Genomic DNA, 57,671 nt, shown 5'->3' with positions numbered 1-57,671 from the left:
CCTGGGCGTTTTCAGAAACGATCCATTCGCGCTCTTACACCCACATCATCCGTAATATCGTGAACGATCCGGCGATTGTGTTTGACGATATCGTCACCAACGAGCAGATCCAGAAACGTGCCGAGGGCATTTCGGCCTATTACGATGAACTGATTGAGCTAACCAGCTACTGGCATCTGCTTGGCGAAGGTACCCATACCGTTAACGGTAAAAGCGTGACCGTGAACCTGCGCGAGCTGAAAAAGAAACTGTATCTGTGTCTGATGAGCGTTAACGCACTGGAAGCTATTCGCTTCTACGTCAGCTTTGCCTGCTCTTTCGCCTTTGCGGAGCGCGAACTGATGGAAGGCAACGCCAAAATCATCCGTCTGATTGCACGCGATGAAGCGCTGCATCTGACCGGGACTCAGCACATGCTGAACCTGCTGCGTTCAGGTAGCGATGACCCGGAAATGGCTGAGATTGCCGAAGAGTGCAAACAGGAGTGCTATGACCTGTTCGTCCAGGCGGCTCAGCAGGAGAAAGAGTGGGCAGAGTATCTGTTCCGCGACGGCTCCATGATCGGTCTGAATAAAGACATCCTGTGGCAGTATATTGAGTACATCACCAATATCCGCATGCAGGCGGTCGGCCTGGACTTGCCGTTCCAGACCCGCTCTAACCCGATTCCGTGGATCAATACCTGGCTGGTCTCTGACAACGTTCAGGTGGCTCCGCAGGAAGTGGAAGTCAGTTCTTATCTGGTTGGCCAGATCGACGCCGAAGTCGATACCGACGACCTGAGTAACTTCCAGCTCTGATGACGCGCGTAACCTTACGGCTGACGGGCACACAGGTGTTGTGCCAGGAAGAACATCCGTCTTTGTTGGTGGCGCTGGAATCACACCGCGTGCCGGTGGAATACCAGTGCCGCGAAGGTTACTGCGGCTCCTGTCGCTGTCGCCTGGTCACAGGCCAGGTCGACTGGCTGACCGAGCCGCTGGCCTTTATCCAGCCTGACGAAATATTACCCTGCTGCTGCAAAGCAAAAGGGGATATTGAGATTGAAATGTAAAAGGGCCGCGCGCGGCCCTTTTTATTGCCTTACCGGCGCTTAGCCGCCACTTGTGCATGATGTTTGCGTTCACCAATCATCACCACAATCAGCAAAAGCACAGCCAGAATGCTGCCGCCAATCATCACCATAAAACCACCGTCCCAACCGAAGAAATCGACGGTGTAACCCACAATCGCACTGGCCGCCACCGACCCGCCAAGGTAGCCGAATAAACCGGTGAAGCCCGCTGCCGTACCGGCGGCTTTTTTCGGAGCCAGTTCAAGAGCATGCAGACCAATGAGCATCACCGGGCCGTAGATCAGGAAGCCAATGACAATCATACAGACCATATCTATCGTCGGATTACCCGCCGGGTTTAACCAGTAGATGATCGTGGCGATGGTGACCAGCGTCATAAAGAAGACGCCTGTTGCACCACGATTACCTTTGAAAACTTTGTCCGACATCCAACCGCAAATCAGCGTTCCTGGGATCCCGGCATATTCATAAAAGAAGTAGGCCCAGGAAGATTTATCCAGCGCGAAATGTTTCACTTCTTTCAGGTAGGTGGGTGACCAGTCCAGAATGCCGTAGCGCAGCAGATAAACGAAGACGTTGGCGATGGCGATGTACCAGAGCAGACGGTTCGGGAAGACGTACTGCATAAAGATTTGCTTCGCCGTCAGTTCCTCTTCTGCCTTTTCGCTGTAATCGTCCGGGTAGTCGTTTTTATACTCTTCAATCGGCGGCAAGCCGCAGGACTGAGGAGTATCGCGCATCATAGCGAACGCGAAGATCGCCACAATGATTGCCCCAAACGCAGGCATATACAGCGCCGCGTGCCAGTCGTTAAACCAGGCCATACCCAACAGGAACAGCAACGGGGGAATACCGCCGCCGACGTTGTGCGCACAGTTCCATACAGACACTATCCTGCCACGCTCTTTTTGCGACCACCAGTGCACCATGGTACGTCCGCACGGCGGCCACCCCATTCCCTGGAACCAACCACACAGGAACAGCAGCACAAACATAATGGCAATGCTCGATGTCGCCCACGGGACAAATCCCATGAACAACATGACTGCCGCGGCCAGAATCAACCCGGCGGGCAGAAAAACGCGCGGATTCGAACGATCCGAGACCGACCCCATAATGAACTTTGAGAAACCATAGGCAATGGAGATCCCCGACAGCGCAAACCCTAAATCACCGCGGGAAAAGCCCTGCTCCACAAGGTAAGGCATGGCCAACGCAAAATTTTTGCGCACCAGATAATAGGCCGCATAGCCGAAGAAAATACCCAGGAAGATCTGCCAGCGCAGACGACGATAAACCGGGTCGATACGATCTTCAGGAAGTCTTTCTCGGTGGGATTCTGGCCGGAAAATACTCAACATATATGCCTCCGTGGCAGGGTTTTATCATTATATGTGACTACTATGAGTGAAAACGAAACCATGATTTCGTTTGTAACGGTTTTACCCGGCAAATTCTAACGACAAAAGGCGATTTGTCGCACCTTATGTTACACATTTATGACAAAGCTCCACTTTCAGACATAAAACCACGCTGGTTATTTTCGTTTTTTGCTCGAATATGCGCGATATCAAACAATCCATAGCAACAGTGTGGCTAAATGTTTCTATGGAATCCCGCTCGGAAGACGAAAATATGGGTAACTCAAACGATAACGATGTCATCATCATCGGCGGTGGCGCGACCGGAGCAGGCATCGCCCGCGACTGTGCATTGCGCGGACTGCGCGTGGTACTGCTTGAACGCCATGACATTGCCACAGGTGCCACCGGCCGCAATCACGGTTTATTGCACAGCGGTGCGCGTTACGCAGTGACCGATAACGAATCCGCCCGGGAATGCATTGCAGAAAACCAAATCCTCAAGCGTATCGCTCGCCACTGTATTGAGCCTACAGACGGTTTATTTATCACCCTGCCAGAAGACGATCTGGCTTATCAGCCTGTCTTTATTGATGCCTGCCAGCGCGCGGGGATTAACGCGCAGGCCATTACGCCAGAAGAAGCGCGGCGCACAGAACCCAGCGTAAACCCGGCACTGATTGGTGCCGTCCGCGTGCCCGATGGCACTGTGGATCCCTTTCGCCTGACCGCCAGCAATATGCTGGATGCGCGTGAACATGGCGCCACTATCCTGACAGGCCATGAAGTCTGCGGATTAATACGCCAGGGCGACAGGGTCACCGGTGTACAACTGATGAACCCGCAAACCCATGAAATTTATCCTCTGCATGCTCCTGTCGTGGTCAATGCCGCCGGGATTTGGGGCCAGCGCATCGCGGAGTATGCGGATTTACGGATTCGCATGTTCCCGGCCAAAGGAGCCCTGCTGATACTCGACCACCGTATCAATCAGCATGTGATAAACCGTTGTCGTAAACCGGCAGATGCCGACATCCTCGTACCCGGCGATACCATTTCCCTGATTGGCACCACCTCGACGCATATTGACTATAAGGATATTGACAACATCCGGGTGACGCCCGAAGAGGTCGATATTCTGCTGCGTGAAGGGGAAAAGCTGGCGCCAGTGATGGCGCAAACCCGTATCCTGCGCGCCTATGCAGGCGTACGTCCTTTGGTTGCCAGCGATGATGACCCGACAGGACGTAACGTAAGCCGCGGTATTGTGCTGCTCGATCACGCTCAACGTGACGGGATGGAAGGCTTTATCACCATTACTGGCGGCAAGCTGATGACCTACCGTCTGATGGCGGAGTGGGCCACAGATGCCGTCTGCCGCAAGCTCGGTCTTAACACCCCTTGTACCACAGCGACAACGCCGTTGCCCGGTTCACAGCAGCCTACCGAACAGGCGCTGAAAAAAATTATCTCACTGCCGGTGCCGCTACGCGGTTCGGCTATTTATCGCCATGGCGATCGCACACCAGCCTCGCTGGGCAGCGATCGCCACAGTCGTAGCCTGGTGTGCGAATGCGAAGCCGTCACCGCCGGGGAAGTCCAGTATGCCGTTGAAAACTTGAATGTTAACTCTCTGCTGGATCTGCGCCGCCGTACCCGCGTGGGCATGGGCACATGTCAGGGTGAACTGTGCGCCTGTCGCGCAGCCGGCTTACTGCACAGCATGCGGGTGACCAGTGAAACAGAATCTATTAACCAGCTTTGCGCATTTTTGAATGAGCGCTGGAAGGGCATCAAACCTGTCGCCTGGGGGGATGCGCTACGCGAAAGTGAATTTACACGTTGGGTCTATCAAGGACTGTGCGGGCTGGAAAAGGAGCCAACTGATGAAATTTGATACGGTTATTATCGGCGGCGGCCTCGCCGGGTTACTCTGCGGCATTCGGCTGAGCGAAAACGGTCAACGCTGTGCCATTGTCAGCCGCGGTCAGAGCGCACTCAATTTCTCTTCCGGCTCGCTGGACCTACTCTCCCGTCTGCCGGACGGGCAACCGGTCACCGACCTCATCGCCGGGGTAGACGCGTTACAGCGTATGCAAAGCGAACATCCTTATGCCTTACTGGGCGCTGAAAGGGTACGCCACTATGCAAAAATGACCCAGACCATGCTGGCAGACTGCGGCATGGCGCTAAAAGGTGAGGCCGATACGCCGCATATGCGCGTCACCCCACTGGGCACCTTCCGTCAGGCCTGGTTAAGCCCCAATGAAATTCCTCTCCAGCCGACAAAAGATATTGCCATTGGGGTCGTCGGTATTTGTGGGTTTCTCGATTTTCAGCCGCAACTCGCTGCCGCGTCACTGAAAAAACGTGGCATAAATGCCACCGCAGAAGAGATAACGCTGCCGGTGCTGGACCGCGTGCGGGATAACCCGAGTGAATTTCGCGCCGTCAATATCGCCCGTGTACTGGATGTTGCACAGAATTTTGACGAGCTGTACCGCGCCTTGCTGCCGTTAAGCCGTCAGTACGACGAGCTTTACTTCCCGGCCTGTTTCGGCCTGCAGGATAGCGCCGTCTTTACACGACTTAACCAACAACTCTCCTGTCCGCTACGGTTGCTGCCTACCCTGCCGCCATCGGTTCCCGGCACCCGCATGCAATCACGCCTGCAACAGCGTTTTATCCAAAGCGGTGGGACATGGATGCCCGGTGATGAGGTGATCCGTGCCGATGTGGAAAGTGAGCGCGTGACACAACTGTGGACGCGCAAGCATGAGGATATTGCGCTACGTCCACGCCATGTGGTGCTCGCCAGCGGCAGTTTTTTCAGTAACGGTTTGATTGCCGAACGCGATCGCGTACGGGAAACCATTTTTGACCTCGACGTGTTACAAAGCCCCGGACGGGAAAGCTGGTATCGCGACAACGTCTTTGATACCCAGCCCTGGCAGCAGTTTGGCGTGATCACTGACGAAACGCTACGCGCTAAGCGCCAGGGCACGACGCAGGATAACCTGTATGTGGTGGGCTCCGTTTTGGGTGGCTTTGATGCGGTTGCTCAGGGGTGTGGGGGTGGCGTTTGCGCGGTTACCGCGCTGTATGCCGCAGAACAAATTTGCGCCGGGGGGAGGTAAAATGACCACAACTCAGTTTGAAAGCTGTATCAAATGCACCGTGTGCACCACGGTTTGCCCGGTCAGCGCGGTGAATCCTGCTTACCCTGGCCCGAAACAGGCGGGGCCGGATGGGGAGCGTTTACGTCTAAAAGACCCGGCGTTGTTTGACGAGGCGCTGAAATACTGCACCAACTGTAAACGCTGTGAAACCGCCTGTCCGTCTGGCGTAAAGATTGGCGATATTATTCAGCGCGCGCGTTCGCAATATGCCGTCAATCCACCTTCACTGCGTAATGCCATTCTGAGTCATACGGATTTGATGGGGTCGTTATCCACCCCATTCGCGCCGCTGGTTAATACCGCCACGTCGCTCAAACCCGTTCGCCAGTTGCTTGATAAGGCGCTGAAAATCGATCATCACCGGACGCTGCCAAAATATTCCCATGGCACTTTCCGCCGCTGGTACCGCTCCGTGGCTGACAAGCAAAAGGCGTTTGATCAGCAGGTGGCGTTTTTCCATGGCTGCTATGTGAATTACAACCATCCGCAACTGGGCAAAGATCTCTTGCAAGTGCTGAACGCGATGGGAATCGGTGTGCAGCTCCTGCGTCAGGAAAAATGTTGCGGGGTACCGCTGATTGCCAATGGCTATTTTGCGAAAGCGAAAAAGCAGGCGGAATTTAATATTCGGGCGTTGCAGCAGAGCATCACAGGAGACGGTATTCCGGTGATTGCCACCTCATCAACCTGTACCTTCACTTTGCGAGATGAATATCCGCATCTGCTGGATGTCGATAACCACCATTTACGTCCGCATATCGACCTGGCTACGCGTTGGATCTGGCGCAAGCTGGAGGAAGGCAATACGCTTAAGCTCAAAGAATTACCGTTGAAAGTGGTTTACCACACACCGTGCCATATGGAGAAAATGGGCTGGACGCACTACACCCTGGATCTGCTGCGACGTATTCCCGGGCTGGAACTTACCGTACTGGATTCACGTTGTTGCGGGATAGCGGGGACCTACGGCTTTAAGCGTGAAAATTACGCCACTTCGCAGGCGATTGGCGAACCGTTGTTCCGCCAGATTGAGGAGAGCGGTGCGGATTTGGTGATCACAGATTGTGAAACCTGTAAGTGGCAGGTGGAAATGTCCACAAGCCTACGCTGCGAACATCCTATAACCCTACTGGCGCAGGCGTTGCGCTAAAAGGTTCGCCCGCCGTAACCCTCCCGGCGGGCGAATAATTAATAACTGCCCTTCGTTGCCGATGCTGAAGGTCTGGCCCCTTTAAATATCGCCAGCCGTTCATCTAACGCATTCGTATACAACATGGTGTCCACACCGACCGCCACGAAGTTAGCTCCCCACTCCAGCACTTTTTTTGCCATGAGCGGATCGACCGCCAGAAAACCCGCCGCTTTCCCGGCATCACGTATCTGCTTAATGGCCTGTTCAATGGCGCGTTGCACGTCCGGATGACCACTGTTGTCAGGATAGCCCAACGATGCGGAGAGGTCGGCAGGACCGATAAAGACCCCATCAATACCATCAACATGCAAAATGGCATCAAGGTTATCCAGCGCCGCTTTGCTTTCAACCTGAATCAACAAGCACAACTCTTCATTCGCGCGAGCCATATAATTTTCGACCCGCCCCCAGCGGGCGGCGCGCGCGACACTCGCCCCCACGCCGCGAACACCCTGTGGCGGGTAACGCGTGGCCGCCACCACATCCTGCGCCTGCTCTGCGCTCTCCACCATGGGAATTAACAATGTGCGGGCACCAATATCGAGCACCTGTTTGATAAGAACACGGCTCCCCTCAACGGGCCGAATGACGGCCTGGCTGGTGTAAGGCGCAATGGCCTGCAACTGGTGATAGAGATCCTGAATAGTATTCGGCGCATGTTCGCCATCAATCAATAACCAGTCATAGCCGGAGGTCGCTGCAATCTCAGCCATATACGATGTAGTAGAACTTAACCACAGGCCAATCTGCGTTTCGCCTTTTAGCAGACCCGCTTTAAACGGGTTGGATAAAATCGGATCCATTGTCATTTCACTTCCTTTTTGTCATGAATGAACGCTGTTCGAGTGAGAGACAGCCTGTTTTACATTCAGTGTTAAAATGATCAGCGCACCGGCAATCGCCACGCCTGCAAGGGTGAGAAGCCCGGCAGCGCCGCTGGCAAACAGGGTTTCAGCTTTGACACGAATGATCGGGGCCAGAAATCCGCCGACCGCACCAAACAAATTCACAAAGCCAATACCTGCCGCCAGCGCCGTTCCGGACAGAAGCTGTGTTGGCATGGTCCAGAAAACCGGTTGTACGGCAATAAATCCCACCGCCGCGACGCATAAAGCAACAATGGCCAGCACGGGAGAGACCAGGCCAGATACGCCAATACCAATGCCCGCCGCTAACAGCGTCAGCGCAGCAATGTTGCGTCTTTCACCGGTCTTATCGGAATAACGAGGAATAAGCCAGGTACCAAAAAGGGCGGCAATCCAGGGGATAGCGGTGACGACAGAGGCGGTGAACCCCACTTTTGTCCCCAGCAATGCGGCCACTTGCGTCGGCAGGAAAAAAATCAATCCATATACTGCGACCTGGATAGTCAGATAAATGATAGCCAGTTGCCATACCCGCCCATTACGCAGCGCATCGGCCAGACGTGACGTCACTTTACTTTCCTCTTCGCTGGCAAGCTGGGCCTCAAGAACGCCCTTCTCTTGCGGCGTGAGGAACCGTGCCTGGGCTGGCGTATCGTCCAGCCAGAAGAAGGTAAAGATACCTGCAGAGACAGCCAGCAGGCCTTCAATCAAGAACATCCAGAACCACCCCGGATGCCCCATAAAACCATGCATCTCAAGTAAAGCGCCGGACAGCGGTGAGCCCAGCGTCAAAGCTAATGGCGCACCCATGTAAAAAAGCCCCATAATGCTGGCGCGATTGCGCTGAGGGAACCATTGAGAGGTCAGGTAAATCATGCCAGGGAAGAAGCCAGCTTCCGCCGCCCCAAGAAGCGTGCGGACAAGCAGAAATTTGGCTTCGGTATCAGCCCAGGCCATTGCCGCGGAGAGAAATCCCCATAACAGGGTCGTCCCTCCAATCCAGTAGCGTGCGCCAAACTTACGCATCAACAGATTAGCCGGCACGCCGAGGAAGGCGTACACCACAAAAAAGATCCCCGCCCCCAACGCATAGGCTTCGTTGCTAAGGCCGGTGTCTATCTGATACGTCTCTTTTGCAAAGCCAATATTCGAACGATCAAGAAATGCCAGGACGTATAACATCAACATAAAGGGGATTAAACGGGCGCGGTTTTTCTTTACCACGCTATCCAATAAGCTGGTATTCATCGTAATGACCTCATGTAGGGCTGCGCCGCGTCATGGCGGCGCGACGCGGAGGAATTAATGGTTATACGGGCGCTTTAAATTACAGTTGCGATTAAGCTCAACACCGAAGCCCGGTTTATCGAGCACACTCTTATGAATGCGACCATTCACTGGCACCGGTTCATCCACCAGGATGGGATCAAATTGCGGACGCAGCGTAGAGCAGTCGGGGCTGGTCATTAAAAACTCACTAAATGGCGTGTTAGTGAAGGTAATAACCGCGTGATGGGAATAAACCGAAGAACCATGTGGCACGACAAGCTGCCCGCGTGCTTTTGCGATCGCGGCGATTTCCACCAGCGTCGTTAAGCCGCCGCACCAGCCGACATCGGGCTGCATGATATCAATCCCGGTTTCCGATAACGTACGGAATGATTGCAGCGTACCGTGATGCTCACCGCTGGTGACCATCATGCCAGCAGGAGCATTACGTTTAAGTTCGCGATAGCCCTCATATTGCTGCGGTGGCAGACACTCCTCGATCCATTTCAGATTATACGGGGCACAGGCATGGGCCAATTTGGTGGCATAATTAACATCCTGGCTCATCCAGCAATCCAGCATCAGCCAGAAATTTTCACCGCATTTCTCGCGATATTCAGCAACCATTGCCGCATCTTTGCGAATACCCGCATCACCATCATGTGGGCCCCAGTGTGTCGGCATTTTGCCGCCAATAAACCCCATCTCTTTAGCCAGGTCGGGGCGCGCGCCGGTCGCATAAAACCGGATTTCGTCACGCACCGCCCCACCGAGCAATTTATAAACGGGTAACCCGACAACCTTGCCAAACAGATCCCACAAGGCCAGATCGACACAGGAAATCGTATTCATAACCAGCCCGCCAGACCCTGCGTAATACAAGGTGGAATTAAGCATTTGATCATGAATAAGCTTGATATCACTGACGCATTTACCCTCGATAAAGCGGTTTAAATGCTTTTCAACAATAAAGCAGCCCATCTCGCCTGCCGTGGAAACAGCAAAGCCCGTCTGGCCATTTTCAGCTTCCACTTCAACAATTAAGGTTCCCAGCACGTTAATACCGAAAGACTGCCGGGATTGTTCATAGGCCTTGTATTTGCTCATTGGGGTGGCGATATGGTCATCTATCCAGTGATGAGCGCCCTGATCGTGATAATCACCGCCGCCTGCCCCTTTCTCTGCGGTAGCGCCGCCAATGAACCAGGCTCTGACATGTTTAATTTTCGGTAAGGTCATGATGTTCTCCTTTTTATGATGCTTGCTTGTCGAAAGGGCTTTTCCACCCTAAAAGCCGGGAAATATCTTTTGCGCAAGTAATCGCCTTACCTGCGAGGTAATCCCGGTTTTCCTCATTAATTTGCAGTCGGGTTCCCACGACCGAAATGGCTGCCGTTAGCGCATTGCGGGCATCAAAGACGGGGGCTGCGACACATCGGACATCGGGGTAATCTTCACCATTGTCATAGCTCCACCCCCTGGAACGAATCAGCACCAGCTCATCGTGTAATTGCTGGGCATTGGCGATGGTCGACGACGTCGCTTTTTCCCAGTGCAAATGCCGGATGATTTCATCGCGCGTCGCCGGCGGCTGCCAGGCCAGCAGACACTTCCCTATGCCGGAGCGATAAAGGGAAAGACTTTTGCCCTCGTGCGAGCGCACGCTGATGGTGGAGGAGGATTCTATTTTGAGAATGTAATAGGCATTTGCGTCATCAATAATGCCGAGATGGCAGAGCAGACCGGTCTCATCCATAAGTTCAGTCAGCCGGGGACGGGTAATCTCGCGCAGATCCATTCTTCCCAAAGCATGCCCGGCAAGTTCAACGAGCTTTGTCCATAAGCAGTAGTTGTCATTGCTATCAATACGCAATAACCGCGCTTTCTTTAATTCCGCTAAAATTAAATAGGCGGTGCTTTTGGGAATGCCTGTCTCTTCAATGATTACCGCAGCGCTGCAAGGCCCAATACGTGCGATGAGATTAAGGATTTCAATTGCCCGGCTGAGTGCCGGCACTTTGCTTGATTCCAACATATTGGACTCCAGTCCTGAATATTGGAATCAGTGTTGCGACTTAGAGGAACCGATTTTGTGAGAGCGATCATAAAGCCATGGTGATCCAGCATGCTGGACATTACATGGATAGAAAATGTGAAGTATTACGCAGATTTTTTCAGGTGGAGTACAACAGGCTGGACTGGAAAAGCGCCGAAAGGACAATTTCTTCCGGCGTAAAAGAATTACTCAACAAATAAGGATTCGACGACATTAATCCAGCCATGGTCGCTGGCAACGTCCTGACCATTGAGCCAACGACGCAGAATATTTAGCGCCATCATGGCACAGACCTCCTGACGTACCATCAGGCTGTGTCGGTTCGCATTAAACTTAACGCGTAAGGCATGCGTACCTTCCGGCGTCGCCAGCGCGAAGTTCAGATGCTCATCTTCGAGTCCCGTGACGGTCAGAGCCAGCCCGGCCAGATGGCGATCGCGCAGCCCCGCAGCCCAACGTGCAGTCTGCACTAACGCTTCATCCTGCGAAGGAATCACTTCGCTGACCAGCAACGGCGCACCCGCACGCGAAAGTTGCAACGCCACCAGGCCGCCGGTGAACTGTTCACTCAGCGTCAGGCTAAGTTGACGTTCACGCAACCGCCCGGTAAGCAGCGCCGGTAAACCGACGGTGCCTTCGAAAATGAGGCTCTCACCGGCCACCTGCTTCACTTCCGGCCATAACGCTTCCATCGCCTCGCGATGCTCAGCAGGACCGGTAAGTTTCAGTTCAATAATGGGCATTGAGGAGCGATAGCCCATCACTACACCCTCAGGTAACGTCAAATGCGACAGGTTTTGCGCCAGATCGCTTTCAGAACGGCCAAAGGTTGTCAGGCGCAGGCAAACAGGCGGCTCAGGAAGCGTAAAGCGTGCGCGAATGCGCGGCAGAATTTCACGTTCCACCATCACTTTAAACTCCGAAGGCACTCCAGGCGTAAAGAACATCAGGCAGCGATTAAGCTGTACGGCAAAACCACAGGCGGTACCAACCGGGTTATCCACCAGCTCCGCACTGGCAGGAATTTCCGCCTGCTTGCGGTTGCTGGGCGCCATGACGCGTCCGCGCTCGGAAAAGAAGCGCTCCATCTGCGTCAACCACTCTTCATGCAATACCAGCGCTTCGCCCTTCGCCGTTGCCGCCGCCAGCGCACTGAGGTCATCGCTGGTTGGGCCCAGGCCACCATTAACAATAAGAATATCCGCCTGTTGGCTGCGCTCACGCAGAATGGCCACCAGGTCGTCGAGGTTATCGCCAACGGTATTACGTCGGGTAAGCGGTAGCCCCTGATTAAAGAAAAAATCTGCCAGCCAGGCGGCATTCGTGTCCACGATTTGCCCGTGCAAGACTTCATCGCCGGTTGACAGCATCTCTACGTTTAACATTATTTTCTCCAGCAATAGAGGTTGAAACACTATACCGCATGAAGGGAAGAAAAGAGGTAAGAAACTGGCGCGGACGGACGCCGCGCCGAAGGATCAGAAGCTGGCGTTGACGCCGACATACGGGCCATCCGCCACCGCATTATCGCGGTTGCCTTCTTTACCGGTCAGCTCGACATAACGGTAACCGGCTTCAATACTGAGCGGACGAATAATGGTCAGACGCGCACCGGCATTCGCTTCACGGTAGTCGTTAACCCCGCTGGAGAGGGAGTCCGGGGAGTAATAATATTCGCCAAAGAGACGGAAGCTGTCGCTCACCTGCCATGCCAGACCACCACCAACGGCCAGCGCATACCCTTCGCTCCCGGCATTCGGGTTAAGGTAAACGCCTTTACCGCCAACCGTCCCCATAAACGGCCCCAGCGGAATGTTGTAACCCAGACCCAGACTGGCGATATCGCCATCATCATCGTTATGCGCCCAGTTGCCGCTCAACGCCAGGCCACTGGTTTCCGTTCCCATACCCACACCGAGGTTGGTGTAGTGCTCACCCACCTGGCCGCTCAAGCTCACAGCATTTGCCCCGGCAGACGCCAGCAGAAGGCTGGCAAAACCCAAATATATACTCTTTTTCATTTCTCTTATCCGCGCAACAATAGTCCAATGTTCCAAAGCGGCTGATTGTACGATCATTTTTTTTAAGAATACTGAACTAAAAATGATTTTTTACATCAATCCACGATTTTTACACGCCCGTTTTCATTAAATGCGCCTGAACAGGACAATTTGCTCTTTTTTAGCAGCTTACTGCATCCCCGCAAGGTTGGTGGTATAAACCCTATACCCGTCATAAGGATAAGGACTAAATCATGCGTCAAAGGACAATTGTATGCCCGCTGATTCAAAATGAAGGTGATTATTTGCTATGCAAAATGGCGGACGATCGCGGTGTTTTTCCCGGCCAATGGGCACTCAGTGGCGGGGGAGTCGAACCAGGTGAGCGTATTGAAGACGCGTTGCGCCGCGAAATTCGCGAAGAGCTTGGTGAGAAACTTGAGTTGCAGCAGATAACGCCATGGACCTTTAGCGACGATGTGCGCATAAAAACCTACGCCGATGGCAGCAAAGAAGAGATCTACATGATCTACCTGATTTTTGACTGCATCAGCGCGAACCGTGAAGTGGAGATCAATGAGGAATTTCAGGATTACGCATGGGTTAGCCCGGCGGATCTGACAAAATACGATCTGAATGTCGCCACCCGCCGCACGCTGAGCCTGAAAGGGCTGCTTTGAGAAAAGAGCGGCGCAGTCTTAATGTTTGAGCTGCGCCAGTTCAGCTTCACTCAGACCAGTGAAACGTTGCACGACAGCTTTGTCCATCCCACTGCGTAACATTTCACAGGCGATGCGAAGCGCCTCGGCTTTTTGTCCTTCGTGACGTCCTTCATGGCGCCCCTGACGAAAGCCCTTACGCCTGCCGAGTTCTTCCAGTTGTTCAGCAATAGTCATCAACGTCTCCTTATGTTGTGGCGAACGGTGCGCCAGTCGGCGAAGAAAAGCGCCTGGCGCTGGCGTGTTGCCTCTGCTCAGTAGATAGTGCATTGCAGCGCGCAACTGCTGTCGGGTAGTGTATCCCAGCGACAAAGTCGTGACCAGTTTGTCCAGCAAGAGGGTCATGTCCCGCAGACGAATGTGCTTTTGTAATAATTCGAGTAAGGCAACACGTCGGTGCGTCATGATCTGCTCATCAGGCACAACGGTAATATCCACCAACGGAAATGGCGTTGTGTACAGTTCATGGGCATATTGCGGCTGGCTGAACATATCCAGCCAGCATAACGAAAAGGGATAAGGGCTAACGCGCCCATGATAAAAAAGCATTGGAATCACCAGGGGCAAGACCGTGTTTCCCGCATCGAGATGCCGCTGCATTGCCGCTAAGGCATAACGCATCAAGCGAAAAGCCATAAACCTGTCGGGTGAACTTTGGTGCTCAATGAGTACATAAATATAGCCCTCACCCTGCCGGGTTTTGACCGAGTAGAGCACATCGGAATGGGTTGCGCGCAGTGCCTCGTCAACAAAGCTGCCGGACTCCAGTTTCAGCGTCGCGAGATCGCAAAGCTGGCGTAGCGACGCGGGCAAATGGAGGGTCAGAAAATCGCGCGCCGTCTCTTTATGGGTAAGAAACTGTTTGAAAAGCGCATCATGCGCGGTAGGTGCAGCGGTGTTCTTCATGGCATTCCTTGCCTGAGTAAAGATGTCAGGACACTAACATCCTCCCACCGCCGGTGGGCATTTCCGGCTTGCAAACTGGAAAACGCTACGCAAAAAATCTACCGTTCGGCGACCCATGACTGTAGCGCACGGCGTGATATTTTAATGCCGCCGGACGAAAGATGCGCCGGCAAGCGCAACCACGCAACGGGCTGCTGGAAGCGCGCAAGCTTGTCCTGTACCCAGGTGGTGAGCTGCGAGAGCTCAACGGCGTCATCACACTCCACCACCGCCACAGGTCGGTGGCCAAATTCGCGGTCTTCGCGGGGAACAATAAAAACCTGTTGAACCTGAGGATGTGCCACGATAACACGCTCTACCTCCTCCGGCTGGATACCCTCGCCGCCGCTGAAAAACAGATTATCCAGTCGTCCCAGAATCGTCAGACGGCCATCGTGCAGAACGCCTTTATCACGGGTGGGAAACCAGCCCTCATCATTGAGCAACGGCAATAGTTCCCCGTCGCGCCAGTAACCTGAGGCCAGACTTTCCGCCCGCAGCCACACTTCATCGTCAACGATACGCAACGCTCTTCCCGGCAGTAGGCAACCGACATCAGACTGCCCATCAGCCTCTTTCCCGCATACCGTTGAAGCGAACTCCGTCAGGCCATAGCCACACCAGGTACGAATCCCGCGCTCACGCGCATGTTCAGTCAGATCGACAGGGATCGCCGCGCCGCCCAGCAAAACGGCTTTGAGAGAGATCTCCACCGCATCATTCAGCAAGCGCCACAGTTGCGTTGGCACCAGCGACGCATGGCTACATCCCTGCAAAGCCTCTGCCAGACCGTTCTCCGAGACGGTTAAGCGCGCGCCTGCCAGTAACCAGCGCCACAGAATTCCCTGCCCTGAGACATGATAGTGCGGCAGTGACAACAGCCAGTCATCTTCTGGTGCGAAAGGAATCATCGCCAGAACCCCTTGTGCGCTGGCAAGGTGTGCCGCGCAGGTGTGGACCGCCGCCTTAGGTAAACCTGTCGAACCAGAAGTCAGGGTCATCGACGCCAGCCGTTGAAGCTGCCAGTCAATGGCATAAGATTGGGCAACGGGTCGCAGTTCAAGAGGCGTCAGACCGACAAAGGTATTGCTATCAGCCAGATTAACGGCGAAACGCAGCGTCAGATTTGGCAGCAATGCCTCCAGCAACAGCGCGGGTAATTGAGGATTGATCGGCAATACGCGCGCACCACATTGGAGTAACGCCAGCCACGCTAACAATACCTGAGGCTGGTTTCGCCCACGTAGCATCACACCATCGCCCTCGCTCACCCCCTGGCGGGCAAAACCGGTGGCCAGCGCATCAACGCGTGCGCACAGGTCACGCCAGCTTAAAGTCTCATCCTGTAAGCGAATGGCGGGTTCATCGCCACGCGCTTCTCGCCAGTGATGCCAGGGCCAGGTATTGAACGTCATAGCAGCGGTTCCAGCATCTCAACGTTATGGCAGGGTAATGGGCTATCCGGCCAGCGGCGCACAAGCTGAGCCTGCATCAGGTTTAACGTATCGAGACCCGGGATGGTGTCAGGGGTGAGCCATGCGGCAATACGCGCCAGTTGGGTCAGACCAAGGCTGGACTCGATTGACGAACTGATAACCGCTGTCATACCCAGTTGTGTGGCTGCTTTCACATGCCCCTGAACCTTCTCAAGGCTTCCGGTTAAGGTGGGCTTAATCACTACCGCACGCACGCCCTCTTCACGCTCAAAGGTAAAATCGGCATCGCGCAAACTTTCATCCCAGGCTATCGCTATGCCCGTTTCACGGGCAAAGGCGCGCGAATCATCACGGGTTTTACAGGGCTCTTCCAGAAAAGCAATGCGATCGCGGTAGTGCGGATTCACATATTTTGCGAATTGCTGCGCTTTGAGCGGCGTCCAGGCGCGGTTAGCGTCCAGACGCAGGCACAAGTCAGGCATCGCCTCCAGCAGCAAGTTAGCCACCATGCCATCGCGCACCGCTTCATACAGGCCCACTTTCATTTTCGCCACTTTTTCGCCCGGCATGGCAGCCAGTGCGGCAAACAGTTCATCCGGGTCACCTGTGCACAGCGTTGCGGCACGGTAGTCCGCCGCCGCTGGCAACGTGCCGCGCAGTTCCGCCAGCGCACAGCTGATACCAAAGTCAACCGACGGCAACCCCGGCAACACACCGCAATCTCCCGCTCGCCACCCTTGCGCCCAGACACAGACGGCGGCTGTCGCTTCCTCAAGAGACTCCACGCTAAATCCCGGCAAAGGCGAAATCTCGCCCCAGCCTTCCTGCGCGTCATCCCGCAGATGAATAAACAGCCCGTCACGGGTTTTCAGCCGCCGATCACGCAGCACGACGCCCGCATTCATCGGTATCTGCCAGCGGTAAACCTGCGCGCTGCGCATTACGGATTCCGTTTAAATTTGCTGAAGTCCGGCTGGCGTTTTTCGTTAAACGCGTTGCGACCTTCTTGACCCTCTTCGGTCATGTAGAACAGCATTGTGGCGTTACCCGCCAGCTCCTGCAGACCTGCCTGACCATCACAGTCGGCGTTGAGTGCCGCTTTCAGGCAACGCAGCGCCATCGGGCTGTTCTGCAACATTTCACGGCACCAGCGTATGGTCTCTCTCTCAAGCTCAGCAACTGGCACCACCGTGTTTACCAGCCCCATATCCAGCGCTTCTTTTGCATTGTACTGACGGCACAGGAACCAGATTTCGCGCGCTTTTTTCTGACCAACGATACGCGCCATATAGGATGCACCCCAGCCGCCATCAAAGGAGCCCACTTTCGGGCCGGTCTGGCCAAAGATAGCGTTTTCTGCCGCGATCGTGAGATCGCACATCATGTGCAGCACGTGACCGCCGCCAATGGAGTAACCCGCAACGGCCGCAACCACCGGTTTCGGGCAGGTACGGATCTGGCGCTGGAAGTCCAGTACGTTCAGATGGTGCACGCCGGAGTCATCCTGGTATCCACCGTAATCGCCACGGACTTTTTGATCGCCACCCGAACAGAACGCCTTTTCGCCTTCACCGGTCAGAATGATCACGCCGATGTTGTCGTCATAGCGCGCATCAGCCAGCGCCTGAATCATCTCTTTGACGGTCAAAGGACGAAATGCGTTGCGCACCTGAGGGCGGTTGATGGTGATTTTGGCAATACCATCCACCGATTTGTGATACCGAATATCGGTATAGCCTTCAGAGCAGTCTTGCCATTCAATCGGTGCGTACAGCATGGTTTCATCGGGATAGATCATAATATGCCCTTTATATCGAGATGCAGGATTTGCGCCAGGCAGTTCGCCACACTATCGGGGCGTTCCCGATGCGCGTTATGCCCGGCGTCAACAATGACATGACAGTTCGTGCTGACATCAGCCGCCAGCGTGCGAAATTTACTGTCAAACTCACCACATAAATAATGAAATGGAAAAGGCGCGTTACGCAGCGCAGCGCGTAAATCCGGTTGTACAGCGAGCGAAGTCGCCTCCAGCATAGCGGCCAGCGCCGGGCCGTTGTTCTGGCTGCGTAACGCCACCAGACGTTGCCGTTGCTCGTCACTCAACGACGCAAACACCTGCTGTTGATACCAGTCGTTAAAAACGCCGACAAGCGGTTGCGCACGAAATCGCTGCGCCCATTGTCTATCTGATATCAGGCGCTCCTGCCGTGCAGTCGCATCCGTCAGGCCAGGGTGCCCACCTTCAACGATCACACCCAATAGTCCCTTCGGCTGGGAGCAGGCAAAGTGCATCGCCACCCGTCCGCCCAGCGAGTACCCTATCAGCCAGTAACTTAGTATGTTGTAACTACAAAGCGTGTCGCACAGCGCATCGTTAAGCTGTTCGAAGGATGTAACCATGCTATCCGCCGAACCTCCGTGGCCCGGCAGGTCAATATAGAGGCGTGAACAGGCCGTAAAGCGCTCGCCGACGGGCAACCATTCGCGGCTGTCACCCGAAAAACCGTGCAGAAAAATTAGCCACGGCTTTTGCGACTCTCCCGGCATAGCCCGCGCATTCAGGATCACAACTGACTTACCTGCGCGAGCAACTGTTGCAGCGTATGCGCGCCGTCAGTATCTTTCACCACCAGCTCAATCAGCGTTGCCCCCGCTTTACTCCATGCCCCCGCCAGCGCTTGTTCAAGCTCATCCCAGTTTTGGGGATGATGGTATTTCAGGCCAAACATCGCCGCCGCATGCTCAAAATGGACGTGCTGCGGCATTAAATAAAACTGTTCGCGCTCGCTTTGCGGCGTCGGCAACAGCGAGAAGATCTGCCCGCCGTTGTTATTGACCACAATCAGCACCAGCGGCGCAGAAGCCTGGCGCAGTAATGCCAGCGCATTCAGATCGTACAAGGCAGACAGGTCACCGACGATTGCAAGCGTAGGCCGCGCCGTGCCGCGCTGTACACCTGCGGCAGTAGAAATCAGGCCATCGATACCGCTCGCACCACGGTTGCTGTAAACCGGGTAACCGGCCGGTAATTGCCCCAGCGCATCCACCAGGCGGACCACCAGGCTATTACCGAGGAACAGTTGCCCCTGATCCGGCAGATACTTCGCCAGCCGATGCGCTAACTGTGCTTCACCAAAGGTGTCGCGTTGGCTTGCAACCGCCTGCCACGCCTGAGCGGATAATTGTGGAATGTCAGTACACCAGGGCGCGCGTGATTCCGCCGGGTGCAGTTCCAGCCACTCGGCAACACCGGAAACCAGACGGCGGCCACGGTGATGTGCCGGATCAAGCCGCCCGGTAACGGAATCTACCAGCCAGTACTCCTGCGGCTCGCAGGTCGCCTGCCACTGGAGCAACCGCTTACCGGTCAGACTGCTGCCCAGTTGAACAACAATTTGTGCCGTTTGCAGTTCACTCACCGCGCGAGCATTGCCCAGCCACAGGTCGGCGCACGGCAGTGGCTGCCCGGTTTGTGAAAGGACATCGCCGATAAGCGGCCAACCGAGCATTTTCGCCCATGCAGCAACCAGCTTGCCTTCCGATGCGCTCATTCGCCCCGCCACAACCACGCCGCGTTTCTGCCGCCAGAAAAACCAGTCGCGTTGTTTCGCGCTGCCGCTATGCAAATCTTCACGCAGCCAGGGTTTGTCGTCCTGCCACCAGTCGCCGGGCGCCTGCTGCCAGGCAAGCCCCGTATCATCCATTTCACCGTATAGCGGTTCGGCAAACGGGCAGTTGATGTGCACTGCCCCCGTCTGCGCGGACGCCATTAGATGATCGATAGCAGAGAGCAACCAGCGGGCGGGGATATCCTGTGATGGACGCGGCAGCGCCAGTGATTGCGCCGGGTGCGATGCAAAGATCCCCGGCTGGCGTATTGCCTGGTTGGCCCCGCAATCAATAAGTTCAGGCGGCCTGTCAGCGGTCAGAAAAATCAATTTTTCCCCGGTGAGGCTGGCTTCGATCAGCGCCGGGTATAAATTCGCCACAGCGGTACCGGAGGTGACAATCACCGCGACCGGAGTGCCGCTTGCTTTTGCCAGACCGAGCGCAAGATGCCCCAAACCGCGTTCATCAAAGTGCGTGTGATGGATAAAGGACGAATTTTCTGCCGCCGCCAGCGTCAGCGGCGTGGAACGGGACCCCGGTGCGATACAAATATGTCGCACGCCGTGGCGCGTTAAAGCTTCAAGGATCACCGCCGCCCAGCGTCGGTTAAAAGCACTCACTGACATAAGTTTGTCCAGTATCAATATTGTGGCTTAGTATAAAGAATCGAAAAAAATAGATTTTTGATATGGGTCGGTTATACGTGTTTCATTATCAAGAGCGAACGCAATCCCGCTGCTTTATTTTCGATTTCCTGCCATTCCATTGTCGGGTCGGAACCCGCCACGATCCCGGCTCCCGCGTATAAACGTATGGTTGTACCACTGATTTTTGCACAACGTAATGCAACGCAGAACTCGCTTTGTTTAAGTGACAAATAGCCTGCCGAACCGGCATACCACTCACGCTCAAAGGGTTCATGCTGGGTAATAAACGCACGCGCCGCCAGGCGGGGGAGCCCGGCCACCGCCGCCGTTGGCTGGAGCAGCGTTAAGCACTGTGCATCATCGTTATGATGCATCTCGGTCCAGATACAACGTCGCAAATGCTGCACTTTACGCAGTCGAACAATTTGCGGTGGCAATACATCCAGCGTAGAGGTTGCATGCCGTAATCTCTGACAAATATCTTCAACGACCAGCATATTCTCGCGCTGGTTTTTATCGTCATTCATTAACCAGTCGCCAAGCTCAGTAGCCCGGGTATCGTCTGTATCATTGGCGACGGTACCGGCCAGCGCTTCGGTACGCAATGAGGTTCCCCTTCTGCGCCACAGGCGCTCGGGAGATGACCCCAGAAACGCATTGTGGGGATCGAATGCGATAAAAAAATGAAAGCAATGGTGGTTAAGACGACGGCTCGCCGCCATAACTGCAGCAGCATTAACCGGTTGGGAGAAATGGTAATCCGTGGCACGCGCGAGTACGACTTTATCCATCTCGCCGCGGGTAATCGCCTGCGTGGCCTGCGTGACCAGCGCTTCCCAGCCCGATTGTTGCGGAAAGTGATGCTGCGAGACCAATTCCATCTGCACATCTGGCAGCGATTTCGCCCGTACCAGGGCATCAATAAATGACCGGGCCTGCGCGACATCGTTTTGTTGCGCGTTGCCATTTAAGACAATAAGGCGTAAGGATGCCCGCCCCCCTTCCCGACGCCATTCGAGACGCGGTAGGAACAGCTCTCCTTGTTGAGGGTCAAAAGCATTCAGCCCCCAGATACGCAGGTCATGTTCGGGATTATCGTTCAGGAAATGCCGGGCTTCTGCCAGTGAGGGAAAACGCAGCACCTGGCCCAGCGCAGCGGCTTCATCTTCGCCGCTACGTTGTTGCCAGTAGAATTGGGGGAAACAGGGCTGGCTGGCTAAAAAAGTCAGTGGGTCAAAAGCGTCATTGAGGGCAAAGGCAACGTCAAAAACGTAGAATCCAGGTGAGTCGGCGTCAATGCCGGATAACTTCTCGCGTAACTGCTCAAGCGCAACTGAAATCGAAAGCACGCAATCCCCTCCCGCTCAAAAACGCTTAGTATACGGGGTGGCTGCGAAAATTAGCAGTACCCCCGTTGAGGGAGGGGATTTTTATTAACGACGGGCCAGCAGCAAGCCCAGGACAAGACCGACAGAGGCACCTACGCCAATACCATGCCAGGGGTTTTCGTGCACATAATCATCCGCGCGGTAAACCGCTTTTTTCGCCCGATAGTAATAGGTATCAGAGGCGCTACTGACGCGGTTTTTCACATCATGCAGAGCCTGTTCTGCGCGTGCTTTAAGCTCAATATACTTCTGGTCAGCAGGGTCGCCTGAGGAACGTAACACTTCTTCCAGCGTCTCGCTCAGCAGGGCCAGGTCATCATCGATACGTGAATCATAAAATTGATTAGACATCGGTTTTCTCCATGTTATGTACCTGTCCGCTAACTATAGACAATCACAGACGGTTACGCCTGGCGCGCTTCCCGCGCCATACCGATGTGTAAAATGCCATCTTCGTCATAAACATCAGTTACCGGTACAAAACCAAAGCGGGCATAAAAATGCTGCAGATGGGCCTGCGCGCCCAGATACAGCGCGTGCTGCGGCCAGTGTTGCAGGCAGGAAGCTATCGCACGTTCCATCAGTTGGTAACCCAGTTTTTCACCGCGAACCTGCTCACTGACAATCACCCGACCTATCACTACAGGGTCCAGATCGTCTTCACTTTTCAGAATCCTCGCATACGCCACCAGCTGATTTTCTTTCCAGCCGAGCAGATGGCGGTTTTGACCAACCAGGTCATCACCATCGACATCAAGGTACGGGCAGGTTTGTTCAACAATAAAGACTTCACAGCGCAGCTTAAGCAGGGCGTAAAGATCAGCGACGGTCAATTCAGAGTGGTGGAGGTCCTGCCAGCGAATCATGATGTGCTCCTTATTTGGTGTGACCTCGTTATACTAAATGCTTTGCCATTAACGCAAAGGGCGTAATGCATTGTGGAACTGATTTTTCTTGGCACCTCTGCGGGCGTGCCAACCCGCTCGCGTAATGTGACCGCGATATTGCTCAATTTGCAGCACCCGACGCAGGCTGGCCTGTGGTTATTTGACTGCGGCGAAGGGACACAGCATCAACTGCTGCGCACATCCTTTAATCCCGGCAAGCTGGATCGTATTTTTATCACTCACCTGCATGGTGACCACCTTTTTGGCCTGCCAGGGCTGCTCTGCAGCCGTTCAATGGCGGGCAATGCGCAGCCGCTGACGATTTATGGACCGAAAGGGATTCGCGAATTCGTGGAGACCAGCCTGCGTCTGAGCGGGTCGTGGACCGACTATCCGCTGACGATTGAAGAGGTTAGCGAGGGTCTGGTTGTGGATGATGGTTTACGCCGTGTCACCGCTTTCGCGCTGAACCATCCGGTGGAGTGTTATGGCTATCGTATTGAAGAGCATGACAAACCAGGCGCCCTGGATGCCCGGGCATTGATAGCACAGGGCGTACCGCCCGGCCCGCTTTTCCAGCGTCTCAAAAACGGCGAAACGGTGACGCTGGCAGATGGCCGCATTATTCGCGGTGAGGATTTCCTCGCCCCGGCAACACCGGGGAAAAAACTGGCCATTTTCGGTGATACCGCCCCGTGCCCTGCCGCGCTGCAATTGGCTCGCGGTGTCGACATGATGGTACATGAGGCCACGCTGGAGCATGCCATGGAGGAAAAAGCGAACAGCCGTGGACACAGCTCAACGCATCAGGCGGCGCAACTGGCGCGGGACGCAGGCGTGGGCAGGCTCATTATTACTCACTTAAGTTCCCGCTATGACGCCGAGGGAAGCCAGTTGTTACTTCAAGAATGCCGGACAATATTTGCACAAACCAGCCTCGCAAAAGATTTTTATACCATTGCGCTGTGATGTGATATTGCGCACTCTACTTTTTCCGCAATGTGCCGATAACAGTCTTACCGCAGGTATTTCACATTGAGGGCACCATGGATAATTTCCAGAAAGATATTGATGACAGGGCGAATCTCACCCTGTCTAACCGTTTTGAGCTGTTGCTGTTTCGTCTTGGTGCCTCGATGAAAAACGAGAAATCAGAACTTTTCGGCATTAACGTTTTTAAATTGCGCGAAATCGTTCCGATGCCAACGTTTACCCGTCCTGCCGGGATGAAACCGCCGTTAATGGGGATGGTGAACATTCGCGATCAGGTGATCCCGGTGATTGATCTCTCCGCCGTCGCAGGCTGTAAGCCTGAGACTGGCCTCAATATTTTGTTAATTACTGAATATGCCCGCAGCGTACAGGCGTTTGCGGTGGAGTCGGTAGAGAACATTATTCGTCTGGACTGGAAACAGGTTCATACGGCAGAGAAGGCCATCAACGGCCAGTACATCACCAGTATTGCCTGCCTGGACGAAGACAAAGACAGTAACAATCTGGCGATGGTGCTGGATGTTGAGCAGATTCTCTATGATATTTCGCCCGCAGATCACGACCTGCACGGCAACCATCTTCCGGATAAGAAATTCAACATCAAACCCGGTGCCGTCGCGATTGTGGCAGAAGATTCTAAAGTGGCGCGCGCAATGCTGGATAAAGGTCTGCAGGCGATGCAGATCCCCAACACGATGCACATTACAGGTAAAGATGCCTGGGAGCGTATTCAGGTGCTCAGCCAGCAGGCAGATGCCGAAGGCGTCCCTATCAGCGATAAGATTTCAATGGTTCTGACGGACCTGGAAATGCCAGAAATGGACGGTTTCACCCTGACCCGTCTTATCAAGAGCGACCCGCGTCTTAAGCACATTCCGGTAGTGATTCACTCCTCACTATCCGGTAGCGCTAACGAAGACCACGTGCGCAAAGTGCAGGCCGATGGTTATGTGGCGAAGTTTGAAATTAACGAGCTGTCGTCGGTCATTCAGGAAGTGCTCGAACGTTCAGCCAGCCATATCACCGGGCCGCTGGTCAGTGAACAAAAAATCATGTCCAGGCCACTGCTGGCAAAATAAGTTCACAACGTTTTTTCAGATATAAAAAAACCGCCGATATCGGCGGTTTTTTATTATCTGAGAGGCATTACATCAGCGGTTTCGCCAGTTGTACCAGCGAAATCAGCGGCTGCGGATAGATACCGAGCAGCAGCACCAGCAGTGCAGAGATCAGTACCACAACACCACCGGCACTGTACTGCCAGTTACTCGGTGCATCACGGTTAAGCTGTTGCGGCGCACTCAGATAGAGACTTACCGCGACGCGCAGGTAGTAGTAGAGACCGATGGCAGAGCCCAGAACCACGGCCGCCGTCAGCCACCACAGGTGTGCCTGAACGCCCACTGCCAGCACGTAGAACTTACCGATAAAGCCCAGCGTCATTGGAATACCCGCCAGCGACAGCATCATCACCGTCATCACCGCCGACAGAATTGGACGGTGCCAGAACAGGCCGCGATAAGAGAACAGGGATTCCGCGTCCGGGCCACGATACGGGCTTGACATCAGACTCACCACACCGAACGCACCAAGGCTGCTGAACAGATAACCGGCCAGGTAGACACCCACCGTTTCCATCGACATTTCACCGCTTTGCAGCGCAATGAGCGCTACCAGCAGATAACCCAGATGGGAAATGGAAGAGTAACCAAGCAGACGTTTAATGTTGGTCTGGCTCAGCGCCATCAGGTTACCGAAGATGATGGAGACAAAGGCGATAATCCCCAGTACGACGCGGATGGCTTCACTTTGACCTACCGGTGCGTACAGGAACAGACGCATCACGACGCCAAAGATAGCAATCTTGCTCGCCGTTGCCAGGAAGGTTGAAACCGGCGCTGGCGCACCCTGATAAACGTCCGGCGTCCACAGATGGAACGGAACCAGAGAGAGTTTAAAGCCAAGGCCAACAATCATCAGACCCAGACCGGTCAACAGCAGCGGTTCATGCAGTACGTCCCCGGCGATGCTCTTGCCCAGCGCAACAAACGACAGATTGCCGGACTGTGCGTAAACCAGCGCCATACCGAACAACAGGAAAGAAGAGGCTGCGGCAGACAGAATGGTGTACTTGATACTGGCTTCCAGCGAACGTTTTTGACGGAAAGCGTAACCAATCAGCCCGAACAGCGGTAAAGAGATAAGCTCGATACCGAGGAACAGTGCCGCCATATGGTTGGCGTTCGCCAGCAGAATTCCGCCCATCGCGGCGATCAACACCAGCAGGTAGAACTCTTCTTTATTGTCGTTGTAGCCTTCCAGCCACGGATAGGCAAACGTACAGGTTGCGAGGCTCGCCAGTAGCACCAGGCCGGTATACAGCATGGCGTAACCGTCTACGCGCATCAATGGTGTCACGTCCATTGCGCCCACCTGGCCAACAAACCAGAGCGACAGCAGAGCGACGTTCAGACCAATAACCGATAGCGTGGCATTGAAGAAATGGTTGCGTCGCCACGCAATGGAGAGCATCACAACCACCACCGTCAAGCCGACGATCAGCAGCGGCAGCAGCGCAATCAGGTGTTGTGTGGTTAAAGTCATAAGCGCTTTACGGCCTTGTAGTAGAAACAGAATTAACAAACCACTGCTGGATATTACTCATCGCGGAATGCGAGGTATCCAGAATCGGCTGCGGATAGAAGCCAAGCAGTACCAAAAGTACAACCAGCGACAGAATCATCAGCAGCTCGCGCAGTGACATCCCTGGTAACGTTTTACTGGCCAGCTCGCTTTTTGCTTTACCGAAGTAAGCGCGATGCAGCATCGCCAGTGAATAAACAGACGCAAACACCAGGCCAAAGGTCGAAATAACGGTAATTACCGGAACGACCTGGTAGCTGCCGAACAAAATCATAAATTCGCCAACGAAGTTACCGGTGCCTGGCATACCCAGTGTGGCAACCGCAAAGAACATCGACAGCGCAGGCAGCCATTTAATTTTGCCCCACAAACCGCCCATCATGCGCATATCACGGGTATGCAGGCGTTCGTACAACTGACCACAGAGGATGAAAAGACCGGCGGCGGAAAGGCCGTGGGCAATCATTTGGATAACCGCACCCTGATAGGCCAGTTGGCTACCGGTGTAGATGGCAATCAGCACGAAGCCCATGTGAGAAACGGAGGTATAGGCGATCAGACGCTTGATATCGTACTGCGTGAAGGCCATCCACGCACCGTAGAAGATACCGATCACACCGAGCCACATAGCAATCGGCGCAAACTCAGCAGAGGCGTTCGGGAACAGCGGCAGTGCGAAACGCAGCAGACCGTAGGCCGCCGTCTTCAGCAAGATGCCCGCCAGGTCAACGGAACCCGCCGTCGGTGCCTGAGAGTGCGCATCCGGCAGCCAGCCATGCAACGGAACCACCGGCATTTTCACCGCAAATGCGATAAAGAAGCCCAGCATCAGCAGGTATTCAACACCGTGCGACATCGGGGTTTTCAGGAGATCCTGATAATCGAAGGTCCAGACGCCCGTCGCGTTATGATGCACCAGCACCAGCGCCAGAATCGCAATCAACATCACCAGACCACTTGCCTGGGTATAGATGAAGAATTTGGTCGCAGCGGTGATACGTGTCTTCCCGTCGGAGGCTTTGTGGCCCCAGAGCGCGATCAGGAAGTACATCGGCACCAGCATCATTTCCCAGAAGAAGAAGAACAGGAACATGTCGATGGCCAGGAACACGCCGATAACGCCGCCCAGGATCCACATCAGGTTCAGGTGGAAAAAGCCCTGATATTTTTCGATTTCACGCCAGGAGCAGAGTACCGCCAGTACGCCGAGGAAACCGGTCAGCACCACCATCAGCAGAGACAAACCGTCCAGCGCTAAATGGATATTGATGCCAAAACGCGGGATCCACGGGAGTAAGAACTCCGATTGCCACTGCGGAATGCCAGCGGATTGCGTCAGTGAATAGCCGCCCTGCAACCAGAGTTGCAGGCCAAGCGCCAGCGTCAGTCCCATGGTGACCAGTGCGATCCAGCGCGGAACACGGACGCCAAAGCGTTCGGTCTGCCAGCACAGGAAGCCACCGATGAAGGGAATTAATATTAGCCAGGGTAATAACATGGCGATTTTTATTCCTTGTTAAAGTCCCTAAGGGACCGATTTTCAACGAATTCGACAACATTCACGATTGGGTGCTGTTTCTTGTGTCGGGTGGCGCTAACGCTTATCCGACCTACGGTCTCGTAGGCCCGGTAAGCGCAGCGTCACCGGGTAAAACCGCACCTCAAATCAAACTCAACGCAATACCATCAGCAACGCCAGAATCACCACTGCACCAATGCTCATCGATGCCACATACCAGCGCAGGTATCCATTCTCGCTGAACAACAGGCCGCGGCCAGCGAAGCGGGAAAGAATTGCCGGAATGTTCATCAGTGCATTGAGCGGATCGCTCTTAAGCAGCCAGGCCACGCCGAGGAACGGTTTAACGAACACACGATCGTATAACCAGTCGAAGCCCCAGGCGTTAAACCACCACGTCCCGAAGAAACGACCCGCCGCACTGTTCGCAACAGCGTTCACCAGACTGCGTTTGCCCAACCACAACCAGGCGGCCAGCAGGATACCGACGATAGCAACCGCGCCCGAAGCCACTTCCAGCATGACCACGCTACCGTGTTCAAGCTCTGTGGTTTCCGGCAGTACGCCATGCAGCGGCGGAACAATCATCGCGCCGACAAACGTGGACAGTACCAGCAGTACAATCAGCGGCAGATGATGGGTAATCCCCTTCCCTGCATGCGCATGAATTTGTTCTTTGCCATGGAAGACGATGAAAATCATACGGAACGTATACAACGAGGTCATAAACGCGCCGACCAGGCCCGCAACCATCAGATTGATATGACCGTTAGCTACGGCACCCGCAAGAATTTCGTCCTTACTAAAGAAGCCTGCAGTTACTATCGGCAATGCTGACAGCGCCGCACCACCCACAAGGAAGCAGGCATAAACCAGCGGAATAGACTTACGCAGACCGCCCATTTTGAAAATGTTCTGCTCGTGATGGCAGGCCAGAATCACCGAACCGGACGAGAGGAACAGCAGCGCTTTAAAGAACGCGTGCGTCATCAGATGGAAAATCGCCGCATCCCACGCCTGCACGCCCAGCGCCAGGAACATATAGCCAATCTGGCTCATGGTGGAGTAGGCGAGAACGCGTTTGATGTCGGTCTGTACCAGCGCGGCAAACCCCGCCAGCAACAGGGTTACCGCCCCGACAATCCCCACCAGATGCAGAATCTCCGGCGTTAACAGGAACAAGCCATGCGTACGCGCAATCAGGTAGACACCCGCGGTCACCATCGTTGCGGCGTGGATCAGCGCGGAGACAGGCGTCGGGCCTGCCATCGCATCAGCCAGCCACGTTTGCAACGGAAGCTGTGCAGATTTACCGACCGCACCACCCAGCAGCATCAGTGTCGCCCACTGCAGCATGGTGCTGCCGTTGGCGAAATGCTGCGGTGCCAGTTCAACCATTTCGCGGAAGTTCAGGGTACCCAGTTCGTTATAAAGAATGAACAGCGCAAAGGCGAGGAAGACGTCACCCACACGGGTTACGACAAACGCTTTCATTGCGGCTGCGCCATTCTTCGGATCGGTGTAGTAGAAACCGATCAGCAGATAAGAACAGAGGCCCACACCTTCCCAGCCGAGGTACATCAACAGCAGATTATCCGCCAGTACCAGAATCACCATGCTGGCGATAAACAGGTTGGTGTAGGCGAAGAAGCGGGAGTAACCCTCTTCACCGCGCATATACCAGGAGGCGAACATATGGATCAGAAAGCCAACGCCAGTCACCACAGAGAGCATGGTCAGCGACAGGCCATCCAGCACCAGACTAAAGCTGATGTTGAAGTTGCCAACAGACATCCACGTCCAAAGCGGTTGGGTAAAACCCTGATGACCGTTATTGATGAAATCCAGCCCGACAATCGCTGTTACCAGTGCAGATAAACCGATAGAGCCGATACCCACGGTGGCAGACAGATTTTCCGACCAGCGCCCACGTGAAAAAGAGAGCAGCAAAAAGCCAATCAGAGGAAAAATAATGGTTAAGGCGAGCATGTTCATCCACGCATCTCACTTACTGAATCGATATTCAGATTCTGACGGCGACGATGGAGTTGCAGCAGCAACGCCAGGCCAATACTCGCTTCTGCAGCCGCGAGGCTAATGGCGAGGATGTACATCACCTGACCGTCAGTCTGGCCCCAGTAGCTACCCGCGACGACAAACGCCAGCGCGGCAGCGTTGATCATGATCTCCAGACCAATCAGCATAAATAGCAGATTGCGGCGAATGACCAGGCCAGTAAGACCGAGAACAAACAGCACAGCGGCAAGGATCAGTCCATGTGTTAAGGGGATCATGCATGCTCCTCCGTTTTTCTTTTCGCGCGATCGTCTGTGCGATTGCTCAGCACTTCGCCCATACGGTCTTCACGACCGACATGGAACGCGACCACCAGACCCGCCAGCAGCAGCATTGACGCCAGTTCTACCGCCAGAACGTAAGGGCCGAACAGCGTGATACCCACCGCTTTCGCGGTAATGGCTGCGCCTTCAATACCCTGATCGTTAAGACCGGAAATGGCGTAAATCATCACGCCCAGCAGCACGGCAGACAACAGTGCCGGGCCAACCCACACTTGCGGTCTCAGCCACTGACGCTCCTGTTCGATTTCGCTGCCGCCCAGATTGAGCATCATCACCACAAACACGAACAGCACCATAATCGCGCCCGCGTAAACGATGATTTCCAGCGCACCGGCAAAATAGGCGCCAAGCGAGAAGAAGACACCTGCAATCGCCAGCAGCGACACAATCAAGTACAGCAATGCATGTACCGGATTGGTATGGGTAATAACCCGTAGTGTCGCGAGGATGGCTACCAGGCCACAGATATAAAAAGCGAACTCCATTGCCCCTCTCCTTACGGTAACAGGCTCTTGACGTCGATAGGTTTGGCTTCGTTCTGCGCCTCGCCCTTATCTTTTCCGTCGATTGCCATACCTGCCATCCGGTAGAAGTTATATTCCGGATATTTACCCGGACCGGAGATCAGCAGATCCTCTTTTTCGTACACCAGATCCTGGCGCTTGTACTCACCCAGTTCGAAGTCCGGGGTTAGCTGGATTGCAGTCGTTGGGCACGCCTCTTCACACAGACCGCAGAAAATGCAGCGCGAGAAGTTAATGCGGAAGAACTCCGGATACCAACGGCCATCTACCGTCTCTGCTTTTTGCAAAGAGATACAGCCTACCGGGCACGCTACCGCACACAGGTTACAGGCCACGCAGCGCTCAGAACCGTCCGGATCGCGCGTTAGCACGATACGGCCACGGTAGCGCGGCGGCAGATATACCGGCTCTTCCGGATACATTCGGGTTTCGCGTTTTGCAAACGCGTGCAGGCCGATCATCCAGATACTGCGCACCTGGGTGCCGAAGCCCACGAGTAATTCTTTTAAAGTCATGGTCTTTTCACCCCTTATTGCGCTTGCCAGAGAATGACAGCCGCCGTACCCAACAGATTGAGAAGCGTCAGCGGCAGACATACTTTCCAGCCGAAGGACATTACCTGGTCATAACGCGGACGGGGTAACGCTGCGCGAATCAAAATGAACATCATCATAAAGAACGCGGTCTTAATCGCGAACCAGATGAATGGCGGTAAGAACGGGCCATGCCAGCCACCGAAGAACAACGTCACCATCAATGCAGAGATGGTCACGATACCGATGTATTCCCCCACAAAGAACAGACCGAATTTCATACCGGAATATTCAATGTGGTAACCATCGGCCAGTTCCTGCTCGGCTTCCGGCTGGTCAAACGGGTGACGGTGACACACCGCCACGCCCGCGATAGCAAAGGTAATAAAACCGAAGAACTGCGGGATAACGTTCCAGATATCAGCCTGGTTGTTGACGATGTCGGTCATGTTGAATGAACCGGCCTGTGCCACCACGCCCATCAGCGAAAGCCCAAGAAAGACTTCGTAGCTCAGCGTCTGCGCAGAAGCACGCATCGCACCGAGCAGGGAGTATTTGTTGTTACTCGACCAGCCAGCGAAGAGCACCGCGTAGACCGCAAGACCTGCCATCATCAGGAAGAACAAAATCCCGATGTTCAAGTCCGCTACCACCCAGCCCGGGCTCACCGGGACAATGGCGAAGGCCAGCAGCAGCGAGGTAAAAGCGATCATCGGCGCGAGGGTGAAGATAACCCGGTCAGTGAATTTCGGGATCCAGTCCTCTTTAAAGAACATCTTGATCATGTCCGCGACGATCTGGAGTGACCCCCCCCAGCCTACGCGGTTCGGTCCGTAGCGGTTCTGGAACAGCCCCAGCAGACGACGTTCGCCGAAACTCATGAGCGCGCCGCAGGTGACAACCACCAGCAGGATCACGACAGCCTTGATGATACCTAACAGAATGTCGATAACATCCGGTGTTAACCAACTCATGCTTGCGCCTCCTGCAGATTTTCAAGACGTGCGCCGGCCAGTACCGGGGCAATGCCCGGCATGCCCATCGGCAAACCAACCTGCCCTGCCGTCAGCCCTTCGGAAAGCTGCAGCGGCAGGCTTAACGTCTGACCGTCGTAGCTGAACGAAATATGCGCGCCCGCATTCACACCCAACTTCGCGGCGTCAGCCGGGTTGAGTTTGATATACGGCTCTGGCATACGGCTCTGGAAGACTGGAGAACGCTGAGACAGTTCATCACTGCCGAACAGATGGTAGTAAGGCGCAATACGCCACTGACCGTCCTGCGGTTCAAAGCCTGCCGGAACAGAAGTGAAGTAATCCAGACCGGTCGCCGAGGCTTCGATCAGACGCACGCCCGGATCGCCGTGGCGCAGTGAACCGCCCACCTCAGCCTGGAATTTGTTCCATGCTTGCGGGGAGTTCCAGCCCGGAGCCCATGCGAACGGAATTTGTGAACGCGGTGCGGACGGCTGGTTGTTCCCTTCCATTGAGAAAGCGAACATGGTGTCTTTATCCTGCGGCTGACGCGGTTCGTGAACGCTGATATTGGCGCGCATGGCCGTACGACCACTGTAGCGGTGCGGTTCACGTGCCAGTTTCTGGCCACGGATACGGAAGCTGGCATCCGGTGCAGCGTTTTTGATACCGGCGAACTGCGGCATTTTTTCAACCACAGCGTCGATAACATGGTCAAGCTGCGTCCAGTCCACTTCACGGCTCTGTACGGTGCTGTGCAGGGAGTGCAGCCAACGCCAGCTTTCCAGCATAATCGTTTTGCTGTCGTAGTAGGCCGGGTCATACACCTGGAAGAAGCGCTGCGCGCGTCCTTCATTGTTGATAACCGTACCATCGCTTTCCGCGAAGCTCGCCGCAGACAGCACCAGATGCGCATGGTCCATAATCGCCGTGCGCTGATGGTCAATAACCAACACCAGCGGCGCTTTATCCAGCGCGGCATTTACGCGACTGGCCGCAGCGTGACGGTGCAGATCGTTTTCCAGCACGATAACCGCATCAGCGGCACCGGTTTCCAGTTCGGTTAACGCGTCATCCAGCGAACCACCGCCCATCAGCCCCAGGCCGACGCTGTTGGTCGAACGGGCAATCATGGTGATACCGACATCGGCACCACGGCCTTTCAGCGCTTTAGCGACGTTTGCGGCGGCCTGAATTACAGCCGTGCTACCCGTGTTGGTACCGGAAATGATCAGCGGCTTTTTCGCGCCTGCCAGCGCCTGAACGATAACATCAACCTTGCCACGCAGGTCGCTGCTTAAACCTTCGACCGCCGGAGAAGCGTCATCCAGCGCATGAGCGATGGCGAAGCCTAAACGGGCCTGATCTTCTACCGGTGCGCGGTAGGTCCACGCGGCGATATCGTCCAGACGGGTATCGTCCACGTTGGTGACAAACAACGGGTGTTTGGCACGCTGGCCAATATTGAGGATCGCCGCAATCTGCCAGTCAGCCACTTTCTGCGCCGCTGCCATCTCACGTGCTTTCCCTTTCACGGCCTGACGAACCGCCAGTGCGACACGTGCGCCCGTCTGGGTAATGTCTTCGCCCAGAACCAGAACCGCATCGTAAGATTCAATTTCGCGCAGCGCTGGGGTACGAATACCGCCCTCACGCAACACTTTTAGCATTAATTGCAGACGTTCCTGCTCGCCGCTGGCGATGCCGGTATAGAAGTTTTCTGCTCCAACCAGTTCACGCAGCGCGAAGTTGCTTTCGACACTGGCGCGCGGGGAGCCGATCCCGATCACTTTCTTCGACTGACGCAGAATATCTGCCGCGCCCTGCATCGCCTGCTCGGCGTTAAGGGTGATCAGGTCATTGCCACGGCGCTGAACCGGCTGACGCGGACGGTCTTTCAGGTTGACATAGCCATAGCCAAAACGACCACGGTCGCAGAGGAAGTAGTGGTTAACAGTACCGTTGTAGCGGTTTTCGATACGACGCAGTTCACCGTAACGTTCACCTGGGCTGGTGTTACAGCCCAGTGAGCACTGCTGGCAGATGCTCGGTGCAAACTGCATGTCCCACTTACGGTTGTAACGCTCGGAGTGGGTTTTATCGGTGAAGACGCCGGTCGGGCAGATTTCTACCAGGTTACCGGAGAATTCGCTTTCAAGCGTACCGTCTTCCGGGCGACCAAAGTAGACGTTGTCGTGTGCGCCATAAACGCCAAGATCCGCGCCGTCTGCGTAGTCTTTGTAGTAACGCACGCAGCGATAGCAGGCGATGCAGCGGTTCATTTCGTGAGAGATGAACGGCCCCAGGTCCTGGTTGCGGTGAGTACGTTTGGTGAAACGGTAGCGACGGAAGCTATGACCCGTCATCACGGTCATATCCTGCAGGTGGCAGTTGCCGCCCTCTTCACAGACCGGACAATCGTGCGGGTGGTTGGTCATCAGCCACTCTACAACGCTTTCACGGAACTGCTTCGCTTCTTCATCGTCGATAGAAATAAAGGTGCCATCGGATGCCGGGGTCATACAGGACATGACCAGGCGACCACGCGTGTCTTCCGCGTTTTGATATTGCTTCACCGCACACTGGCGGCACGCACCCACGCTTCCCAGCGCCGGATGCCAGCAAAAATAAGGAATATCAAGGCCCATAGAGAGACATGCCTGTAATAGGTTGTCCGCTCCGTTAACCTCGTATTCTTTGCCGTCTACATGAATCGTAGCCATTAGCGTGCTTCCAAATTAGAAAATTAACTCACCAGCGCGTTTTAAGCAGGTTCGGCTGAATCCCATGAATAGCCTGGGTATTGCTGAACTGTTGCTTAATGCCTGCCTCGAATTCTTCGCGGAAGTATTTAATTGCGCTCTGCAGCGGCTCTACCGCACCTGGCGCATGCGCGCAGAAGGTTTTGCCCGGTCCAAGGAAACGACACAGTTGCTCAAGTGTCTCGATATCCCCAGGCTGGCCTTCGCCGCGCTCTAACGCGCGCAGAATTTTCACGCTCCACGGTAAACCGTCACGACAAGGCGTACACCAGCCGCAGGATTCACGGGCGAAAAACTCTTCCAGATTACGTACCAGCGAAACCATGCCGATTTCGTGGTCTACCGCCATGGCCAGTGCCGTACCCAGACGGCTGCCCGCTTTACCGATGCTTTCGAACTCCATCGGCAGATCGAGGTGTGCTTCGGTCAGGAAGTCAGTCCCAGCCCCGCCCGGCTGCCAGGCTTTGAATTTCAGGCCATCACGCATACCGCCCGCGTAATCCTCAAGGATTTCGCGAGCCGTGGTGCCAAACGGCAGTTCCCACAGTCCCGGATTCTTCACGCGACCTGAGAAGCCCATCAGTTTGGTGCCAGCGTCTTTGCTCTTCGAAATGTTCTGGTACCACTCAACGCCGTTAGCGAGGATTGCCGGGACGTTACACAGGGTTTCGACGTTGTTTACACAGGTCGGTTTACCCCACACGCCGGAGCTCGCCGGGAATGGCGGTTTGGAACGCGGGTTGGCTCGACGACCTTCAAGGGAGTTAATCAGCGCGGTCTCTTCACCACAGATATAACGCCCTGCACCGGTGTGCACGAACAGTTCGAAATCGAAACCAGAACCGAGGATGTTTTTCCCCAGCAGACCAGCTTCGGTCGCTTCGGCAATCGCACGGCGCAAATGCACCGCTGCTTCAATGTATTCGCCGCGCAGGAAGATGTAGCCGCGGTACGCTTTCAGCGCAAACGCGGAGATGAGCATACCTTCCACCAGAAGGTGCGGCAGTTGCTCCATCAGTAAACGGTCTTTGTAAGTACCCGGCTCCATTTCATCAGCGTTACACAGCAGGTAACGGATGTTCATGGATTCGTCTTTCGGCATCAGGCTCCACTTCAGACCCGTGGAGAAGCCAGCGCCGCCACGGCCTTTCAGACCTGAGTCTTTGACTGCATTGACGATTTCATCCGGCGCCATACCGGTCAGCGCGCGACGCGCACCGGCATAGCCATTTTTGCTCTGATATTCATCCAGCCACACGGGCTGCTTGTCATCACGCAGACGCCAGGTCAGCGGATGCGTTTCGGGAGTACGGTTAACGGTTTTCATTTATACCGCTCCAGTAATTCGGGAATGCCTTCCGGGGTCAGATGCGCATGAGTATCCTCATCAATCATCATGTTCGGCCCCTTATCGCAGTTACCCAGACAGCAGGTCGGCAGCAGCGTAAAGCGGCCGTCGAAGGTGGTCTGGCCCGGCTTGATCTTCAGGTGGCTTTCAATCGCAGACTGAATCCCCTGGTAACCGGTGATATGGCAGACCACGCTGTCGCAATAGCGGATAACGTGACGGCCCACCGGCTGGCGGAAGATCTGGCTATAGAATGTCGCCACCCCTTCAACATCGCTCGCCGGGATACCCAGCACATCAGCGATGGCGTAAATCGCGCCGTCCGGCACCCAACCACGCTGTTTCTGAACGATTTTCAGCGCTTCAATGGACGCAGCACGCGGATCTTCGTAGTGGTGCATCTCGTGCTCAATAGCTTCACGCTCTGCCGCACTCAGCTCAAAAGCCTCGGTTTCTGGTAATTGATTCTCGTGCATAATTAGCGGTCCACATCTGACATAACAAAATCGATACTACCCAGATACACAATCAGGTCAGAGACCAGACTGCCGCGGATGGCGGACGGGATCTGCTGCAAGTGCGCAAAGCTTGGCGTACGTACGCGAGTACGGTAGCTCATGGTGCTGCCATCACTGGTCAGGTAGTAACTGTTAATACCCTTGGTCGCTTCAATCATCTGGAAGGACTCCTGCGCCGGCATGACCGGGCCCCAGGAAACCTGCAGGAAGTGGGTGATCAGGGTTTCGATATGTTGCAGCGTGCGCTCTTTCGGCGGCGGCGTGGTCAGCGGGTGATCCGCTTTGAACGGGCCTTCCGGCATATTGTTGAGGCACTGCTCAAGGATGCGCAGACTCTGGCGCAGCTCTTCCACTTTCAGCATCACGCGGGTGTAGCAGTCGGAAACGCCGCCGCCAACCGGGACTTCAAAGTCGAAGTTTTCATAGCCAGAGTACGGACGCGCCTTACGCACGTCGAAGTCAATCCCGGTGGCGCGCAGACCCGCGCCCGTGGTGCCCCACTCCAGCGCTTCTTTCGCGCCATAAGCAGCCACGCCCTGAGAACGACCTTTCAGAATGGTATTACGCAGCGCGGCTTTCTCGTACGAGGCCAGACGCTTCGGCATCCAGTCGAGGAATTCGCGCAGCAGACGATCCCAGCCACGCGGCAAATCGTGAGCCACCCCGCCAATACGGAACCAGGCCGGATGCATACGGAAACCGGTGATCGCTTCCACCAAATCGTAGATTTTCTGACGATCGGTAAAGGCGAAGAAGACCGGGGTCATCGCGCCGACGTCCTGAATAAACGTCGAAATGTACAGCAGGTGGCTGTTGATACGAAACAGTTCGGAGAGCATCACGCGAATCACATTCACGCGGTCCGGAACGGTAATTCCTGCCAGTTTTTCCACCGCCAGTACGTACGGCATTTCATTGACGCAACCGCCGAGGTATTCAATACGGTCGGTATACGGGATGTAGCTGTGCCAGGACTGACGCTCGCCCATCTTCTCGGCACCACGGTGGTGGTAACCGATATCCGGTACGCAGTCGACAATCTCTTCGCCATCAAGCTGGAGGATAATACGGAATGCACCGTGCGCAGACGGGTGGTTCGGACCGAGGTTAAGGAACATGAAGTCCTCATTGTCGGTACCACGCTTCATGCCCCAGTCTTCCGGCTTGAATTTCAGTGCTTCCATCTCCAGATCCTGTTTCGCTTTTGTCAGCTCAAACGGATCGAATTCGGTCGCACGCGCCGGATAGTCTTTACGCAGCGGGTGGCCTGTCCACGTCTGCGGCATCATAATGCGCGTCAGATGCGGGTGGCCTTCGATATCAATACCGAACATTTCCCATGTTTCGCGCTCATACCAGTTCGCGTTCGGGAAAAGTTTGGTGAAAGTCGGTACACGCAGATCGTTTTCAGATAACGCCACCTTGAGCATGATATCGCGATTGCGTTCAATGGAAATCAGGTGATAGAAAACGGAAAAATCCGCGGCAGGCAAACCTGCGCGGTGTGTACGGAGACGTTCATCCATGCCGTGTAAATCAAACAGCATGACGTAAGGTTTTGGCAGTTTCTTGAGGAAATCACCTACTTCCAGTAACTGTTCGCGCTTCACCCAAACAACGGGTACCCCGGTGCGGGTAGCCTGAACGGTAAAGGCATCCGGCCCAAAACGGTTGCGCAGCTCGCCAATGACCGGATCATCAAGGTGATCGCGGGTCTGCCATGTGGCTTCTTGCGCAGTTAAGTCAGTCATATTGTTCACCATTGCAAAAGGTCCGTGGTGACTGTCAGGTAAGGCTCCGCGTTAGTTGATTATTAAAATGCGAAGTGTTTGCCATTACCTACAGGCGCAAATTAAATCTCGTCAGGTGTACGCAGATTCGTGACGGCAATACGTTCGCCGCGTTTACGCTCGCGCTCTGATTGCATATTGGCGCGATACACGCCTTGATCGCCAACAACCCACGACAGCGGGCGGCGTTCTTTACCAATGGATTCCTGCAACAGCATCAGGGCCTGCATATAGGCTTCCGGACGTGGCGGGCAGCCGGGGATGTATACGTCCACCGGGATGAATTTATCAACGCCCTGTACGACAGAGTAAATATCATACATACCGCCGGAGTTGGCACATGCGCCCATGGAAATAACCCATTTTGGCTCAAGCATCTGGTCATACAGGCGCTGGATTACCGGTGCCATTTTGGTGAACGGCGTGCCCGCGATAACCATCAGGTCGGCCTGACGCGGTGAAGCACGTAACACCTCAGCCCCGAAACGCGCAACGTCATGCACCGCAGTGAATGACGTTACCATCTCAACGTAGCAGCAGGAGAGGCCAAAGTTATAAGGCCAGATTGAGTTTTTACGGCCCCAGTTAACCAGGTCATGGAGTTTGCCCATGAACACCGTTTTATTCACTTCCTGCTCAAGAGGGTCGGTTACGATCTCCTGTTTTTGCAGGGGGTAACGGTCATTCTCACCGTTGGGATCTATGCGGGTGAGCGTATAATCCATCTTATTGCCTCGCGGTTAGCGTTGACGATTAGTGTAGCTGTCGGTTTCCGGATTGAGTCGTTCGCGGCGTGAACGCGCAGGCGTCCAGTCCAGCGCACCGATACGCACCAGGTAAACAAGACCTGCCAGCAGCACTAAAATGAAAATTGCAGCTTCGACAAAACCAACCCAACCACTCTCACGAATGGAGGTTGACCATGCATATAAATAGAGCGCTTCAACGTCAAAGATGACGAAGAACATGGCCACCAGGTAGAACTTGGCAGACAAACGAAGGCGAGCTGAGCCTACCGAATCGATACCGGACTCGAACGGGACGTTTTTGTGTCTTGCACGCGCCCGACCACCGAGGAACCGGCCACCGACGAGCATCAGGCAGCATAGGCCAATAGCGACAATAAGAAAGATAGCGAATGCCCAATGATGAGCGATGATTTCAGTGGATGTTGACATACGCATTGCTTAACTCAAAAGGTAGCGCTTAATACCTCTGCTCTTCTCGGCAGATGGCGCCACATCGATTCATGGGGAGGAATAAAACCACACGTTCAGTGCGAATTTGACAAAGTCGGTCAAACGATGTGGGTTTTTACTCCTTTCTATAACCTTTTGTCAACTTTAACAAAAGCTTCCTCACATTAGTTTACATCGACAGCAATTCATTAACATTTAATGCCGTTTTCTTCTTCAACCTCAAATAAAGCCCGCAAACAATCAGGGTGTTGAATCGTGTCCGTTGTGAGGTTTTACAAATATTACCCTCTTATTTTGACAGGATTTTGCCTGGATTCCTCCCCCTCTATGGGAGTATTTTCTTGATCTGAGACACGCTTTTGTTAATTCATTCCTAAAAACGGCAACAAAATGGCTAGTTTTTTAACATGAATGGCCATTACCAAAAACTATAGAACAAAAGTGATGAGATGACAGGCGGGATAATTAAGCTTTTGATTTGTTTACTTATTTAACGCATTTACGTTTCATAAAGCACTAAATTGTGCAAAAAACAAACCGATGACAGCTTTTTTGCTGCCAGCGGTCTATTTTCACACTTACATTTTGTTACCAGTTTTTGGTGCGGCTGTTACCCAAAATCGCCTTCGATCACCAGAGAATCCCCTCCCCCTTCGGTGGCACTACTGCCGTAATGCCAGGGATTCTGATAGTGCTCCATTGCCTCGAAAATTACCTGCGCCAGTTCATTTTGACTTAGCGGGTTATAGCAAAGGAGATATTCAGTCTCAGGCAGGAGCGGCAGGCCATCTGATTTACCCAATACCCGTAAATCAGGGCTCATCATTTCAACCGGGCGGGCGGTGATCCCAAGCCCGGCTTTTACTGCCGCTTTTACCGCTGAAAGCGTGGACGCGACATAAGCAATACGCCAGGGAATATCCGCCTCATTAAGCGTATTTATCACGATATCGCGAAAGGGACTTGGTTCATCTAACAGCACCAGTGGTACAGCTTCACCTTTTTGCAACACGAATTCCGCAGAGCAGTACCAGTGCGTGGGTGAAGTTCGCAGTGTCAGGCAATCGAATTCACCTGGCCGATTAGTGGTAACGACAAGATCGACATTATCTTCTTTCAGTCTATCTCCGGCAAAAGGATTACGTTTGACACGCACATCCAATGCGAGCTTTGGATAAACAGAACTAATACGATTAAGCAGGAACGGCAAGATAGTGTCGGCAGATTCATCCGAAGCGCCGATCGTTAACGCTCCCTGTAAATTGCTAAACATTAACGATGTACATGCTTCATCATTGAAACGTAAGATCTTTCTTGCATAGCCCAGTAACTGAATGCCGTGCTCAGTTAACAGCTTATTTCGACCATGACGGGCAAAAAGCTCTTTCCCTACTAACTGCTCCAGTCTTTGCATTTGCTGACTTACCGCTGACTGGGTGCGACAAACTGCGGCGGCTGCCGCAGCGAACGTGTTCAAATCAGCGACCGCAACGAAGGTTCTCAGCAGATCGAGGTCGAGATTCAGTATCGGACGATTTGCATTTATCATAATTTTTCACTTACGGGTTCCTCACTCGGAGTTACCCGGGTTTATGCTGTGCGCGTAAGATTTAAGCAATTCCCTTTTTAATGTGCATCCAGCAGAGTTATCACCCTGGTCAACTTGACAAAAAGTTCAGGTGTTTATAGTTCACAGTCTGGAGCAAGACAAACTCAACATCTTTATTCTGCATACTCCCTTCCCTATTGAATATATAAACCATGCGAATACTTGTTAATCCTTTTAAGGAAAAAGCATTTTTTTGCAACATTCTTAGCCGTACATGGCGAGCACGTCATATACGGCCAATTCATATGGCCGAACGGGAGTAGAAAAACGAGTAATAACAGCAAACTAATAATAACAAATAGTCCATACAGAAAGCATGGCTTTCCTGGTGGAACCATTTCCGGGCATCATTTTAACCTAAAACCATTATATTTATAAGCATTATTGCGATTAATCTGATCGCCAAAAATCATCTCGCGAACGATTTAGTTTTATTAATATTAAAAGGATCCACCTTTTCCTTTCGCAATATTAAATAAACGTGAAAAATAAATCACCTTATGTATTAATAATACTTAACATTATCTTCACAGATTAGGCGTTTCTCAGGCACTGTCTTACTTTCAAATTTATCACTCTCTATGTATTGAGAATGATTATGAGACGAAATCATTCTTCTCCAGTGTCGTGCATACTACAGAACCTTTCTTTTTTAGCAGAAAAATCGACAAAAAACAGCTCAAGAAGAACCATAAACCACAAATAATATCATTAACACTGGGTTATAGAGATTTAACCAATAATGGTAGTTTAAAAAACGTTAATTGTGATGTGGTTAAGGCAAAATCTTCTTCTGTCCACCCTTCAAAACCTGCGCTCGTGGGAGTACATTGTTCGGTGCTGACTTCCACGGCAGGAAGTGGCACTCACAGCTAAAAGGTCAAAGATTCATGTCCTCCATCGAAAAATCCAGCAAATTAGACAACGTCTGTTATGACATACGCGGGCCGGTTCTCAAAGAGGCAAAACGCCTGGAAGAAGAAGGCAACAAAGTTCTTAAACTAAACATCGGCAACCCGGCGCCTTTCGGCTTTGAGGCGCCAGATGAAATTCTGGTCGACGTCATTCGAAATCTGCCAACCGCGCAAGGTTATTGTGACTCAAAAGGTCTGTACTCAGCGCGTAAAGCCATCATGCAGCACTATCAGGCACGCGGCATGCGCGATGTTACCGTTGAAGATATCTACATCGGTAATGGCGTTTCAGAACTGATCGTACAATCAATGCAGGCCCTGTTGAACAGCGGTGACGAAATGCTGGTCCCGGCGCCGGACTATCCTTTATGGACAGCGGCAGTGTCGCTTTCGAGCGGTAAAGCTGTGCACTATCTGTGTGATGAATCCTCTGACTGGTTCCCGGATCTTGATGATATCCGCGCGAAAATAACGCCGCGCACCCGTGGGATCGTCATCATTAACCCGAATAACCCCACCGGGGCGGTTTATTCGAAAGAGTTATTGATGGAAATTGTCGAGATTGCACGACAGCATAATCTCATTATTTTCGCCGACGAGATCTACGACAAAATCCTCTATGACGATGCCGAGCACCACTCTATTGCCGCGATGGCACCGGACGTGTTTACCATAACCTTTAACGGCCTTTCCAAGACCTACCGCGTTGCCGGTTTCCGTCAGGGCTGGATGGTATTGAGCGGACCGCAAAAACACGCCAAAGGCTATATTGAAGGGCTTGAGATGTTGGCCTCTATGCGTCTTTGCGCGAACGTTCCCGCACAGCATGCAATTCAGACCGCGCTTGGCGGCTACCAGAGCATCAGTGAATTTATCGTGCCTGGCGGGCGTCTTTACGAACAACGCAATCGTGCGTGGGAATTGATTAACGAAATTCCGGGCGTGTCCTGCGTGAAGCCGAAGGGAGCACTCTATATGTTCCCGAAAATTGACGCTAAACGCTTCAATATTCATGACGATCAGAAAATGGTGCTTGATTTCCTGTTGCAGGAAAAAGTGCTGCTTGTTCAGGGAACGGCCTTCAACTGGCCATGGCCGGATCATGTGCGCATCGTCACACTGCCGCGCATGGACGACCTGGAAATGTCCATCACCCGTTTTGGCCGCTTCTTATCCGGTTACCACCAATAATTGCGCCGGGGGGAGGATTTGCATCTTCCCCCACTCTCTGCGCACAATGGCTCATCGTCGCAGTTACAGACAAGGTTTACTATGAGTCAAAGTCACTTCTTCGCGCACCTCTCCCGTCTTAAATTAATCAACCGTTGGCCACTGATGCGTAATGTGCGTACCGAGAACGTCTCGGAACACAGCCTGCAGGTTGCCATGGTGGCACATGCGCTGGCGGCGATTAAAAATCGCAAATTCGGCGGCCAGGTTAATGCGGAGCGAATCGCGCTGTTAGCGATGTATCATGATGCCTCAGAAGTATTGACCGGTGATTTACCCACCCCGGTTAAATACTTCAACTCACAAATCGCCCAGGAATATAAAGCCATCGAAAAAATTGCCCAGCAGAAGCTGGTCGAGATGGTGCCAGAAGAGCTACGCGATATATTCTCAGAGCTGATCGATGAGCATTATTACAGCGCTGATGAAAAATTGATCGTTAAACAGGCAGATGCGCTCTGCGCATATCTGAAGTGTCTTGAAGAATTGTCTGCCGGAAATAACGAATTTATGCTGGCAAAATCGAGGCTGGAGAAAACACTGGATGCCCGACGCAGTCCGGAAATGGATTACTTCATGCAAGTTTTTGTACCAAGCTTCCATTTATCGCTTGATGAAATAAGCCAGGATTCACCGCTTTAATACGCTTCTTTCCGTTTACGACGTTACCCTCCGTCTGAAAAAGGTTAGCCCGGCGCTCACACTGCCGCCGGGGTAATCTTTAAAACGGAAACAGAACAGGGATCAACACGACGCACACCGCCATGACGAGCAGAGTAAACGGCACGCCGATTTTCACGAAATCGCTGAATTGATAATTACCCGGCCCCAGAACCAGCGTATTTACCGGTGATGATACCGGCGTCATAAACGCTGCCGAGGCAGCCATCGCGACAACCATCGCGAAAGGATAAGGAGAGACCCCCATCGATTTTGCCGTCGCCAACGCGATAGGCGCCATTAAGACAGCCGTCGCGGTATTGGAGATAAATAGCCCGATAGTGGCGCACAACACAAACAGGCATACCAGCATCATATAGGGCCCATAGCTGCCGCCGAAATCGAGTAAAGCTTTAACGACCAGATCTACCCCACCCGTTTTTTGCAGCGCCAGCGCAAAGGGCATCATCCCGACGATCAAAATAAGGCTTGGCCAGTGAATGGCTTTATAGGCGCTCTCAGCATCAATACAGCGGAATTTCCCCATCAGCAGGCAGGCCGTGATTGCCGCCACCGGATTGGGGATTTCATCTGTCAGCATCAGCGCAACCATCAGCACCAGACAGAATATCGCATGAGGCGCCTGGTTATGGGCAGGAGAGACGGCGCTCTCTTCCACGGGCATATTGAGAACCAGAAACTCTCGTCCTTTCTGGCCCAACTGGCTAATTAACTTCCAGTTACCCACCACTAATAAAATATCCCCGAGTTGCAGGGGTTCATCGACAACGACGCCGGGCATTGCCTCTCCGTCACGTTTAAGCCCAACCACGTTTAAGCCATAACGGGTACGAAAGCCAATTTCACGTACGGTTTTACCTAATAACTCGGTCTCCGGTATCGGCGAAACTTCCGCCATCCCCACATCCAGAGCCTGGTCGGAAAAGTATTCACCGCGTAAAATCATCGGCTCCAGCAGTTGTTCGGCGCAGAATTCACGTAAATCGACATCCGCCGCCGACATATCAATGAGTAAAACATCGCGGGCGCGAAATTCCGATACCCCATTAACGTTAACAATCACGCGACGGAAACGTCGCCAGCGTTCAACACCGATAACATTCGCGCCATAGCGTTCACGCAGTTTCAGATCGTCCAGCCGCTGGCCAATTAAGGGGGAGCCCGGGCGAATTGCCAGGCGCCTGGCGCGCCCTGTCAGCCGGTACTCTTTTATCAAGTCGCGGAAGGTACGCCGTTTCCAGCCGTCACGCTGGCTGTCGTCTTTGTCGCTCTTAAGCATAAAGCGCATCAGCAGCATATAGACAATGCCCATCAGCAAAATCACCAGCCCCAGCGGGGTAACGCTAAAAAAACTGAACCCGGCCAACCCCTCACGTAGCAGTTCGCTGTTGACCACCAGATTTGGTGGTGTCGCCACCAGCGTCATCATGCCGCTGATAAGCCCGGCAAAGCTGAGCGGCATCATTAAACGAGAGGGAGAGATTTGCATACGCATCGAGACGCTGAGCACCACCGGAATAAAAATCGCCACTACGCCTGTGGAACTCATAAAGGCACCAAGCCCTGCGACGGTGAGCATCAGCAGAACCAGCATTTTAATTTCGCTGCTGCCGGCCATTTTTACCAGCCATGACCCCATGCTGGTCGCCACGCCGGTCCGTACCAGTCCGTCACCAATAATGAAAAGCGCGGCGATCAAGACAACGTTGGGATCGCTAAAACCCGATAACGCCTCGGTCATCGTCAACGTCCCGCTAAGAATAAACGCCACAATGACCAGCAACGCCACCGCATCCATGCGCACTTTACCCGTCGCAAAGAGGACGACAGCTATCATCAACAGGCATAACACCCAGATAAGCTCACCGTTCACAACATGTCCTTGTTTAAAATGGGGTGATTCATCTTGCCATAAAAAAGCCCCGGCGGTGCGGGGCTACATCATGACTCAGGCTTTTCGTCTGACAACGACATGACCATCAGGCTGCTTTGTCACGACCACTTCATCCAGACGAGCAAGCACAAAGTCCGCCTCATCCAGACGCGGCGAATCGGCAGGCACATTCACCGCGATTACATGGCAGTTCGCTGCAAGGCCAGAAAGCACACCGGCCCCTGCGTCTTCCACCACCACACACTCTTGCGGCGGCAAACCCAGCAGTTTTGCCCCAAGCAGGTACGGGTCCGGCTCAGGCTTGCCGCGCTTAACCTGCTCCGCCGTGACAAATACATCCGGCATCGGCAAACCCGCCGCCCGGTGGCGGGCATGAGCAACAGGGATGGAGCCCGACGTCACGATGCCCCACGGGATATGGGATTCAGTGAGATGGTTCAGTAACTCGAGCGCGCCGGGCAAGGCCACGACACCTTCGGTATCCGTCGCTTCAATCTCCTCCAGCCAGGTAAACTCCGCTGCGATATCCTCTTCGGAGCGACCGGCCATAAAGTGACGTAACGAAGTAATGGCCTGTTTGCCATGGATAAAATTCAGCACTTCGTCATGATCGATGCCGAAGCGGTCGGCCCAACGGCACCATGACCGCTCCACGACGGGCAACGAATTCACCAGGGTGCCATCCAGGTCAAACAGAAATCCTTTGCACTGCACGCGAGCCTCCTCAGGCATTAATAATTTGGTTAATTTCATTCGCGCTCAGATGATACTGGCGCGGGCAGGAGTGCCATACATTCAACATACGCTGGTATTTTTCCCACATTGGCGTCTGGGCATTAAAGCCGTGTGTACCGGCATCGAAATGGGTATAACGCCCTTCAATATTGACCATAAAGCGTACATAGCCGAGATAACGCGCTTCGGTGGCGGCATCAAAACCCAAGAAGGTGACGCGGCGTTCATCAATAGATTGCGCGTCTTTCAGATTGGCCCAGGAGACATGTAACGCGTGGTACATCTCCATAATGTCGATAACAGTACGGCAGGTTTCTTCTTTAAGTTCACCGAATTCACGATCCAGCTCACGCATTTGCAGACCATAGCCGCGCTCGATAATGGTCTGCAGGCGACGATAGCGCTCGGCATTAGCAGGATCCATCATGGTCATCATTTTATACTGATTAGACAAAATCAGTCGTTGGGCATTGGTCATTTCCATCTTACGACTCCTGTGCGCGTTGAAGATTAAAAAAAAGACACGGTAACTATTAATGGTTACTGTGCCTTTTTTTACTGACCGTTTCGATGATCAATCACAAGTCATCAAGGAAAGTTTTATCGAGTTGTTTGAAGGCGCGCTTAAGCGTGTCAGCTAATGCCTGATAATCCGGCTTACCTTCGACAGGCGCCAGCGCCTGCCCCGCCTCCTGCAATTTACCGCGGACTTCATAAAACCAATGCAGAATTGATGGGGGCAACGGCGTGACAGAGCGCTTACCAAGCCACCACAGCCCTTGCATAGGCAGGCTCAGGGCAAACAGCGCCGTCGCGACAGCCGGGCCTAACTGCCCGCCAAGAGCGATTTGCCAGCACAGCGTAAACACAGCAACGGGCGGCATAAAGCGAATGGCATAACGGGTGGCGCGTATCGTCCGATTCTCAATAAATAGCGGGGCGAGGCTTTTTTCCATGGGCCAGGTCTTCGCATAGTGCTGTCCCCGGCGAAACAATCCAAAAAAATTGACGGGGCGATTTTCTGAAGTGGACATGGCGTTACCTCAACTTCACATATAAAAATTAAAATAATTGTGCAAAACAACAACTGTGCATGACAACGTTAAAATTTTTTGTCAATTGCGCACGGTATCAGGTATCCTGTGCCTGCCTTAACAGGCCGTAGACGAAGTGTGGTCGCTCGTCAACTTTGAAGTCCATTATGCCACTGTCTGAAATTTGCGCAAAATGGCATAAAATCTTAAGTATTCTTTCCATCATGCCAGAAAATTAATCAGGCATGATGTTAATCATAAATGTCAGCGTCATCATCCGTTATTCTGTGAGACTCACTGACGTTTTTTTAGCCACGTATCATAAATAGGTACTTCCATGTCGAGTAAGTTAGTACTGGTTCTGAACTGCGGTAGCTCCTCACTGAAATTCGCGATCATCGATGCAGCCAACGGTGAAGAGTACCTTTCTGGTTTAGCCGAATGTTTCCATCTTCCTGAAGCACGTATCAAATGGAAAATTGACGGTGGTAAACAAGAAGCGGCTTTAGGTGCAGGTGCCGCTCACAGTGAAGCGCTGAACTTTATCGTTAACACTATTCTGGCACAAAAACCAGAACTGTCCGCACAACTGACAGCGATCGGTCACCGTATCGTGCATGGTGGCGAAAAATACACCAGCTCCGTGGTTATCGATGAGTCCGTTATTCAGGGCATTAAAGATGCAGCCTCATTTGCACCGCTGCACAACCCGGCTCACCTGATCGGCATCGCGGAAGCACTGAAATCTTTCCCGAGCCTGAAAGACAAAAACGTTGCCGTTTTCGACACCGCATTCCACACCACGATGCCGGAAGAGTCTTACCTCTATGCTCTGCCGTACAAATTATACAAAGAGCACGGCGTTCGTCGTTACGGCGCGCACGGCACCAGCCACTACTATGTGACCCAGGAAGCCGCTAAAGTTCTGAACAAACCGGTTGAAGAACTGAACATCATCACCTGCCACCTGGGCAACGGTGGTTCTGTATCCGCCATCCGCAACGGCAAATGCGTTGACACCTCCATGGGTCTGACCCCGCTGGAAGGTCTGGTGATGGGTACCCGTTCTGGTGATATCGACCCGGCTATCATTTTCCACCTGCATGACACCCTGGGCATGAGCGTTGAAGCTATCAACAAAATGCTGACCAAAGAGTCCGGCCTGCTGGGTCTGACCGAAGTCACCAGCGACTGCCGTTATGTAGAAGATAACTACAAAGATAAAGAAGACGCAAAACGTGCCATGGACGTTTACTGCCACCGTCTGGCGAAATACATCGGCTCTTACACTGCGCTGATGGATGGTCGTCTGGATGCAGTTGTGTTCACTGGTGGTATCGGTGAAAACGCAGCAATGGTGCGCGAGCTGTCCCTGGGCAAACTGGGCGTTCTGGGCTTCGAAGTTGATCACGAGCGTAACCTGGCTGCCCGTTTCGGTAAGTCTGGCTTCATCAACAAAGAAGGCACTCGTCCGGCTGTTGTTATCCCGACAAACGAAGAGCTGGTTATCGCGCAAGACGCGAGCCGTCTGACTGCCTGATTTCACACCGCCAGCTTAGCTGGCGGTGCTGTTTTGTAACCCGTCAGAAATGACGGTAACGAAAAGAGGATTAACCGTGTCCCGTATTATCATGCTGATCCCTACCGGAACCAGCGTCGGCCTGACCAGCGTCAGCCTGGGCGTGATCCGTGCTATGGAACGCAAAGGCGTTCGTCTGAGCGTCTTTAAACCTATCGCCCAGCCACGCGCTGGCGGCGATGCGCCAGACCAGACCACCACCATCGTACGCACCAACTCCGGCCTGCCAGCGGCAGAACCGTTGAAGATGAGCTACGTTGAGTCCCTGCTCTCCAGCAACCAGAAAGACGTGCTGATGGAAGAAATCGTCGCACGCTACCACGAGAACAGCAAAGACGCTGAGGTTGTGCTGGTTGAAGGTCTGGTCCCGACCCGCAAACACCAGTTTGCTCAGTCTCTGAACTTTGAAATCGCGAAAACCCTGAACGCGGAAATCGTGTTCGTGATGTCTCAGGGCACCGATACTCAGGAACAACTGAAAGAGCGTATCGAACTGACCCGCAGCAGCTTCGGCGGCGCGAAAAACACCAACATCACCGGCGTTATTGTTAACAAACTGAACGCCCCGGTTGACGATCAGGGCCGTACTCGCCCGGATCTGTCTGAAATCTTTGATGACTCCTCTAAAGCGAAAGTGATCAAAGTTGACCCGGCAAGCCTGGCGGCTTCCAGCCCGCTGCCTGTACTCGGCGCAGTACCATGGAGCTTCGACCTGATTGCGACCCGCGCAATCGACATGGCGCGTCACCTGAATGCGACCATCGTTAACGAAGGTGAAATCAGCACCCGTCGCGTGAAATCTGTGACCTTCTGTGCGCGTAGCATCCCGCACATGCTGGAACACTTCCGCGCAGGTTCTCTGCTGGTGACGTCTGCAGATCGTCCTGACGTGCTGGTTGCCGCATGTCTGGCCGCGATGAACGGCGTTGAAATCGGCGCGATCCTGCTGACGGGTGCCTACGAAATGGACCCGCGCGTCAGCAAACTGTGCGAACGTGCATTCGAAACCGGCCTGCCGGTATTCATGGTTGAAACCAACACCTGGCAGACCTCTCTGAGCCTGCAGAGCTTCAACCTGGAAGTGCCGGTTGATGACCATCAGCGTATCGAGAAAGTTCAGGAATACGTTGCCAGCTACATCAATGCAGACTGGATCGAGTCTCTGACCGCCACGTCTGAACGTAGCCGTCGCCTCTCTCCGCCTGCCTTCCGTTATCAGTTGACCGAACTGGCACGTAAAGCCGGTAAACGCGTTGTACTGCCAGAAGGCGACGAACCGCGCACCGTTAAAGCAGCGGCTATCTGTGCTGAACGCGGTATCGCAACCTGCGTACTGCTGGGTAACCCGGAAGAGATCAACCGTGTTGCTGCGGCGCAAGGCGTTGAACTGGGTACGGGCATCGAAATTGTTGATCCGGAAGTGGTACGTGAAAGCTACGTGGCACGCCTGGTTGAACTGCGTAAGAGCAAGGGGATGACCGAAGCCGTTGCCCGCGAACAACTGGAAGACAACGTTGTTCTGGGTACCCTGATGCTGGAGCAGGACGAAGTTGACGGTCTGGTTTCCGGTGCGGTTCACACCACGGCGAACACCATTCGTCCGCCGCTGCAGTTGATCAAAACAGCACCGGGCAGTTCTCTGGTCTCTTCCGTGTTCTTTATGCTGCTGCCGGAACAGGTTTACGTTTACGGTGACTGTGCAATCAACCCGGATCCGACCGCTGAGCAACTGGCAGAAATCGCGATTCAGTCCGCTGATTCCGCTGCTGCCTTTGGCATCGAACCGCGCGTGGCAATGCTCTCCTACTCTACCGGTAACTCCGGTGCGGGTAGCGATGTTGAGAAAGTCCGCGAAGCAACTCGTCTGGCGCAGGAAAAACGCCCGGATCTGGTTATCGACGGTCCGCTGCAGTACGACGCCGCCGTTATGGCCGACGTTGCGAAATCCAAAGCACCGAACTCCCCGGTTGCAGGTCGCGCTACCGTGTTCATCTTCCCGGATCTGAACACCGGTAATACCACCTACAAAGCGGTACAGCGTTCTGCTGACCTGATCTCCATCGGGCCGATGCTGCAGGGTATGCGCAAACCGGTTAACGACCTGTCACGTGGCGCACTGGTTGACGATATCGTCTACACCATCGCACTGACTGCAATTCAGTCTGCTCAGCAGAAATAATTGCCGTTAACTGAAAAAAGCTCCTGCATGCAGGAGCTTTTTTTTAGCTTAGCGAAAACACTTTTCCTCGCGGGACAAAGGGCAGCCGACGATTCTGTGGCAATAACCAGGCATGCTCCATTTTCACCGAAACATTATTCTCGCAAAACCCGTCGGTAATGATCAGTAATGGCCCTCCACGTGGAAAATCTCCGCGCAACGCCAGGCTATCCAGTAATTCAATACCCGGCTGCAAGACGGTACCGCCTCTCCCTTGCAACGTAAAATGGTGAAGGAGTTGTTCAGGCTGGACCCACCCGCGATCGTAAGCTTTTGCATCACAACAAATAAAGCGCACGGCAAACACCTCGCGCGCCAGTGAATAACTGGCGATGGCACCAAGCGCCTTGCCCAGCAACTGAGGGTCCATCGATCCGGACGTATCCAGAACGACGCCAAAAACGCGCGAATGCCTTTCTTCTTCGCTCGGGGCTTGAATAGCTGGCCGGGGGATATCCGGTGTCGCACTCTGACGGCGAGACGGACGCGCATAGGTACGACGTCGCTCGGGCGGCGGGAAATGCTCATCGAACCACTCAGCCAGGGCGACATCCCAGGGGACAGGCGGTTGCGCCAGGCTGCGGATTTCTTCAATCAATCCCGCAGGCAGCGCCCCCCGGCTCTGACCATACAGACAACGCTCCATCCCCTGATACAAGGCCCGACGACAATAGGCCTCGGCATTCGTAAATCGCGGATCGCCATCCTCGCCCAGGATATCGCCCCCCGCCCTGCCCCTGAGGGTGATAAGTTTACGTGACCGGCGCATATCCATGGCGAGCGAGTCATAAATTTCTTCTGCCGACATCCCCCTAAACTGGGCATCATAGAGCAATCCCAGCTCCGGCGGCGCGCCAACCTGCATCTCAATAAGCCAGTCGTTGATGATAAAATCGCAGGCCACATTCCACAGTTCCGCGTCGCGTCCGCGGCGCCGGGATGCATGGTTCAACCCTGCATGTAACAACTCATGGGCAAAAACAAAGAGCATCTCAGCCTGGTTTAAGCGGGCCGTCGGGTTGATCCAAATTTTGCCAATACCGACGTCGATCGCTGCCACCGCAATATCATACTGGCTGCATAATTTCGCATCTTCTTCAATGTCGAATCCTGCCGCCAGCGCGCCCAGCAAGGGATAAAGGGTCATTATCTGTTGTCGGGCTTTCTGCGCTAACGTCAGCTTATATTTCTGCCCCTGCTGAGGCTGGTACCCCCCGACCTGTTCGAGTGCCTGGCTGACGCTATTGCTCAGGCCATCCGCCAGCAGTTCCTGCCAGTTGACGGAATGATAGCGCGATGATTTTTCAACGTGGACAAAATGACGTTGCTCGCCGCAATAGATGGTCTGCCAGCGGGCAAGCGATTCAGAAATACCCTCTTCCTGCAACTGGCGAAACAGAAGCTCCGCGTCGCTGTGTATGTCCTGGGGGAAAAGGTAAGACTGCAACTCTTCTGGCAATGGGCCGATTTTAAGGCCTTCGCAAAAATGCATTGTAGAAATCAGTACTGCCAGCTCCCAGGTAGCCGCAGGCGTCCGGGGGGTGATATAACCAAACCCCAGCGCCGCCAGCGCCTGGGCAACCATCCGCGCCCATTGTTCTGGCCGGGCATGGCGCTTTGCATTAAGCCACAAATAGCCATCATTGCTGATTGCCAGCCAGTTTTTCGCACTCACCTGCGCGTGCGTATGGTCAAAACGCACATAGATGTGAGCGAAAATGGGCGAGAACAACGGATGCCATGCAATAATCTGCAACCCTGCCTGACAAGCATCGAGCGCAGGGTTGCGCTCCGTTTTGCGTTTCATTGTCCTTAGTTCCTTACCGCCAGGCGAGGAAGATCGCGTGCAACCTCCAGTAAAAACCAGGCCGGAAGCTTTTTGCCATTTTCGTCTTCACTCATCACGGATTGCGCAATCTCGACGCTGATTCGCGCCAGCGTTTTCAGACAGTCTTTCGCTCGCATCGCAAGCTGCTTGTGCTCATTACGCAATGCCTTGTCCGTTTCGGGCAGCTCTTTATAAAGATGGGTACGGAAAGATTGGGCAAGGAAATAGAGAATGTCGCGATCGGCAGGATCGTCCGGCCAGTTCGCATCGCCTTTAAGAATGGAGGAAACGGTATGTTTTTGGCGAATCTGTTTGATAAACCCTTTAAAACTCGCCGCATGTGCAGGCGATAAAAGACCATAAATCAAGGCTTCCAGCATCTCATCACTGATAGCCTCACCAAATGATTTAAGGGCATCAGAAAGCATGTGCCAACTGCGTGGCGTCGAAAAAGGTTCTTCATGCTTCGGTGGCTCATTCCAGAGTTGATCCGGACGTAGCTGAATGTACTCCACAACCCAGGGGTGAATGGAGGATTCATTGATAGCCCAGTGCAGCCACTGACGATGGTCGGCGCGCAGATGGACATGCACCATGCGGTTGATCAACGCCGAGGGCATCGGTTTCACGATGGCCGCATCTTTAGCACGGTTCCCAGCACCAATGACGACGGTGCCCTCCGGCAGCCGATACTCACCAATACGCTGCTCCAGAATTAACGAATAAAAAGCTTTCTGAATTTCATGGGAGGAGGCGTTCAGCTCATCCAGGAATAAAACGAAGGGTTTGTCACGGACAATATTTGCCGGGGGATAAAATCGCGAACACTGCCCGTCAATTTGTGGAATACCCAGCAGGTCTTCTGGCGCAAGCTGGCTACCCAGTAGCGAGACGCACTCCATGCCGACCTCATCAGCAAAACGTCGCACCAGGGCACTTTTACCAATCCCCGGCGCCCCCCATAAAAAGACAGGGCGGGTAATGGCAACATTCAGGAGAAATTCAAAGGTCTGATCGGGTGTCAGTTGAATAGCTGAAAGCATATAAAAATTCCTTTTTCATTATATTTTTCGCAACCTTTCAAGGTAATACAAAAGCGAAAACCCGTCACCTTAAATTTTCCGCTGCTCTTTTTACGCGCCTTTTCCGTGCGTAAAAAAGCCACGCTGATTATTCATCAGCATGGCTCATTGACGTGTTCAGTTCACCGCGTGTTCAGGCCAGGCTTTTCGCCGTAACCTTATTCTGTTTCTTCGACTTTTTCGACAGAGTTGCTGGCGTTACGGCTCATCCACAGCGCCAGCGCTTTTAACGAATCCTGGGTGAATTCATCGCAGCGGGCGGTGATCTCTTCCGGCGTCATCCACCAGACTTCGCTCACTTCCTCTTCCTGCAGGGCAAACGGGCCATGAGAGACACAGCTAAACAATCCGCCCCACACCCGGCAGTGTTCGTCTTCAAAATAAAATGTGCCATGTTCAGCAAACGGGACACCGGCAATACCAAGCTCTTCTTCGGCTTCGCGGCGAGCGGAATCCAGCAACACTTCATCAGCCTGCACAACGCCGCCTGCGGTGGCGTCCAGCATACCCGGCATAAAATCTTTGGTTTCCGTACGGCGCTGAACCAGGATCTTGCCCATCCCATCATGGACGACAATATAGGTCGCGCGGTGGCGCAAACATTGCGCGCGCATTTGCTCGCGACTCGCCTGGGCGATGACTTCGTTGTCCTCGCTGACAATATCCACCCACTCCGTGCCTGTAAAATGATTCGGTTCCACCATCAGAAATGTCTCGTCATTGCGCTCTTATGGCGCGTTTTGGTTGAAGGGTAACTTACGGATTAATCGCGACCTGTGCAATAAGCCGCTTATCATTCAGTGCCATTACGCGCAAAACACCCTCTTCCAGCATGCCGTAACTGGCGTCGAATCCCCCTTTGGGAATACTCACCGAGCCCGGATTAAAGTGAAAAATGTCACCCTGCCGCTGCGCCACCGGCAGATGAGTATGACCATAGACCAGCACATCACCCTGCGCCAGCGGCGGTAAATTATCCGGCCCGAACAGGTGACCGTGGGTCAAAAACAGCCGCTGGTCAGGCAATAATACTTGCTGCCAGGGGGCCGTAATGGGGAAATTGAGCAGCATCTGATCGACTTCGCTGTCACAGTTGCCACGTGCCGCAATAATACGCGACGCGTGTTCATTCAGCCGCTCCGCCACCTGCGCGGGCGCGTACCCTTGCGGCAGCGCGTTTCTTGGCCCGTGGTTCAGCACATCACCCAAAATCACTAACCACTGCGCCCCGCTTTCAGCAAAAAGCGCCAGTACGCGTTCGGTGGCAGGTAGCGAGCCATGAATATCGGATGCGAACATCAGTTTCATCACTACACCTCAGGTTAAAGAGAATGCCGTATCATACCGCAAGTGCGGCCAGGTCTCAGCCCGCACGCTTCGCCGACAGTGCGACATAGCGTTGTATTGAGGAGCGCTGCCACTGGAAGGTGGCGTAATCCACCAGACGCTCCGGTACCTCATCGCCATTCATTACCAACCGGTTAATCATCAGGGCCAGATCGGCATCGGCGATACACCACTCGCCAAACAGATTCGGCTTACCGTGCGCCAGTAATTCCCCGGCAAGGGCAAAGAGTTTGGCGGCACTCTGCTGGCCTGCGGCGCTGAGCGGCGCTTTCTTCTCCCGGGCGAAAATTACGTCGGTGCTGCGCTCTTCGCGAATCGGCATCAAATCGCTGCGGATCCACGCCTGCACCTGACGGGCACGGGCGCGTTTTTGTAAGTCGTGAGGGTAGATACGTTCATATTCCGGCGGTGCAAAGCGCTCTTCAAGATACTCATCAATTGCCGAGGATTCGCTGAGCTCGAAACCGTCAATTTCCAGCACCGGCACGCGGCGAGTAAGGTGATAGCCAGTCCATCCCGTCTTCTGCTGCTCGCCGTGTTCCAAATCAATGGTTTTCAGGGTGAAGGGCAACGCTTTTTCCTGCAGCGCAACATAAGCAGACATGACATAAGGGGAGAAAAAATCCGCATCTGACCACAACGTGATTGTCGACTCGCTCATAACATCCTCTCAACGATTAGGTTTTTCATCAAAATATAACGTCTTGTTAAGAGTGTCACTTGATCAAAACTCAAGGCCGATAAGTAACGCTTATACTCATTAAAACCCCTATTGCGCCAGGAAAAAAATGAGTGTTCTCTTTTACGCTGCAACCTCTTGCGGGCAAAAAATCACGCTTTTTCTTGAAGAAGCGGAGCTTGCCAGGCGGCTTATTCGGGTGGATATCAGCAAAGGCGAGCATTACAGGATGGGTCATGGCTAATGCCCACCAGCGGCAGCAAATCGTACTGGGTAATGACCCGGCGGTTAATAACAGATTTGAGCGTATTCGCACCCGGCCTGTGGCGATACTCGCGCTGGCGAAAGCGCAGTAAATCTAAATGGCAGCAATGTTTTCCTTGTGTATGATGAGACTGTTATTACTGAGGGAAGCCTGCAATGTCACAACCAGACGCCATTATTCGGATTAAAAATCTGCGCCTGCGCACATTTATCGGTATCAAAGAAGAAGAGGTCATCAACCGTCAGGATATCATTATTAATGTCATCATCCATTATCCGGCCGATAAGGCCCGCGCCAGCGAAGATATCAATGACGCGCTAAACTACCGCACGATAACTAAAAGCATAATTCACCATGTCGAGAGTAACCGCTTCTCGTTATTGGAAAAATTAACTCAGGATGTGCTGAATATCGCACGCGAACATCACTGGGTCACTTATGCTGAGGTTGAGATCGATAAACTTCACGCATTGCGTTACGCCGACTCTGTGTCCATGACCATGAGCTGGCGTCGTCAAGCGTAGCCCTGGAGGTTGCATGAAGATTCTGATTACCGGTGGTACAGGCCTGATTGGTCGTTTTTTGATTCCTCGTTTACAAGAGCTGGACCATTCCATCACCGTGGTGACACGCGACCCCGCCAAAGCGCAACAAACGCTTGGCGATACGGTGGCGCTGCTACCAGGTCTGGACGATCTCACTGACCTCAACGATTTCGACGCCGTCATCAATCTGGCGGGCGAACCGATTGCCGAAAAGCGCTGGAGCGATGAGCAAAAAC

Annotated in this window: 53 protein-coding genes and 1 pseudogene (2 of these 54 running past the window's edge); 15 read left to right on the top strand and 39 right to left on the bottom strand. The window is 53.7% G+C overall.

All coding sequences use genetic code 11. The annotated features are described in order from the left end of the window. Positions 1 to 800, top strand: the 3' portion of a protein-coding gene (gene nrdB / locus ACS0RQ_RS08270) for a class Ia ribonucleoside-diphosphate reductase subunit beta (protein WP_271850137.1). The gene continues 331 nt to the left of window position 1, outside the view; 800 of the gene's 1,131 nt are visible here — the last part of the coding sequence; its start codon lies beyond the left edge, outside the window; it ends in the stop codon at positions 798 to 800. Further along, a complete protein-coding gene (gene yfaE / locus ACS0RQ_RS08265) occupies positions 800 to 1,054 on the top strand; it encodes a class I ribonucleotide reductase maintenance protein YfaE (protein WP_039079917.1) in 255 nt (84 codons plus the stop codon). Before nrdB ends, yfaE begins: the two co-directional genes overlap by 1 nt. Before the next feature lie 29 nt (positions 1,055 to 1,083). On the opposite strand, the gene glpT is transcribed toward yfaE, so the two are convergent. After that, positions 1,084 to 2,436, bottom strand: a complete 1,353-nt coding sequence (gene glpT / locus ACS0RQ_RS08260; protein WP_071195658.1) for a glycerol-3-phosphate transporter — start codon at positions 2,434 to 2,436, stop codon at positions 1,084 to 1,086. A gap of 274 nt (positions 2,437 to 2,710) precedes the next feature. Here glpT and glpA point away from each other — a divergent pair, with 274 nt between their 5' ends. Genes glpA through glpC form a run of 3 tightly spaced genes read left to right on the top strand, consistent with a single transcriptional unit; the run spans position 2,711 to position 6,765 of the window. Beyond that, positions 2,711 to 4,333: an anaerobic glycerol-3-phosphate dehydrogenase subunit A gene (glpA, locus tag ACS0RQ_RS08255; RefSeq protein ID WP_271850136.1), complete on the top strand. Its 1,623-nt coding sequence runs from the start codon at positions 2,711 to 2,713 to the stop codon at positions 4,331 to 4,333. Further along, on the top strand, positions 4,323 to 5,573 hold the full coding sequence (gene glpB, locus ACS0RQ_RS08250) for a glycerol-3-phosphate dehydrogenase subunit GlpB (RefSeq protein ID WP_271850135.1): 1,251 nt from the start codon (positions 4,323 to 4,325) through the stop codon (positions 5,571 to 5,573). The genes glpA and glpB overlap by 11 nt, the downstream gene beginning before the upstream one ends. A gap of 1 nt (position 5,574) precedes the next feature. After that, the gene (gene glpC / locus ACS0RQ_RS08245; RefSeq protein WP_039079979.1) at positions 5,575 to 6,765 is read left to right on the top strand and encodes an anaerobic glycerol-3-phosphate dehydrogenase subunit GlpC; all 1,191 of its coding nucleotides are present in this window, start codon (positions 5,575 to 5,577) and stop codon (positions 6,763 to 6,765) included. A 38-nt stretch (positions 6,766 to 6,803) separates the two neighbouring features. Here glpC and yfaU read toward each other — a convergent pair whose 3' ends face one another. The 6 genes from yfaU to ACS0RQ_RS08215 form a co-directional block, all read right to left on the bottom strand. Further along, entirely contained in the window at positions 6,804 to 7,610 is an 807-nt protein-coding gene (gene yfaU / locus ACS0RQ_RS08240; protein WP_039079978.1) for a 2-keto-3-deoxy-L-rhamnonate aldolase, read from the bottom strand. A gap of 21 nt (positions 7,611 to 7,631) precedes the next feature. Next, positions 7,632 to 8,921, bottom strand: a complete 1,290-nt coding sequence (locus tag ACS0RQ_RS08235; protein WP_271850134.1) for an MFS transporter — start codon at positions 8,919 to 8,921, stop codon at positions 7,632 to 7,634. Positions 8,922 to 8,975: 54 nt separating this feature from the next. Next, the gene (rhmD, locus tag ACS0RQ_RS08230; RefSeq protein ID WP_271850133.1) at positions 8,976 to 10,181 is read right to left on the bottom strand and encodes an L-rhamnonate dehydratase; all 1,206 of its coding nucleotides are present in this window, start codon (positions 10,179 to 10,181) and stop codon (positions 8,976 to 8,978) included. 13 nt (positions 10,182 to 10,194) lie between these two features. Further along, a complete protein-coding gene (locus tag ACS0RQ_RS08225; RefSeq protein ID WP_271850132.1) occupies positions 10,195 to 10,977 on the bottom strand; it encodes an IclR family transcriptional regulator in 783 nt (260 codons plus the stop codon). Between the two features lie 206 nt (positions 10,978 to 11,183). Beyond that, entirely contained in the window at positions 11,184 to 12,383 is a 1,200-nt protein-coding gene (locus ACS0RQ_RS08220; RefSeq protein ID WP_271850131.1) for a nicotinamide mononucleotide deamidase-related protein YfaY, read from the bottom strand. A 93-nt stretch (positions 12,384 to 12,476) separates the two neighbouring features. Further along, the gene (locus ACS0RQ_RS08215) at positions 12,477 to 13,019 is read right to left on the bottom strand and encodes a YfaZ family outer membrane protein (RefSeq protein ID WP_271850130.1); all 543 of its coding nucleotides are present in this window, start codon (positions 13,017 to 13,019) and stop codon (positions 12,477 to 12,479) included. 233 nt (positions 13,020 to 13,252) lie between these two features. Between ACS0RQ_RS08215 and nudI the strand changes: the two genes are divergently transcribed. Then, the gene (nudI, locus tag ACS0RQ_RS08210) at positions 13,253 to 13,678 is read left to right on the top strand and encodes a nucleoside triphosphatase NudI (RefSeq protein WP_271850129.1); all 426 of its coding nucleotides are present in this window, start codon (positions 13,253 to 13,255) and stop codon (positions 13,676 to 13,678) included. 18 nt (positions 13,679 to 13,696) lie between these two features. On the opposite strand, the gene ACS0RQ_RS08205 is transcribed toward nudI, so the two are convergent. From ACS0RQ_RS08205 to ACS0RQ_RS08165, 9 genes are all read right to left on the bottom strand, one after another. Further along, positions 13,697 to 14,623: an Rpn family recombination-promoting nuclease/putative transposase gene (locus tag ACS0RQ_RS08205; RefSeq protein ID WP_132439009.1), complete on the bottom strand. Its 927-nt coding sequence runs from the start codon at positions 14,621 to 14,623 to the stop codon at positions 13,697 to 13,699. A gap of 98 nt (positions 14,624 to 14,721) precedes the next feature. Next, positions 14,722 to 16,077, bottom strand: coding sequence for an o-succinylbenzoate--CoA ligase (gene menE / locus ACS0RQ_RS08200; protein ID WP_271850128.1), 1,356 nt, complete (start codon positions 16,075 to 16,077; stop codon positions 14,722 to 14,724). Next, a complete protein-coding gene (menC, locus tag ACS0RQ_RS08195; protein WP_271850127.1) occupies positions 16,074 to 17,039 on the bottom strand; it encodes an o-succinylbenzoate synthase in 966 nt (321 codons plus the stop codon). The genes menE and menC overlap by 4 nt, the downstream gene beginning before the upstream one ends. Further along, complete coding sequence (gene menB / locus ACS0RQ_RS08190) at positions 17,039 to 17,896, bottom strand: 1,4-dihydroxy-2-naphthoyl-CoA synthase (RefSeq protein WP_271850126.1); 858 nt, start codon at positions 17,894 to 17,896, stop codon at positions 17,039 to 17,041. The genes menC and menB overlap by 1 nt, the downstream gene beginning before the upstream one ends. Further along, positions 17,893 to 18,669: a 2-succinyl-6-hydroxy-2,4-cyclohexadiene-1-carboxylate synthase gene (gene menH, locus ACS0RQ_RS08185; protein WP_271850125.1), complete on the bottom strand. Its 777-nt coding sequence runs from the start codon at positions 18,667 to 18,669 to the stop codon at positions 17,893 to 17,895. The genes menB and menH overlap by 4 nt, the downstream gene beginning before the upstream one ends. Then, the gene (gene menD, locus ACS0RQ_RS08180) at positions 18,666 to 20,336 is read right to left on the bottom strand and encodes a 2-succinyl-5-enolpyruvyl-6-hydroxy-3-cyclohexene-1-carboxylic-acid synthase (protein ID WP_271850124.1); all 1,671 of its coding nucleotides are present in this window, start codon (positions 20,334 to 20,336) and stop codon (positions 18,666 to 18,668) included. Before menD ends, menH begins: the two co-directional genes overlap by 4 nt. 71 nt (positions 20,337 to 20,407) lie before the next feature. Beyond that, on the bottom strand, positions 20,408 to 21,706 hold the full coding sequence (gene menF / locus ACS0RQ_RS08175) for an isochorismate synthase MenF (RefSeq protein ID WP_420372484.1): 1,299 nt from the start codon (positions 21,704 to 21,706) through the stop codon (positions 20,408 to 20,410). Positions 21,707 to 21,790: 84 nt separating this feature from the next. Then, positions 21,791 to 22,096: a stress response protein ElaB gene (gene elaB, locus ACS0RQ_RS08170; RefSeq protein WP_079496251.1), complete on the bottom strand. Its 306-nt coding sequence runs from the start codon at positions 22,094 to 22,096 to the stop codon at positions 21,791 to 21,793. 53 nt (positions 22,097 to 22,149) lie between these two features. Further along, a complete protein-coding gene (locus tag ACS0RQ_RS08165; RefSeq protein WP_271850123.1) occupies positions 22,150 to 22,611 on the bottom strand; it encodes a GNAT family N-acetyltransferase in 462 nt (153 codons plus the stop codon). 72 nt (positions 22,612 to 22,683) lie between these two features. Between ACS0RQ_RS08165 and rbn the strand changes: the two genes are divergently transcribed. Both rbn and ACS0RQ_RS08155 read left to right on the top strand, forming a co-directional pair. Continuing rightward, complete coding sequence (gene rbn, locus ACS0RQ_RS08160; protein ID WP_271850122.1) at positions 22,684 to 23,601, top strand: ribonuclease BN; 918 nt, start codon at positions 22,684 to 22,686, stop codon at positions 23,599 to 23,601. Between the two features lie 77 nt (positions 23,602 to 23,678). Then, positions 23,679 to 24,704: a chemotaxis protein gene (locus ACS0RQ_RS08155; RefSeq protein ID WP_334632440.1), complete on the top strand. Its 1,026-nt coding sequence runs from the start codon at positions 23,679 to 23,681 to the stop codon at positions 24,702 to 24,704. A 67-nt stretch (positions 24,705 to 24,771) separates the two neighbouring features. On the opposite strand, the gene nuoN is transcribed toward ACS0RQ_RS08155, so the two are convergent. The 14 genes from nuoN to lrhA all read right to left on the bottom strand — a co-directional run bounded on the left by nuoN (position 24,772) and on the right by lrhA (position 41,344). Continuing rightward, on the bottom strand, positions 24,772 to 26,229 hold the full coding sequence (gene nuoN / locus ACS0RQ_RS08150; protein WP_271850121.1) for an NADH-quinone oxidoreductase subunit NuoN: 1,458 nt from the start codon (positions 26,227 to 26,229) through the stop codon (positions 24,772 to 24,774). A 7-nt stretch (positions 26,230 to 26,236) separates the two neighbouring features. Beyond that, positions 26,237 to 27,766 (bottom strand): NADH-quinone oxidoreductase subunit M, encoded by a 1,530-nt coding sequence (gene nuoM / locus ACS0RQ_RS08145; RefSeq protein WP_271850120.1) that lies wholly within the window; start codon positions 27,764 to 27,766, stop codon positions 26,237 to 26,239. A 174-nt stretch (positions 27,767 to 27,940) separates the two neighbouring features. Continuing rightward, complete coding sequence (nuoL, locus tag ACS0RQ_RS08140) at positions 27,941 to 29,782, bottom strand: NADH-quinone oxidoreductase subunit L (protein ID WP_090085262.1); 1,842 nt, start codon at positions 29,780 to 29,782, stop codon at positions 27,941 to 27,943. Next, a complete protein-coding gene (nuoK, locus tag ACS0RQ_RS08135) occupies positions 29,779 to 30,081 on the bottom strand; it encodes an NADH-quinone oxidoreductase subunit NuoK (protein ID WP_047369458.1) in 303 nt (100 codons plus the stop codon). The genes nuoL and nuoK overlap by 4 nt, the downstream gene beginning before the upstream one ends. Further along, positions 30,078 to 30,632 carry an NADH-quinone oxidoreductase subunit J gene (nuoJ, locus tag ACS0RQ_RS08130; protein WP_271850119.1) on the bottom strand — a complete coding sequence of 185 codons (555 nt, stop codon included), beginning with the start codon at positions 30,630 to 30,632 and terminating at the stop codon, positions 30,078 to 30,080. Before nuoJ ends, nuoK begins: the two co-directional genes overlap by 4 nt. 11 nt (positions 30,633 to 30,643) lie before the next feature. Further along, on the bottom strand, positions 30,644 to 31,186 hold the full coding sequence (gene nuoI / locus ACS0RQ_RS08125) for an NADH-quinone oxidoreductase subunit NuoI (protein ID WP_047369456.1): 543 nt from the start codon (positions 31,184 to 31,186) through the stop codon (positions 30,644 to 30,646). Between the two features lie 14 nt (positions 31,187 to 31,200). Continuing rightward, entirely contained in the window at positions 31,201 to 32,178 is a 978-nt protein-coding gene (nuoH, locus tag ACS0RQ_RS08120; RefSeq protein ID WP_039079884.1) for an NADH-quinone oxidoreductase subunit NuoH, read from the bottom strand. Next, on the bottom strand, positions 32,175 to 34,901 hold the full coding sequence (gene nuoG / locus ACS0RQ_RS08115) for an NADH-quinone oxidoreductase subunit NuoG (protein ID WP_271850118.1): 2,727 nt from the start codon (positions 34,899 to 34,901) through the stop codon (positions 32,175 to 32,177). Before nuoG ends, nuoH begins: the two co-directional genes overlap by 4 nt. Before the next feature lie 28 nt (positions 34,902 to 34,929). Then, positions 34,930 to 36,267 (bottom strand): NADH-quinone oxidoreductase subunit NuoF, encoded by a 1,338-nt coding sequence (gene nuoF, locus ACS0RQ_RS08110; protein WP_271850117.1) that lies wholly within the window; start codon positions 36,265 to 36,267, stop codon positions 34,930 to 34,932. Then, positions 36,264 to 36,764, bottom strand: coding sequence for an NADH-quinone oxidoreductase subunit NuoE (gene nuoE, locus ACS0RQ_RS08105; protein ID WP_039079881.1), 501 nt, complete (start codon positions 36,762 to 36,764; stop codon positions 36,264 to 36,266). Before nuoE ends, nuoF begins: the two co-directional genes overlap by 4 nt. 2 nt (positions 36,765 to 36,766) lie before the next feature. After that, positions 36,767 to 38,569: an NADH-quinone oxidoreductase subunit C/D gene (gene nuoC / locus ACS0RQ_RS08100; RefSeq protein ID WP_075203679.1), complete on the bottom strand. Its 1,803-nt coding sequence runs from the start codon at positions 38,567 to 38,569 to the stop codon at positions 36,767 to 36,769. Between the two features lie 89 nt (positions 38,570 to 38,658). Next, positions 38,659 to 39,321 carry an NADH-quinone oxidoreductase subunit NuoB gene (nuoB, locus tag ACS0RQ_RS08095; RefSeq protein ID WP_039079880.1) on the bottom strand — a complete coding sequence of 221 codons (663 nt, stop codon included), beginning with the start codon at positions 39,319 to 39,321 and terminating at the stop codon, positions 38,659 to 38,661. Positions 39,322 to 39,336: 15 nt separating this feature from the next. Then, positions 39,337 to 39,780, bottom strand: a complete 444-nt coding sequence (gene nuoA, locus ACS0RQ_RS08090; RefSeq protein ID WP_039079879.1) for an NADH-quinone oxidoreductase subunit NuoA — start codon at positions 39,778 to 39,780, stop codon at positions 39,337 to 39,339. 625 nt (positions 39,781 to 40,405) lie between these two features. After that, positions 40,406 to 41,344: a transcriptional regulator LrhA gene (gene lrhA, locus ACS0RQ_RS08085; protein ID WP_271850116.1), complete on the bottom strand. Its 939-nt coding sequence runs from the start codon at positions 41,342 to 41,344 to the stop codon at positions 40,406 to 40,408. A 950-nt stretch (positions 41,345 to 42,294) separates the two neighbouring features. Here lrhA and alaA point away from each other — a divergent pair. Further along, positions 42,295 to 43,509 (top strand): alanine transaminase AlaA, encoded by a 1,215-nt coding sequence (alaA, locus tag ACS0RQ_RS08080; RefSeq protein ID WP_039079877.1) that lies wholly within the window; start codon positions 42,295 to 42,297, stop codon positions 43,507 to 43,509. Positions 43,510 to 43,590: 81 nt separating this feature from the next. After that, positions 43,591 to 44,190, top strand: coding sequence for a 5'-deoxynucleotidase (yfbR, locus tag ACS0RQ_RS08075; RefSeq protein ID WP_079496248.1), 600 nt, complete (start codon positions 43,591 to 43,593; stop codon positions 44,188 to 44,190). A gap of 79 nt (positions 44,191 to 44,269) precedes the next feature. Here the strand turns inward: yfbR and ACS0RQ_RS08070 are convergent, their stop codons facing one another. The 4 genes from ACS0RQ_RS08070 to yfbV form a co-directional block, all read right to left on the bottom strand. Then, the gene (locus ACS0RQ_RS08070) at positions 44,270 to 46,102 is read right to left on the bottom strand and encodes an SLC13 family permease (protein ID WP_079496247.1); all 1,833 of its coding nucleotides are present in this window, start codon (positions 46,100 to 46,102) and stop codon (positions 44,270 to 44,272) included. Between the two features lie 75 nt (positions 46,103 to 46,177). Next, positions 46,178 to 46,855 (bottom strand): sugar phosphatase, encoded by a 678-nt coding sequence (locus tag ACS0RQ_RS08065; protein ID WP_103245446.1) that lies wholly within the window; start codon positions 46,853 to 46,855, stop codon positions 46,178 to 46,180. Continuing rightward, positions 46,848 to 47,342, bottom strand: coding sequence for a YfbU family protein (locus tag ACS0RQ_RS08060; RefSeq protein ID WP_039079873.1), 495 nt, complete (start codon positions 47,340 to 47,342; stop codon positions 46,848 to 46,850). The genes ACS0RQ_RS08065 and ACS0RQ_RS08060 overlap by 8 nt, the downstream gene beginning before the upstream one ends. A 94-nt stretch (positions 47,343 to 47,436) precedes the next feature. Continuing rightward, the gene (yfbV, locus tag ACS0RQ_RS08055) at positions 47,437 to 47,892 is read right to left on the bottom strand and encodes a terminus macrodomain insulation protein YfbV (RefSeq protein ID WP_039079872.1); all 456 of its coding nucleotides are present in this window, start codon (positions 47,890 to 47,892) and stop codon (positions 47,437 to 47,439) included. Positions 47,893 to 48,229: 337 nt separating this feature from the next. Here yfbV and ackA point away from each other — a divergent pair, with 337 nt between their 5' ends. Both ackA and pta read left to right on the top strand, forming a co-directional pair. Then, positions 48,230 to 49,432 carry an acetate kinase gene (gene ackA / locus ACS0RQ_RS08050; protein WP_039079871.1) on the top strand — a complete coding sequence of 401 codons (1,203 nt, stop codon included), beginning with the start codon at positions 48,230 to 48,232 and terminating at the stop codon, positions 49,430 to 49,432. A gap of 76 nt (positions 49,433 to 49,508) precedes the next feature. After that, positions 49,509 to 51,650 (top strand): phosphate acetyltransferase, encoded by a 2,142-nt coding sequence (gene pta / locus ACS0RQ_RS08045; RefSeq protein WP_039079870.1) that lies wholly within the window; start codon positions 49,509 to 49,511, stop codon positions 51,648 to 51,650. Between the two features lie 43 nt (positions 51,651 to 51,693). Here the strand turns inward: pta and ACS0RQ_RS08040 are convergent, their stop codons facing one another. The 5 genes from ACS0RQ_RS08040 to yfcF all read right to left on the bottom strand — a co-directional run bounded on the left by ACS0RQ_RS08040 (position 51,694) and on the right by yfcF (position 56,607). Next, positions 51,694 to 53,496, bottom strand: coding sequence for a vWA domain-containing protein (locus tag ACS0RQ_RS08040; protein WP_271850115.1), 1,803 nt, complete (start codon positions 53,494 to 53,496; stop codon positions 51,694 to 51,696). 5 nt (positions 53,497 to 53,501) lie between these two features. Beyond that, positions 53,502 to 54,560: an AAA family ATPase gene (locus ACS0RQ_RS08035; protein WP_079496244.1), complete on the bottom strand. Its 1,059-nt coding sequence runs from the start codon at positions 54,558 to 54,560 to the stop codon at positions 53,502 to 53,504. A 197-nt stretch (positions 54,561 to 54,757) separates the two neighbouring features. Continuing rightward, positions 54,758 to 55,303 (bottom strand): NUDIX hydrolase YfcD, encoded by a 546-nt coding sequence (gene yfcD / locus ACS0RQ_RS08030; RefSeq protein WP_125124145.1) that lies wholly within the window; start codon positions 55,301 to 55,303, stop codon positions 54,758 to 54,760. Between the two features lie 52 nt (positions 55,304 to 55,355). Beyond that, complete coding sequence (gene yfcE, locus ACS0RQ_RS08025) at positions 55,356 to 55,907, bottom strand: phosphodiesterase (protein ID WP_271850114.1); 552 nt, start codon at positions 55,905 to 55,907, stop codon at positions 55,356 to 55,358. A 55-nt stretch (positions 55,908 to 55,962) separates the two neighbouring features. Beyond that, on the bottom strand, positions 55,963 to 56,607 hold the full coding sequence (gene yfcF / locus ACS0RQ_RS08020) for a glutathione transferase (protein ID WP_271850113.1): 645 nt from the start codon (positions 56,605 to 56,607) through the stop codon (positions 55,963 to 55,965). 127 nt (positions 56,608 to 56,734) lie between these two features. On the opposite strand from yfcF, the pseudogene ACS0RQ_RS08015 reads away from it, so the two are divergent. The 3 genes and pseudogenes from ACS0RQ_RS08015 to ACS0RQ_RS08005 all read left to right on the top strand — a co-directional run. Next, positions 56,735 to 56,851 (top strand): annotated as a pseudogene (locus tag ACS0RQ_RS08015) (thioredoxin domain-containing protein); the annotation flags it as partial. A 194-nt stretch (positions 56,852 to 57,045) separates the two neighbouring features. Continuing rightward, positions 57,046 to 57,414: a dihydroneopterin triphosphate 2'-epimerase gene (gene folX / locus ACS0RQ_RS08010; RefSeq protein WP_039079864.1), complete on the top strand. Its 369-nt coding sequence runs from the start codon at positions 57,046 to 57,048 to the stop codon at positions 57,412 to 57,414. A gap of 13 nt (positions 57,415 to 57,427) precedes the next feature. After that, positions 57,428 to 57,671, top strand: partial view of a TIGR01777 family oxidoreductase gene (locus ACS0RQ_RS08005; protein WP_039079863.1) — the start only. The gene runs 662 nt beyond the window's last position; 244 of the gene's 906 nt are visible here — the first part of the coding sequence; the start codon lies at positions 57,428 to 57,430; the stop codon falls past the right edge of the window.

The sequence above is a fragment of the Phytobacter diazotrophicus genome, assembly GCF_052061655.1.
GTDB classification, from domain to species: domain Bacteria; phylum Pseudomonadota; class Gammaproteobacteria; order Enterobacterales; family Enterobacteriaceae; genus Phytobacter; species Phytobacter diazotrophicus.
This window is presented reverse-complemented; position numbering and strand designations above follow the sequence as displayed.

What these genes read in the sequence shown, in the direction of transcription:
- ACS0RQ_RS08220 (WP_271850131.1), bottom strand. Translation starts at nt 12,383, where the DNA reads ATGTTAAACGTAGAGATGCTGTCAACCGGCGATGAAGTCTTGCACGGG.
- nuoN (WP_271850121.1), bottom strand. Translation starts at nt 26,229, where the DNA reads ATGACTTTAACCACACAACACCTGATTGCGCTGCTGCCGCTGCTGATC.
- ACS0RQ_RS08215 (WP_271850130.1), bottom strand. Translation starts at nt 13,019, where the DNA reads ATGAAAAAGAGTATATATTTGGGTTTTGCCAGCCTTCTGCTGGCGTCT.
- glpB (WP_271850135.1), top strand. Translation starts at nt 4,323, where the DNA reads ATGAAATTTGATACGGTTATTATCGGCGGCGGCCTCGCCGGGTTACTC.
- nuoC (WP_075203679.1), bottom strand. Translation starts at nt 38,569, where the DNA reads ATGGTGAACAATATGACTGACTTAACTGCGCAAGAAGCCACATGGCAG.
- ACS0RQ_RS08155 (WP_334632440.1), top strand. Translation starts at nt 23,679, where the DNA reads ATGGATAATTTCCAGAAAGATATTGATGACAGGGCGAATCTCACCCTG.
- ACS0RQ_RS08165 (WP_271850123.1), bottom strand. Translation starts at nt 22,611, where the DNA reads ATGATTCGCTGGCAGGACCTCCACCACTCTGAATTGACCGTCGCTGAT.
- nuoB (WP_039079880.1), bottom strand. Translation starts at nt 39,321, where the DNA reads ATGGATTATACGCTCACCCGCATAGATCCCAACGGTGAGAATGACCGT.
- nuoH (WP_039079884.1), bottom strand. Translation starts at nt 32,178, where the DNA reads ATGAGTTGGTTAACACCGGATGTTATCGACATTCTGTTAGGTATCATC.
- nuoL (WP_090085262.1), bottom strand. Translation starts at nt 29,782, where the DNA reads ATGAACATGCTCGCCTTAACCATTATTTTTCCTCTGATTGGCTTTTTG.
- nuoG (WP_271850118.1), bottom strand. Translation starts at nt 34,901, where the DNA reads ATGGCTACGATTCATGTAGACGGCAAAGAATACGAGGTTAACGGAGCG.
- nuoM (WP_271850120.1), bottom strand. Translation starts at nt 27,766, where the DNA reads ATGTTATTACCCTGGCTAATATTAATTCCCTTCATCGGTGGCTTCCTG.
- nuoF (WP_271850117.1), bottom strand. Translation starts at nt 36,267, where the DNA reads ATGAAAACCGTTAACCGTACTCCCGAAACGCATCCGCTGACCTGGCGT.
- yfbV (WP_039079872.1), bottom strand. Translation starts at nt 47,892, where the DNA reads ATGTCCACTTCAGAAAATCGCCCCGTCAATTTTTTTGGATTGTTTCGC.
- ACS0RQ_RS08235 (WP_271850134.1), bottom strand. Translation starts at nt 8,921, where the DNA reads ATGAATACCAGCTTATTGGATAGCGTGGTAAAGAAAAACCGCGCCCGT.
- ACS0RQ_RS08040 (WP_271850115.1), bottom strand. Translation starts at nt 53,496, where the DNA reads ATGAAACGCAAAACGGAGCGCAACCCTGCGCTCGATGCTTGTCAGGCA.
- ACS0RQ_RS08035 (WP_079496244.1), bottom strand. Translation starts at nt 54,560, where the DNA reads ATGCTTTCAGCTATTCAACTGACACCCGATCAGACCTTTGAATTTCTC.
- lrhA (WP_271850116.1), bottom strand. Translation starts at nt 41,344, where the DNA reads ATGATAAATGCAAATCGTCCGATACTGAATCTCGACCTCGATCTGCTG.
- ACS0RQ_RS08225 (WP_271850132.1), bottom strand. Translation starts at nt 10,977, where the DNA reads ATGTTGGAATCAAGCAAAGTGCCGGCACTCAGCCGGGCAATTGAAATC.
- nuoK (WP_047369458.1), bottom strand. Translation starts at nt 30,081, where the DNA reads ATGATCCCCTTAACACATGGACTGATCCTTGCCGCTGTGCTGTTTGTT.
- elaB (WP_079496251.1), bottom strand. Translation starts at nt 22,096, where the DNA reads ATGTCTAATCAATTTTATGATTCACGTATCGATGATGACCTGGCCCTG.
- nuoA (WP_039079879.1), bottom strand. Translation starts at nt 39,780, where the DNA reads ATGCGTATGTCAACATCCACTGAAATCATCGCTCATCATTGGGCATTC.
- ACS0RQ_RS08065 (WP_103245446.1), bottom strand. Translation starts at nt 46,855, where the DNA reads ATGCCTGAGGAGGCTCGCGTGCAGTGCAAAGGATTTCTGTTTGACCTG.
- nudI (WP_271850129.1), top strand. Translation starts at nt 13,253, where the DNA reads ATGCGTCAAAGGACAATTGTATGCCCGCTGATTCAAAATGAAGGTGAT.
- ACS0RQ_RS08205 (WP_132439009.1), bottom strand. Translation starts at nt 14,623, where the DNA reads ATGAAGAACACCGCTGCACCTACCGCGCATGATGCGCTTTTCAAACAG.
- glpC (WP_039079979.1), top strand. Translation starts at nt 5,575, where the DNA reads ATGACCACAACTCAGTTTGAAAGCTGTATCAAATGCACCGTGTGCACC.
- menC (WP_271850127.1), bottom strand. Translation starts at nt 17,039, where the DNA reads ATGCGCAGCGCGCAGGTTTACCGCTGGCAGATACCGATGAATGCGGGC.
- alaA (WP_039079877.1), top strand. Translation starts at nt 42,295, where the DNA reads ATGTCCTCCATCGAAAAATCCAGCAAATTAGACAACGTCTGTTATGAC.
- menD (WP_271850124.1), bottom strand. Translation starts at nt 20,336, where the DNA reads ATGTCAGTGAGTGCTTTTAACCGACGCTGGGCGGCGGTGATCCTTGAA.
- rhmD (WP_271850133.1), bottom strand. Translation starts at nt 10,181, where the DNA reads ATGACCTTACCGAAAATTAAACATGTCAGAGCCTGGTTCATTGGCGGC.
- nuoJ (WP_271850119.1), bottom strand. Translation starts at nt 30,632, where the DNA reads ATGGAGTTCGCTTTTTATATCTGTGGCCTGGTAGCCATCCTCGCGACA.
- ackA (WP_039079871.1), top strand. Translation starts at nt 48,230, where the DNA reads ATGTCGAGTAAGTTAGTACTGGTTCTGAACTGCGGTAGCTCCTCACTG.
- yfcF (WP_271850113.1), bottom strand. Translation starts at nt 56,607, where the DNA reads ATGAGCGAGTCGACAATCACGTTGTGGTCAGATGCGGATTTTTTCTCC.
- folX (WP_039079864.1), top strand. Translation starts at nt 57,046, where the DNA reads ATGTCACAACCAGACGCCATTATTCGGATTAAAAATCTGCGCCTGCGC.
- menB (WP_271850126.1), bottom strand. Translation starts at nt 17,896, where the DNA reads ATGATCTATCCCGATGAAACCATGCTGTACGCACCGATTGAATGGCAA.
- yfbR (WP_079496248.1), top strand. Translation starts at nt 43,591, where the DNA reads ATGAGTCAAAGTCACTTCTTCGCGCACCTCTCCCGTCTTAAATTAATC.
- menE (WP_271850128.1), bottom strand. Translation starts at nt 16,077, where the DNA reads ATGACGTTCAATACCTGGCCCTGGCATCACTGGCGAGAAGCGCGTGGC.
- glpA (WP_271850136.1), top strand. Translation starts at nt 2,711, where the DNA reads ATGGGTAACTCAAACGATAACGATGTCATCATCATCGGCGGTGGCGCG.
- yfcE (WP_271850114.1), bottom strand. Translation starts at nt 55,907, where the DNA reads ATGAAACTGATGTTCGCATCCGATATTCATGGCTCGCTACCTGCCACC.
- yfaU (WP_039079978.1), bottom strand. Translation starts at nt 7,610, where the DNA reads ATGGATCCGATTTTATCCAACCCGTTTAAAGCGGGTCTGCTAAAAGGC.
- nuoE (WP_039079881.1), bottom strand. Translation starts at nt 36,764, where the DNA reads ATGCACGAGAATCAATTACCAGAAACCGAGGCTTTTGAGCTGAGTGCG.
- ACS0RQ_RS08060 (WP_039079873.1), bottom strand. Translation starts at nt 47,342, where the DNA reads ATGGAAATGACCAATGCCCAACGACTGATTTTGTCTAATCAGTATAAA.
- yfcD (WP_125124145.1), bottom strand. Translation starts at nt 55,303, where the DNA reads ATGGTGGAACCGAATCATTTTACAGGCACGGAGTGGGTGGATATTGTC.
- nuoI (WP_047369456.1), bottom strand. Translation starts at nt 31,186, where the DNA reads ATGACTTTAAAAGAATTACTCGTGGGCTTCGGCACCCAGGTGCGCAGT.
- yfaE (WP_039079917.1), top strand. Translation starts at nt 800, where the DNA reads ATGACGCGCGTAACCTTACGGCTGACGGGCACACAGGTGTTGTGCCAG.
- glpT (WP_071195658.1), bottom strand. Translation starts at nt 2,436, where the DNA reads ATGTTGAGTATTTTCCGGCCAGAATCCCACCGAGAAAGACTTCCTGAA.